Below are 56,261 nucleotides of genomic sequence, written 5' to 3'. Positions count from 1 at the left end.
CCGGCCGGCTTGAGGGAGATGCCGCCCGAGTCGTAGGTGATGCCCTTGCCGATCAGGGCGAGGGTCTTCTCCGCCTTGGGGTGGGTGTAGCCGATGCGCACCAGGCGCGGCGGGTTGACGGAGCCCTGGCCGACGCCCATGATGCCGCCGAAACCGCCCTTGAGCAGCGCCTTCTCGTCCAGCACCTCGACCTTGAGGCCGTGCTCCTTGCCCGCGGCCTGGGCCACGGAGGCGAACGCCTTCGGGGTGAGGTCGTTGGGCGGCAGGTTGACGAGGTCGCGGGCGCGGTTGATCTCCTCGGTCAGCACGGCGGCGCGCTCGGCGGCCGCCTTGTACGCCTTGTCCCGGGGCTTGGCGCCGACCAGCACGACCTCGGCGAGGGGCGCGTTCTTGTCGGCCTTCTCGTTCTTCCTGCTGCCGTCGACGGGGACGAAGGAGTACGCGCCGAGCAGCGCGCCCTCCGCGATCGCCGCGGTGGCCCCGGGGCCGTCCACCGGGAGGGCGAACCCGGCCTTCTTGCTGCCCGCCAGCGCGCGGGCCGCGGAGCCCGCGGCGCGGCGGAGCGCCTCGTGGCCGAAGTCCTCGCCCTTGGCCGGGGCGTCGCCCAGCCCGACCGCCAGCACGACCGGGACCTTCAGCCCGGACGGGGCGGGGAGCTTGGTCGTCTCGCCCTCGCCGCCGGTGGCGCCGAGGGTCTCCAGGACGGCGGCGAGCTTTCCGTCGAACGCTTTGTCCACGGCTTCGGCGCCGGGCGCGACGAGGGGGCCCTTGGGGCCCTTGGCCACGCCGATGACGATGGCGTCCGCGCGGAGCGTCGCCGCACTGGAAGTGCTGAGAGTCAGAGCAGACACGGTGTTGGGGTCCCTACTTCCGTTGAGTTCCTCGGCCGATGGGTGGGCCGGCCGCACCCTCGGCATCGTATGCGCCGGTAACACGATGCCGGGTTCCGGGCCACGGGTCGCCGTACGGCGGGTTGATTTCCGGCTGGCGGGGCGTCCCCCGGACTTCTGGCTGCGGACCGTCTGCCTCCCCCAGCCTTCGGCCGGGGGGACCCCCAGCGGCGGGGGCGGCCTGCGGCCGCGTCCTCAAACGCCGGACGGGCTGGTTTTGCTGGCGTAGTCCGTAGTCTGCGGGCCGCAGGTCAAAGAGCCACGGTCCGCGAAATCCAGCCCGTCCGGCGATTGAGGACACCGCGCGGAGCGCGGTCAGGGGTCTGGGGCGGAGCCCCAGTTTCGGGAAGGGAAAGGCCCGCCGCAGGCGCGTGCCGGCCCGCAGCCGGAGGTCTGTTCGCCGTCCGCCCGGCGCGAGGGCACCTCAGCCCAACGTCAGCGCGACCAGCGCCGTCGTCGCGGAGGTTTCCGCGAGGGCGCCGAAGACGTCACCGGTCACGCCACCGAAGCGGCGCACGCAGTGGCGGAGGAGCAGCTCCGCCGCCAGCAGGGCGAGCAGTACGGCGGCCGCGCCGTGCCAGGACAGCACACCGGCCCCGAGCGCGAGCACCGCGACGGCCACCGCCAGCGCGGAGCGCCCCCGCAGGACGCCCGCCACCGTGGCCCCCAGCCCCTCCGGCCGGGCCGGGGGCACCCCCGCCCGGGAGGCAAGGGTCAGGGAGCAGCGGGCGGCCGCCGCGGCCACCAGGGCCGCCGCCGCGCCGCGCGCCGCGCCCTCGCCGTACAGCGAGGCGAGGGCGGCGACCTGCCCGAGGAGGGCGAGCAGCAGGGTGATGACGCCGAAGGGCCCGATGTCGGACTGCTTCATGATGCGCAGCGCGTCCTCGGCCGGCTTGCCGCTGCCGAGGCCGTCGGCGACGTCCGCGAGGCCGTCCAGGTGGAGGCCGCGGGTGAGGACCGCGGGCACCGCGACGGCGGCCACGGCGGCGAGCGCGGGGCTCGCGCCCAGGAGCAGGAACAGCCAGCCCGCCGCACCCGCGCAGCCGCCCACGGCGAGCCCCGCCAGCGGTGCCGCCAGCATGCCGCCGCGGGCGGCCGCACGGTCCCAGCGGGTGACCCGTACGGGCAGGGCGGTCAGGGTGCCGAAGGCGAAGCGGAGGGCCTCGCCGGGGGTCGCGCGGGCGGAGGTCGTGTCGGTCATCGCGGGCACCCTATCCCGTCGGCCGGCGCAGTAGGTTTGCTGGTGAGAGGCGTTCGGGAGCGGGGTTCCATGGGTCACTGGCTGGCGCGCAACATTGTCGAACCGGGCAAACTGCCGCTGCTGCTCGCGCTGGCCGCCTTTGTGCTGACCTTCCTCGTCACCCGGGTGATCACCCGGCTGATCCGGGCGGGCAGGGGCCCCTTCCGCAACATCAACCCCGGCGGGCTGCATGTGCACCATGTGGTGCCCGGCATCGTGCTGATGGTGATCGGTGGCTTCGGCGCGGTCGCGGAGGGCAGGCACGGCTTCGGGGCGATGGTGTCGGCCGTGCTGTTCGGCACCGGCGCCGGGCTCGTACTGGACGAGTTCGCGCTCGTGCTGCACCTGGACGACGTCTACTGGACGGAGCAGGGCCGCAAGAGCGTCGAGGTCGTGGTGATGACGGCGGCGCTGGTCACGCTGCTGCTCTCCGGCTTCCTGCCGTTCGGTGTCAACGAGCTGACCCCCGACGAACTCCAGAACCGCACCATCGTCATGACCAACTTCCTGGCCAACTTCCTGATCTCGCTGATCGCCCTCGCCAAGGGCAAGCCGCGGATCTTCGTGATCGGCTGTGTGGTGCCGCTGGTGGCGCTGATCGGCGCGGTGCGGCTGGCCCGGCCCGGGTCGCCGTGGGCGCGGCGGTTCTACCGCGCCCGTCCGAAGGCCCGCCGCCGGGCGCGGGTGCGCGCCTACCGGCACGACGCCCGCTGGGCCGCCGTGCGCAACCGCCTTCACGACCTCCTGGCCGGTGCCCCCGACCGCTGACCGCCGCCCTGGTAGGCGTCCCGCCGGGGCTTGCGCCGCCGCCGCGCCTCGTCGGCGACGCAGAGCACGAGCATCGCGAGGACGGCCGCGATGTGCTCCTTGCCCGCCAGGTTCGGCTTGACGGCGGCCTCCACCGCTATGGCCAGCACGACCGTGGCGCAGGTGAACCACGCCCGGTAGCGCCAGGAGATGTACACCGCCAGCCCGACCACCGCCGCCGAGGGCCCGGTGTCGATGACCTTGGCGGCCTCCGGCGGCAGCCCGAACACCGAGCCCGGCCCGATGTGGACGGCCAGCCGCGCGTACATCGTCCCGGCGAGCGTGGCCACGTACGAGATGGCCAGCGTGCGCCACTTGCCCAGGCAGATCTCCGCGATGCCGAAGACCAGCAGCACCTGTGCCAGCGCGCCCCACACCGGCAGGTCCAGCGCGGGGACGAACAGCGAGAGCGGGGTCCGCAGCAGCGCCAGCCACCAGGGCAACTGCGCCTGTACCGAGCCCAGTTTCTGCACCGGCTGGAAGCCCCAGGGCTGGTTCTGGACCAGCTGGAAGACCGAGGTCAGGACCACGGCCGTGAGCGTCATGGGGATCGCGCGGAGCTTTTCGCGCACGAGGGCCCGCCGGACGGTGCCGACGAGCGGGCCCCATTCGGTGCACGCGGCGCGACGCAGCGCCGCGCGGTTCATCGTGGGCTCTCCAGGTGCTTTCGGTTGAGCCACTTGGGCAGGCCGGGGGCTTCCAGGAAGCCTTCGGCGCGGGCGCTCGCGATCCCGATCCTCGGCAGATCGCTGCTCTTCTCGAACAGCATGAAACGAGGTTCCCAGATGGGGCGGTATTTCGCATTTGCTCGGTAGAGCGATTCGATCTGCCACCAGCGGGAGAAGAAGCTCAGCAGCGAGCGCCAGATCCGCAGCACCGGTCCCGCGCCCAGCTTCGAACCCCGCTCGAACACCGACCGGAACATCGCGAAGTTCAGCGAGACCTGGGTGATGCCGAGCGCCTTGGCCTGCTGGAGCAGTTCGATGACCATGAACTCCATCAGGCCGTTCTCGGAGTCCCGGTCACGGCGCATCAGGTCCAGGGACAGGCCCTTGGGGCCCCACGGCACAAAGCTCAGCAGGGCCCGCAGCTCGCCCTTGCCGTCGTGGCACTCCAGCATCACGCAGCGGCCGTCGCCCGGGTCGCCCAGCCGTCCGAGCGCCATCGAGAAGCCGCGCTCGGTCGCCCCGTCGCGCCAGTCGTCCGCGTGCCGCAGCAGTTCGGTCATCTCCGCGTCGGGGATGTCCTCGTGGCGCCGGACGCGCACGGTGTAACCGGCCCGCTTGACCCTGTTGTACGCCTGGCGGACGGTCCGCATCGCGCGGCCGTCCAGGGTGAACTCGGCGGTGTCCACGATGGCTTCGTCGCCGATCTCCAGCGCGTTCAGCCCGTGCCGGGCGTAGATCGTGCCGCCCTCCTCGCTCGCGCCCATCACGGCCGGGCTCCAGCCGTGCTCGCGGGCCTCCGCCAGCCAGGGCTCGATGGCGCCGGGCCATGCCTCGGGGTCGCCGATGGGATCGCCGGAGGCCAGGGAGACCCCGCCGATCACGCGATAGGTGACGGCCGCCTTGCCGCTGGGGGACCAGACGACGCTCTTCTCCCGGCGCAGCGCGAAGTAGCCGAGCGAGTCCCGGTCGCCGTGCCGCTCCAGCAGGACGCGCAGCTTCTCCTCGTCCTCCCCGGTGAGCGGGTCGGTGGCCCGCCGGGCGCGGAACGCCGCGTACACCACGAGCAGCAGCAGGGCCGAGCTCATGACGTTGATGAAGACGGCGACCCAGCCGGGCGGGCTGATCCCGGGGTAGCGCTGCTCGTCCACGGCGATCGAGATCAGCCGCATGAAGCCGTACTGCCAGCGGTCCAGGAACGTCGAACGGTACGCGTCCCCCGCCTCGTTGGTGACCGTGACCAGCAGGCCCGCGATCAGCGAGGTGACCAGCAGGCCGGCCACCGCGACGATCGAGGCGAGCCTGGGGTTGGAGCGGTCGCCCTTGGCGTAGAACTCGCGGCGCCCCACCAGCAGGGCGAGCACGAAGAGCCCGGTCGCCACCAGGGAGAACCAGTTCGGACCGTGCCTGTTGAACTGCCGGTCCGTCATCAGCAGCGCCATGAAGACCAGGAACAGCCCGGACAGCGCCAGGTTGAGGATCCACGAGGCGCGCTTGCGGCGGCGCAGGGTCACCGCCATGACGAGCGACCACAGCGCCGACGCGAAGCCCGCCGTCAGCAGGTAGGGCGTGAAGAACTCGTCGTCGTTGTGCCGGCGGATGTCCGCACCGAACGACACCCACACCGCGCTGAGCAGGTTGATGAACGTGACAACGCGCAGGTACCACACGGCGAAAGCGGCGGCACGCCGGGACCGGGTGGAAACCGGCGCGACTTCATCCGGAGTCAAGCGGACTTCTCCCATGAAAATTGAGCATATGGGGCACTGTCTGCGGTCGAGTTCTCACGCTCGACAAAGGCTGTCAGTCGCGTTCGGGAAGCTCCGCCGCCAAGGCCGCGGCCGCCTGCACCAATGGCAACGCGAGCAACGCCCCTGTCCCTTCCCCCACAGTGACGCCATGATCGAGCAAAGGGTTGAGAGCCATCCGGTCCAGCGCCTTCGCCTGCGCCGGATCGCCGCTCGACTGCCCGGCCAGCCACCAGTCGGGCGCCCGGAACGCGACCCGCTGCGCCACCAGCGCGCACGCCGCCGAGACCACCCCGTCGAGGATGACCGGCATCCGGCGCACCGCGCTCTGCAGCAGGAAGCCCGTGGCCGCGGCGACATCCGCGCCGCCGGTCGCCGCGAGCAGCTGGAGCTGGTCGCCCAGCACCGGGCGGGCCCGGCGCAGCGCGTCCCGGATCGCCGCGCACTTGCGCATCCACGCCAGGTCGTCGATGCCCGCGCCGCCGCGGCCGGTGACCACGGACGCGTCCGTGCCGCACAGGGCGCCGATCAGGGTGCCCGCCGCAGTGGTGCCGCCCACGCTGAGGTCGCCCAGGACCACCAGGTCCGTCCCGGAGTCGGCCTCCTCGTCGGCGATGGCCATGCCCGCGCGGAACGCGGCCTCCGCCTCCTCGAAGGTCAGGGCGTCCTCGACGTCGATCCGGCCGGAGCCCCGGCGCACCCGGTGCCGGGTGACCTCCTCGGGCAGCTCGTCCGGGTCGCAGTCCACGGACATGTCGACGACGCGCAGCCGCGCGCCCGCCCGCCGTGCCAGGATCGCGGCGGTGCTCCGCCCGTCCAGGGTCGCCCGTACGAGTTCCCGCGCGCCGCCCTTGGGACCGGCCGACACGCCCAGCTCCGCCACGCCGTGGTCGCCCGCGAACAGCAGCGCGGTGACCTGCTCGACGGGCTTGACCGGCACGGAGCCCTGCGCCGCGGCGAGCCATTCGGCGAGCTCGTCCAGCCTGCCCAGCGCGCCCGGACGGGGCACCAGGCGCTCTCGCCGCGCTTCGGCGTCCCGGCGCACGGCCGGGTCGGGACGCTCGATCAGGGTGGCGAAGTCATCAAGATTCAGACCGCTCATCCGCGCAACACTACCCGTGCGCGCGGGCCCTATACCCGTTCCGGTTCCGCATCCGCGTGCGCGCTGTCAGCGCAGCGGCAGTGCCTGGCCCGCGACGATCAGCACGACCTGCTCGCACTCGGCGGCGACGGCCGCGTTCAGCCGGCCCAGCGCGTCGCGGAAGCGGCGCCCCGACGCGGTCGCCGGGACCACGCCCGAGCCGACCTCGTTGCTGACGGCCACCACCGTGCGGCTCGTCCCGCGCACGGCCGCCACCAGGGACTCCACCCGCGCGGCGAGCGCGGCGGACCCGCCGCCCGACCACGTCGCGTCGTCCCACGCCCCGACGGAGTCCATCGCGTCCGTCAGCCACAGCGCCAGACAGTCGATCAGCAGGGGCGGGCCGTCCGCGGTCAGCAGCGGCACGAGGTCGCAGGTCTCCAGCGTGCGCCAGGACCCCGGGCGGCGTTCGCGGTGGAGGGCCACCCGGGCCGCCCAGTCGGCGTCCCCCTCGCGTGTGCCGCCGGTGGCGACGTAGACGACGTCGGGGAACGACTCCAGCCGCCGCTCCGCCTCCACCGACTTGCCGGACCGGGCCCCGCCCAGCACCAGCGTCCGGCGGGGCAGGTCCGGCACCGCGTGGTAGTCGCCGACGACCAGGGTCGTGCCGTCCGGCACGGCCCGCGCGCCCGCGGCCGCCAGCTGCCGGTGCAGCTCGCGGCCCGGCGGCACGTCGTGGTCGAGGTGGACGGCGAGCACGTCGGTCGTCGCGGTGACGGCGCCCGCGGCGCGCAGCCGGGCCAGCGCGTCGGGCCTGCCGACGACGTCGAGCAGCACCATGTCGTACGGCCGTGACCCGACGGTCCCGGCCGGGGCGCCGCCCGGCGGCAGGTACAGCAGCCGCTCGCCGTCCGGCGACGTCACCTCGTAGCCGGTGCCCGGCGCGTCCAGGGCCACCGCCAGCACCTTGTGCCCGCTGATCAGCGACAGTTCACGGCCGTCCGGCACCCGGCCCGGCGTGGGCAGCCCCGCCGGGAACTCGACGGCCGGGCCGTCGTGCGGGTGCGAGAGCAGCACCTGCCGGACACCGGCGATCGACCGGCCCGCGCGGGCGGCCGCGAAGGCGGGCCCCGGGGTGAGGTCCAGGAGCAGCACCCCGTCCACGAGGAGCGCGGTCGCGGCCCGCGCGTCGTCGCCGACGGCGGTGGCGCAGGACGCGCAGGGGCAGTCGGGGCGGGGCAGCCCGTCGGGGGCTCCGGTGCCGAGCAGAGTCAGTTCCACGCCCTGATCGTCTCGCGTCCGCCGGGCACGGGCGCGCCGGGCTCACCCTTTCTTGTCGGGCACGGGCCGTTAGGCTGCGCTCCACGGTTCGGCGTATCCAAGTCCCGGGAGGCGGACATGGCGTGGGTGTGGCGGTTCGAGAAGGCCGATGGTACGGAGACCTCGCCCGCGGTGGAGCCGGAGGACTTCACCACGCAGGGCGACGCGGAGTCCTGGATCGGTGAGATCTGGAAGGAACTCCTCGACGGGGGCACGGAACAGGTCACGCTGTTCGAGGACGGCTCGGAGATCTACACGATGAGCCTGCGCGCCGCCGTCGACAGCTGACGGCGTACGGGGCCGCGGGGCCGTCCGGTCCCGTGGCCCTCTCCGGGCGCGGTGGTCACATCTCGCCCAATGTCACCGTCACCGTGTGCTCCGTACCGTCCCGGTCGTACGTCACCTCGGCGCGGTCGCCCGGCTTGAGGGCCGCGAGCGCAACGGTCAGGGACTGCATGGTGGTGACGGGCTCCTTGTTCAGCCGGGTGATGATGTCGCCCGCCTTGATGCCCGCCTTCTCGGCGGCACCGCCCCCCGCCACGGAGACCACCGCGACCCCGGCGGGCGCGAAGTCCTGGCCCACGATCGTGCGCGCGGTGATGCCGAGCGCGGCCCGGCCGGAGTCCGTGACCTTGCCGCTCCTGATGATCTGACCGGCGATGGTGTGCACCGTCGCGGCGGGGATCGCGAAACCGATGCCGGGCGCCGCGCCCTGCCCCAGCTCGGGGTCGGTCGCGGCCAGCGTCGGGATGCCGATGACCTGTCCGGCCAGGTTCACCAGGGCGCCGCCGCTGTTGCCCGGGTTGATGGCCGCGGAGGTCTGCACCATGTTGGTGATGGTCGCGCCGGTGCCTCCGCCGCTGCGGCCCTCGCTGACCGTACGGCCCACGGCGGAGACGATGCCCTGGGTGACGCTGCTGGACAGGCCCAGCGGATTGCCCATGGCCAGCACGATCTGCCCGACCTCCACCTTGGCGGAGTCGCCGAGCGCGGCGGGCTTGATGTTCTTGGGCACGTCGTCCAGCTGGACGACGGCGAGGTCCTGCTCGGGGTAGCTCGACACGAGCCGGGCGCCGACCGCGTCACCGCCCGTGGCCATGGTGACCTTGAACGTCCGGGCGTCGCCGACGACATGCGCGTTGGTGACGATGTGGCCCTTGTCGTCGTAGACGACACCGGAACCGAGCCCCTCGCCGGTGGTGATCTGCACGACGGAGGGCAGCACCTCCTTGACCACCTTCTCGTACGCCGCCTGGAGGTCCCCCGCCGATCCGGCGGGGGCGGCGACCGGCGCCGTCGACGGGGCGGCGGCGCTCTTCGAGGCGGTCGGCGTACGGGCGCCGGAACACCCGGCGAGCAGCACGGCGGCACAGGCCGCCGCGATCAGGGGGAGGGTACGGGCGCGGGAACCATCCATATGTCGGAGTATCACTCCGCGTGGGTGTCCTGTCGCGCGTTGTCCTCGATCGCCCGTCCGGCGACCGAGGACACGGGCGGGTGTCAGCCCCGCACACCGCACAGGTGCAGCAGCGCCGCCACGGCCCGGTACGGGTCCGTCCGCCCGGCGCGGTCCTCCGCGGTCAGCAGGCGGTGCAGCTCCTCGCCGGCCGGCGGCCGCGCGTCGTTCCCGGCCTGGTCGGTGAAGACCCGCACCCCGTACCAGGCGTGCAGCGGTGTGCCGATGCCGGCGAGTGTCGCCGTCAGGGTCTCCAGCCGGTCCGCGCGCACGTCCAGGCCGATGCGGTTGCGGTAGGCGGGGGAGTCGAAGGCCGCGAGCGCGGTGTCCCAGTCCCCGGCCAGCCCCGGCCGCATGGCCAGGGCATCGGCGTTCCGCACGACCAGGGACAGCAGGCCGCCCGGCGCGAGCACCCGGGCCAGCCCGGCGAGCATCGGGTCCGGCTCCGGCACGTACATCAGGACGCCGTGGCAGAGGACGACGTCGAACGCGCCGGGCAGGAAGTGCGCCCCCGTGTCCCGGCCGTCGCCCTCGATGATCCGCATCCGTTCCTGGATGCCCTCGGGCTCGGCGGCCAGGGCCTCGCGGACCGCCGCCACCATCCGGGGGTCGGACTCCAGACCGGTCACCTCGTGACCGGCGCGGGCCAGCCGCAGCGCCTGCGTGCCCTGCCCGAGGCCGACGTCGAGGACGCGCAGCCGGCGGCCGACCGGGAACCGGGCCGCTATCTGTTCGTCGAGCTGGCGCGCCACCAGCTCCTGCCGGACGGTGTTCCTGACCCCCCCGAGCCCCCTGAGCCAGCCTTCGGCGCCACCGCCGAAGCCGCCGGCGAGGGCGGCACCGATCAGGGCTTCTCCCCGCGCTTGACCTGGGGCTTGGGCAGCCGCAGCCGACGGATCTGGAGGGTGCGCATCAGGCCGTAGGCCACGGCACCGCGCCGGTTCTCGTCGGGGAAGCGCTGCTTGAGGGCGCGCTTGAGGGTGATTCCCGTGATCACGGAGTTGATGACGATCAGGGCGATCACGATCATCCAGGCGAGCAGCACATAGACCTGGAAGCTGCCGCGGTTGACCATGCTCATGACGAGGATGATCACGGCGAGGGGGAGGAAGAACTCCGCCACCGAGTACCGCGCGTCCACGAAGTCGCGCGCGAAGCGGCGGATCGGGCCCTTGTCGCGGGCCGGCAGGTAGCGCTCGTCCCCGCTGGCGAGGGCCTCGCGCTGCTTGGCGAGGTCCACGCGCCGGGCCTCGCGCGCACGCTTCGTGGCGTCCTTGCGGTTGGCCGGCGTACTGGCCAGGCTGCGGCGCTGCGAGGCGGCCTCGCTGCGCTTGGGGGTCGGGCGGCCCTTCGGGGCCTGCGGGTCACGGGGCTGCTGGGGCCGGTCCGGGGTCGCCTTGGCGGCCGCGGCCTGCTCATCCTTGGAGGTGGAACGGCTTCGGAACACGAAACCCAAGGGTACGGGGTGCGGGCGGATGGCCCCAGCCGCACGGGGAACGATCCGGCAACGGCGGTGCGTTCACCCCGTGGGAGCCGGGCCGCGGCGGGCCCACCGCTCCCCGGTGTCCGCCCTACTCCTTGCGCCGGAGCCCGGCGACCTTGTGATCGTCCTGGAGGAGGAGCGCATCGATGCCCGAACGGTGCGGTAATGGAAGCGGGCCCCGTACTGTGGGTTCTGCAAGATGTGCTGGAGTTCGTAGTCCGTCAGAAGGGGGCGCCCGAGGCCCATGAGCGGTGTCATGAAGCGTATGGGAATGATTTTCCGCGCGAAGGCCAACAAGGCCCTGGACCGGGCCGAGGATCCGCGCGAGACTCTCGACTACTCGTACCAGAAGCAGCTCGAGCTGCTCCAGAAGGTACGGCGCGGAGTGGCCGACGTCGCCACCTCCCGCAAGCGCCTGGAGCTCCAGCTCAACCAGCTCCAGGGCCAGTCCACCAAGCTGGAGGACCAGGGCCGCAAGGCGCTCGCCCTCGGCCGCGAGGATCTGGCGCGTGAGGCGCTCTCCCGCCGCGCCGCGCTGCAGCAGCAGGTCAGCGACCTGGAGACGCAGCACCAGACCCTGCAGGGCGAGGAGGAGAAGCTGACGCTGGCCGCGCAGCGCCTCCAGGCCAAGGTCGACGCCTTCCGCACCAAGAAGGAGACCCTCAAGGCCACGTACACCGCCGCCCAGGCGCAGACCCGCATCGGCGAGGCCTTCTCCGGCATCTCCGAGGAGATGGGCGACGTCGGCCTGGCCATCCAGCGCGCGGAGGACAAGACCGCGCAGATGCAGGCGCGGGCCGGGGCCATCGACGAGCTGCTCGCCTCGGGCGCGCTCGACGACCCCACCGGCATGGCCAAGGACGACATCACCGCGGAGCTGGAGCGGCTCTCCGGCGGCAACGACGTGGAGCTGGAGCTCCAGCGGATGAAGGCGGAGCTCGCGGGCGGCAGCAGCGCCGGCAAGCAGGCCATCGAGGGCGGAAAGCCCGGCCAGACCGGCACCGCACAGCCCCAGGACACCCCGCGCCTCGACAAGCAGTGAGCTTCGAAAAGCAGTGATCAGGGCAGAGATCAGGGCACAGATCAGGAAGTGAGCCCGCAGGCACCCGAGCGAGGGAGACCGTCATGATCGTGCGGATCATGGGGGAGGGGCAGGTGAAGCTGGCCGACAGCCACTTCACCGAGCTCAACAGGCTGGACGACGAGCTGCTCGACGAGATGGAGAGCGGTGACGAGGAAGGCTTCCGCCGCACCCTCGTCGCGCTCCTCGAATCCGTGCGCCGCCTGGGCACACCCCTGCCCGACGATGCCCTGGAGCCCTCCGAGCTGATCCTGCCCTCGCCCGACGCCTCCCTCGACGAGGTCAGGGAGATGCTGAGCGACGAGGGGCTCATCCCCGGCTGACCCGGCGGATTCCCTGCCGGCCTCCGCGCACTCCAGCACCCGCGGCGCCCCCGACCCCACCGGGGCGGGGGCGCTCCGGTACGCCGGTGCGGCACGGCACGGCGGTGGAGCGCGCCCTTCCCGATGGGACCCGATGCCTCCTCTCGCCGTCACCGGCCTGTGCCGCGCCCGCGGCTGGCTGCGCACCCACCCGCTCGCCGCCGACTCGCTGCTGGCCGCCGCCACCTTCGCCACCGTCCTGATCGGCTCGGTCGTCAACCGCCACAGCGGCACCCTGCCCGCGCCGGGTCTCGGCTTCGTCCTGCTGAGCGCCCTGGCCTGCGCCTGTCTCGTGGCCCGCCGCCGCGCCCCGCGCACGGTGCTCTGCGCGACGTCCGCGCTCACCCTCGTCGAGGTCGTCAGCGGCCGTGACGACCCCCCGCGCACCCAGATCGCGATGGCCGTCGTCGTCGCCCTCTACACCGTCGCCTCCCGCACCGAGCGGCCCGCGACCTGGCGGATCGCCGCCCTCACCGTCGCCCTGCTCGGGGGCATCGTCGTGCTCTCCGGGGTGCCGCCCTGGTATTCGCAGGAGAATCTCGGGCTCCTTGCCTGGACCGGCCTGGCCGCCGCCGCGGGCGACGCCGTCCGCAGCCGCCGGGCCTATATCGCCGCGGTCGAGGAACGGGCCGAACGGGCGGAGCTCACCCGCGAGGAGGAGGCCCGCCGCCGGGTCGCCGAGGAACGGCTGCGGATCGCCCGCGAGCTCCACGACGTCGTCGCCCACCACATCGCGCTCGTCAACGTCCAGGCCGGGGTCGCCTCGCACGTCATGGACAGCCGCCCCGACCAGGCCAAGGAGGCCCTCGCCCACGTCCGGGAGGCCAGCCGCACGGCGCTCGCGGAGCTGAGCGCCACCGTCGGCCTGCTGCGCCAGTACGGCGACCCGGCGGCGCCCACCGAACCGGCGCCCGGCCTCGCCGCCCTCGACCAGCTCGTCGACGGCTTCGCCCGCGCGGGCCTGTGCGTCGGCGTCAGCGCGGTGTCGGACCTCCCGGACGGCCCCGGGACGGGCACCCGCGCGGCGGAGGCCGCCGCCGTCGTCGGGAAGCTGCCCGCCGCCGTCGACCTGGCCGCGTACCGCGTCCTCCAGGAAGCGCTCACCAACGTCCACAAGCACGCGGGCCCCGGCGCGCACGCCGAGGTCACCCTGGAGCGCGGCCCGGACGCCCTCCTCCTCACCGTCCTGGACGACGGCGGCGACCCGCCCCGGGAACCGGACGCGCCCACCGCGCCCGGCCGGATCACCGGCGGCCACGGCCTGGTCGGCATGCGCGAGCGCGCCCACGCCCTCGGCGGCACCTGCGAGGCGGACCCCCGCGCCGGCACCCCCGGCTTCCGGGTCCGGGTGACACTGCCGCTCCCCGCCCGTACGGGCGGCCGGGCGCGCCTAGGCTGAGGCCATGCCTGACGAGCCGCCCACAGAGGGCATACGGGTCCTCCTCGCCGACGACCAGGCGCTGCTGCGCAGCGCGTTCCGGGTGCTGGTGAACTCCGAGCCGGACATGACCGTGGTGGGGGAGGCAGCGGACGGCGCCGAGGCCGTCGAACTCGCCCGCCGCCATGTACCGGACGTCGTCCTGATGGACATCCGGATGCCCGGCACGGACGGCCTCGCCGCGACCCGCGCGATCTGCTCGGACCCCGCGCTCTCGGAGGTGCGGGTGGTGATGCTGACGACCTTCGAGGTCGACGAGTACGTGGTGCAGTCGCTGCGCGCGGGCGCCTCGGGCTTCCTCGGCAAGGGCGCGGAGCCGGAGGAACTGCTGTCCGCGATCCGGATCACCAGGGCGGGGGAGTCGCTGCTGTCACCGGCGGCGACGAAGGGGCTGATCGCGAAGTTCCTCGCCCAGGGCGGGCCGGAGCCGTGGCACGACGGCACGGCTCCGACGGCGGCCCGCCTCGACGCCCTGACCGGGCGGGAACGGGAGGTCCTGGTGCAGGTGGCCGGAGGCCTGTCGAACGACGAGATCGGCGAACGGCTGGCTGTCAGCCCGCTGACGGTGAAGACCCATGTGAACCGCGCGATGGCGAAGCTGGGCGCCCGCGACCGCGCCCAACTGGTCGTCATCGCCTACGAGTCGGGGCTCGTCCGCCCACGGGCGGACTAGTCCCCTGCCCCGCCCCTTCCCGGCTGTGCCGATACCCCCAAAGCGGCTGCGCCGCTTGTCCTCGATCGCCGGACGGGCTGGATGTGCGGACCGCGGCTCTTCGGCCTGCGGCCCGCAGGCTGCGGACTACGCCCGCACAATTCAGCCCGTCCGGCGTTTGAGGACGCGGCCGCAGGCCGCCCCCGCCGCTGGGGGTCCCCCCGGACGGAGTCTGGGGGAGGCAACGGACCCGCACCCATGCTTACGGCAACGCCAGCATCCGCTCCAGCGCCAGCCTGGAGAAGGCGGCCACCTCCGGGTCGACCTCGATGCGGTTGACGACCTTGCCGTCCGCCAAGGACTCCAGCGCCCACACCAGGTGCGGCAGGTCGATCCGGTTCATCGTGGAGCAGAAGCACACCGTCTTGTCGAGGAAGACGATCTCCTTGCCCTCATCGGCGAAACGGTTCGCCAGCCGCCGTACGAGGTTGAGCTCCGTTCCGATGGCCCACTTGGAGCCGGCCGGGGCGGCCTCCAGGGCCTTGATGATGTACTCCGTGGAGCCGACGTAGTCCGCCGCCGCCACGACCTCGTGCCTGCACTCGGGGTGCACCAGCACATTGACGCCGGGGATGCGCTCGCGCACGTCGCGCACGGAGTCCAGGGAGAAGCGGCCGTGCACCGAGCAGTGCCCGCGCCACAGGATCATCTTCGCGGCCCGCAGCTCCTCGGCGGTCAGCCCGCCGCCCGGCTTGTGCGGGTTGTAGACGACGCAGTCGTCCAGGGACATGCCCAGGTCACGGACGGCCGTGTTGCGGCCGAGGTGCTGGTCGGGGAGGAAGAGCACCTTCTCGCCCTGCTCGAACGCCCAGGTCAGCGCGCGCTCGGCGTTGGAGGAGGTGCAGATCGTGCCGCCGTGCTTGCCGGTGAAGGCCTTGATGTCGGCGGAGGAGTTCATGTACGAGACGGGGACGGTCGCCTCGGCGACGCCCGCCTCGGTCAGCACGTCCCAGCACTCGGCGACCTGCTCGGCGGTGGCCATGTCGGCCATCGAGCAGCCCGCGGCCAGGTCGGGCAGCACGACCTGCTGGGCGTCGGTGGTCAGGATGTCCGCCGACTCGGCCATGAAGTGCACGCCGCAGAACACGATGTACTCGGCGTCGGGCCGGGCGGCCGCGTCCCGCGCGAGCTTGAACGAGTCCCCGGTGACGTCCGCGAACTCGATGACCTCGTCGCGCTGGTAGTGGTGCCCCAGCACGAAGACCTTGTCGCCGAGCCTGGCCTTGGCCGCGCGGGCGCGTTCGACCAGGTCGGGGTCGGACGGCGCCGGCAGGTCGCCCGGGCACTCCACGCCCCGCTCGCTCTTCGGGTCGGCCTCGCGGCCGAGCAGCAGGAGCGCGAGGGGGGTGGGCTCGACATCCAAGGGTTGGGCGGTGGTCACGACACGCACCCTTTCTGTTCTGCGGACGGCCGCTACGGGCCTTGTCGTCAATTTGACGCTATCTATCATAACTGCTTCATGTCACTTTGACGATGGCCATCGCGTCGATGTGACGCATTCCCGATCGGGCGGGTGGTGTGCGAGCATGAAAGACGAGAAGTGACGTGGCGGACCCGGAATGAATCCGGGAGGCCGGCGGTTGCAGCCGAGGGCAAGCAGTCCGCACGAAACCCCGGGAGTGAAGCAGATGTCCGTTCAGGACGAGAAGACCACTGTGAGCGACGGCATCCTCCTGTCCGACGCCGCGGCCGCCAAGGTCAAGAGCCTGCTGGAGCAGGAGGGCCGTGAGGACCTCGCCCTGCGTGTGGCCGTCCAGCCCGGTGGCTGCTCCGGTCTGCGCTACCAGCTCTTCTTCGACGAGCGCTCGCTCGACGGCGACGTCGTCAAGGACTTCGACGGCGTCAAGGTCGTCACCGACCGCATGAGCGCCCCCTACCTGGGCGGCGCCTCCATCGACTTCGTCGACACCATCGAGAAGCAGGGCTTCACCATCGACAACCCGAACGCCACGGGTTCCTGCGCCTGCGGTGACTCCTTCAGCTAAGCCGTCCGGCGATGCCCTGATACGCGCATGAGGCGGCGCCCCCGCGAAGGGGCGCCGCCTTCGGCGTTCCTCCCGCCGCTCACTTCCCCTGGGCCGCCGCCGGCACGGGCTCGCCCGTGACCGCGTCCACGACCTTCCGGTCGTCCAGCGGCTTCTCCAGCGTCACCGTCCGGTCCATGCGCTCCGCCATCATCACGCACATCCGGCCCGGCTGCTTCTCCGTGCCGACGACCTTCACCGTCACCGCCTCCGAGGACTGCTCGGCCGACGCCGCGTAGTCGTTGCACACCCCGCCCCAGAAGTGCAGGACGAGCGTCCTGCCGTCCTGGCTGTACGAATCGACGCGCATCGGCGACGACTTGGGGCCGTCCGACGGCGCCGAACCGGCCGGTGCGGAGGCCGGACCGGAAGGCTCCGACGGTGCCTTGAGGAACTTCGGATCCACCGCGGTCTGCACGACCGGCACCGTGGCCTCCTTGTCGGTCGACCCGGGCATCCACACCTGGAAGACCCACGACGGCACCAGCGCCTCCCGCCCCCGTACATACTGCTGCGCGAGCGCGAACGACGCCCCGCGCACCACCGCCGGGTCCCCGCCCGCCGTACCGTTCCCCGGGCAGGGCGCCGACAGGCCCCCCGCGTCCGGCACCGCCGTCGCACAGCCGCCGACGGCCACCGGCCGTCCCGGCCCGCTGTGCGCGTTCAGCTCCTTCAGCGCCTCGTCCGCACCGACCAGCGGATACTCGGCACCCTTCACCGGGGCCTGCAACTGCCCGGCGCCCTTGACCAGTTGCGCGTCCGAACCGACCTCCAGGGTGGTCTGCCTGCCGTACGTCGGCATGCCGTCCACCACCGGGTCCGCGCGGACGGCCCGCACCGCCCCGAAGGTCTGGTGCGCGTCGAGCTTCGCGCCGTCCTGGCCGAGGACCTTCAGCACGGGAGCGGCCGCGTTCCTCGCCTTCTCCTGCGTCACCGCCCGCGCGTCACCCGGCGCGATGCCCCGGTACTGCGGGCAGCCGCCGGACGGCAGCTCCGCGACCAGGCTCTGATCCGTGCCCTTCCGCGGCCCCGGCCCCGGATGCACACAGCCCCCGCCCGGCGAGCCGTACCGCGAGAACGACCAGTCGCCCGGCCCCTGTTGCTTCACCTGCAGCACCGGCTCGTCCGAGCCCGGCGCGCCCCCCACCCGCCAGACGCCCTGCTCCAGCCGGGGCGCGCCCGGCACCGACAGCGCCTTGGCCAGCGAGGCCACCTCGTCCTTGCCCACCTCGCCCTCGGACAGGTAGACCGGCGCCTTCCGCGGCCCGTCCGGAAGCTGCCCCTCCGCGCGGTAGCGCACCCCGCGGGGGTCCGGCTCGCCCACCGCGATGCCGTGGGAGGAACCGCCGCCCGACCGATAGCCGTCCAGCACCAGCGGCGGGGGAGAGCCGTCGGCCCCCGCTCCGCCGGAAGTCCCGGAGTCCGTACCGTCCGCCGCGGTGGAGGCCCAGTACGCGCCCCCGCCACCGGCCAGCAGCACCGCCGCCGCCACCGAGGCGACCGCCAGCCGCGGGTGCCTCCGCCGCCCCTTGGGGTCAGGGGTGCGATCGGGGTTGCTCTCCGGTGTCCCGCCCTCGGTGCTCACCACATCGCTCCTTCGCTCCGCTCAATGTCCGTACCGCCCCGTCCCCCGAGAAGGGGACGGCGCTTGGACGGAGCGGAGGAGCGAGCGGTTCCACCAGTCCTCAGTCGCCGTACTCCGACATCGCGTCGAGCAGCCGCGCCGACCTCACGGGTACCGACACCCCGTGGATGCGCGACGGCGGCACCGGCGCCGCCACGGACGCCGCCATGGGCGCGCGGGACCAGTGCGGAGCCATCCGGGCGCCCAGGCCCCGCAGTTCCTCCAGCGTCTCGGGGTCGCGCTCGGGCTCGCCTCCGGGGAGGGTGACGTGCTTCACAGGGTTCGGCATATGGGCACCGTACGCACCACGCGGCACGTCGAGAAAGAGCTACTATTAGGTAATTTTGTCCGTTCGGTGGCTGGATCCTTACCCCGGGGCCGGGCCCGGGACCCGGTAGCGTGGTGTGGCTTTTCCCGTTCTCGTTCCGCCAGCCTTGCCGCCATGTTCACCTCGCCCCGCAGGAGCAGACCCGCCGTGCGTATCGCTGTCACCGGCTCCATCGCCACCGACCACCTGATGACCTTCCCCGGCCGATTCGCCGATCAGCTCGTGGCGGACCAGCTGCACACCGTCTCGCTCTCCTTCCTCGTGGACGAACTCGACGTGCGCCGCGGCGGCGTCGGCCCCAACATCTGCTTCGGCATGGGCGTCCTCGGGCTGCGCCCCGTCCTCGTCGGCGCCGCCGGCCAGGACTTCGCCGAGTACCGCGCCTGGCTCGACCGGCACGGCGTCGACACCGCCTCCGTCCGGATCTCCGAGGTGCTGCACACCGCGCGCTTCGTCTGCACGACGGACACCGACCACAACCAGATCGCGTCCTTCTACACCGGCGCGATGAGCGAGGCCCGCCAGATCGAGCTCCAGCCGGTGGCCGACCGCGTCGGCGGCCTCGACCTCGTGCTCATCGGCGCCGACGACCCCGAGGCGATGCTCCGCCACACGGAGGAGTGCCGCACCCGCGGCATCGCCTTCGCCGCCGACCCCTCCCAGCAGCTCGCCCGCCTCGACGGCGACGACATCCGCCAGCTGGTCGAGGGCGCCGCCTACCTCTTCACCAACGAGTACGAGAAGGCCCTCATCGAGTCCAAGACCGGCTGGTCGCAGGACGAGATCCTGGCCAAGGTCGGCACCCGCGTCACCACGCTCGGCGCGCGCGGCGTGCGCATCGAGCGCGCCGGCGAGCCGACGATCGAGGTCGGCTGCGCCCAGGAAGAGGCGAAGGTCGACCCGACCGGCGTCGGCGACGCGTTCCGCGCGGGCTTCCTCGCGGGCATCACCTGGGAGCTCTCCCTGGAGCGCGCCGCCCAGCTCGGCTGCATGCTCGCCACCCTCGTCATCGAGACGCTGGGCACCCAGGAGTACGAGCTCCGCCGCGGCCACTTCATGGAGCGCTTCACCAAGGCGTACGGCCAGGACGCCGCCGCCGAGGTGCAGACCCGCCTGGGCTAGCCCAGGCCCCGTAAGGGACGCGGGGAAGCGTCGATTTGCGGCTCCGCCGCGTGGGCGCGACCAGCCACGCACAACCCGCGGACGCGAACAGGGCCCAGGTCCCACCCCGGTGGGCGCGGCCAAGAGATCAGGTGCGGCGTCGCACATCAGGTGCGGCGCCGCACCGTATAGGCCGTGCCCCCGGGCACGGGCCGTTCGCCCACGTACTCCTGCCCCCGCATGTCGCACCACGCCGGTACGTCGAGCCGCGCCGCCTCGTCGTCCGACAGCACCGTGACGAGCCCGCCCACCGGCACGCCGGGGAAGGCCTTGGCCAGCTCGATCACCGGGATCGGACACCGCTTGCCGAGGGCGTCGACGACCAGCTCCGTCGCCTTCCCGGCCGGAGCGGCCGTTTCCGTGGGCGCGCCCAGTTGGTCCCGTACCGACGCCACCACCCCCGGCAGCACCTCCAGGAAGCGGTCGACGTCCGCCTCCGCCGTGCCCACCGGCAGCGACACCCGGACGTTGCCCTCCGACAGCACCCCCATCGCCCGCAGCACATGGCTCGGCGTCAGCGTGCTGGACGTGCACGAGGAACCGGACGAGACGGAGAACCCGGCCCGGTCCAGCGCGTGCAACAGGCTCTCCCCGTCGACGTACAGACACGAGAACGTGACCAGGTGCGGCAGCCGTCGCTCCGGATCGCCGACGACCTCCACATCCGGTACGAGCTCCGGCACCCGGGCCCGGATCCGGTCCACCAGCGCCCGCAGCCGGGCCCCTTCGGCCGCCGCCTCCGCCCGCACGGCCCGGAGCGAGGCGGCCGCCGCCACGATCGCGGGCAGGTCCGGGAAGCCGGGCGCGCGCCCCGACTCCCGTTCGTCCGCCGGTCCTTGGGGCGCGAACCGCACCCCCTTGCGCACGGCCAGCAGCCCCACCCCCGCCGGACCGCCCCACTTGTGCGCACTGCCCGTCAGCAGCGACCAGCCGTCCCCGACGCGCTCCCAGCCCAGCGACTGCGCCGCGTCGACCAGCAGCGGCACGCCCGCCGCCCGGCACGCCTCCGCCACCTCCGCCACCGGCTGCTCCGTGCCCACCTCGTGGTTGGCGGACTGGAGCGCGGCGAGCGCCGTGCCGGGGCGCAGGGCCGCCGCGAACGCGTCCGCGGCCACCCGGCCCGTACGGTCCACCGGGACCTCGGTGACGCTGCCGCCCGCCGCCTCCAGCGCCGCGGCCGACTGCAGCACGGCGGAGTGCTCGACGGCGGACACCACCAGATGGCGGCCGACACGGCGGCGCCCGGCGAGGGCGCCGGCGATGCCGTCGTGCAGCGCCCGGGTACCCGAAGGGGTGAACACCAGCTCGTCCGGGCGGCAGCCGATCGCCTCGGCGGCGGCCTCCCGCGCGGCGTCCAGCAGCAGCCGGGCGCGCCGCCCCTCGCGGTAGAGCCGGGCGGGGTCCGCCCACCCCTCGTCGAGCGAGGCGAGGAGCGCTTGGCGCGCGACGGGGTGCAGTGGTGCCGCGGAGGCGGCGTCGAAGTAGGCCACGGCAGAACGCTAACGCGTGGGTCCGCCGCCGGGCCCCGGGTCACCGTAGGGGCTGGATTTTGCACGGCCCACCGCGCGTCGGCCGCGTTCGCTGACGGTCCTCCAGATAGCCTCCGGACGCCGAGATTCCATCCCTTCGGGGAGTGACCCGGCGCGTTGGGCACCCTCCCCGCGCGACCCCAAATAGCGTCCAGTAGGGTTTGGTCCGCATAAACATCCAAACCCCTGCCCGCAGCGGGCCGGCGACCGACCAGCGAGACGGCCGCAGCCGGCCGCACGGGCGAGACTCTCGGGAAGGCGCTACGTGAGTCCCAACGGCTCCGACCGCTCGTCGCGGCGCCCGGTGCGGCGGAAGCTGCTGCAGGCGCTGGCCGCGGGCGCTGTCCTTGTGACCGCTTCCGGTTGCACATACAAGGACTTCCCCCGCCTCGGAATGCCCACTCCTGTCACGGAAGAGGCCCCGAGGATCCTCTCCCTGTGGCAGGGCTCGTGGGCCGCCGCCCTTGTGGTCGGCGTCCTTGTGTGGGGCCTGATCCTGTGGAGCGTCATCTTCCACCGGCGCAGCCGGACGAAGGTGCAGATCCCCACGCAGACCCGGTACAACATGCCCATCGAGGCGCTGTACACCGCGGTTCCGATCATCATCGTGTCGGTGTTCTTCTACTTCACCGCGCGTGACGAGAACAAGCTGATCACCAACCCTGAGAAGCCGCAGCACGTCATCAACGTGGTCGGCTTCCAGTGGAGCTGGGCGTTCAACTACATGGAGAACGTCCCGGGCCAGCCGGCGGGTCAGCCGCTGCGCCAGGTCAAGGAGCTCGACGCGGTCCCGGACCGGTTCCTGGAGAAGGCCCCGGCGAACGCCGGCGGCGTCTATGAGGTCGGCACGCCCGGCGAGCGGAACCCGCAGAACGGCCACCCGGGTCCGACCCTGTGGCTGCCCAAGGGCGAGACCGTGGAGTTCGTCCTGACCTCTCGGGACGTCAATCACTCCTTCTGGGTGGTGCCGTTCCTGATGAAGCAGGACGTCATCCCGGGGCACACCAACAGCTTCACGGTGACCCCGAACAAGGAGGGCACCTTCATGGGCAAGTGTGCCGAGCTCTGCGGTCAGGACCACTCCCGCATGCTCTTCAATGTCAAGGTCGTCTCTCCTGAGCGCTACCAGCAGCATCTGAAGGATCTGGCCAAGAAGGGCCAGACCGGCTACCAGCCGGCGGGCATCGCGCTGACGGATCACGCGAAGAACGCGGAGACGAAGACCAAGTGAGCATCCTCAACGAACCCCAGGGTGCCGCCGCGACAGTCACGGCAGCACCACCCGTACGCCAGAAGCAACCCGGTAATCAGGTGATCAAGTGGCTCACCACCACTGACCACAAGACCATCGGCACGATGTATCTGGTCACGTCGTTCGCGTTCTTCTGCATCGGCGGCCTGATGGCGCTCCTCATGCGCGCCGAGCTCGCCCGTCCCGGCACGCAGATCATGTCGAACGAGCAGTTCAACCAGGCGTTCACGATGCACGGCACGATCATGCTGCTGATGTTCGCGACGCCGCTGTTCGCCGGTTTCGCCAACTGGATCATGCCGCTGCAGATCGGCGCGCCCGACGTGGCGTTCCCGCGGCTGAACATGTTCGCCTACTGGCTGTACCTCTTCGGCTCGCTGATCGCGGTGGCCGGCTTCCTCACCCCGCAGGGTGCGGCCGACTTCGGCTGGTTCGCCTACTCCCCGCTGACGGACGCGGTGCACTCGCCGGGTGTCGGCGCCGACATGTGGATCATGGGTCTGGCCTTCTCCGGCTTCGGCACGATCCTCGGCTCGGTCAACTTCATCACCACGATCATCTGCATGCGCGCGCCCGGCATGACGATGTTCCGCATGCCGATCTTCACCTGGAACGTCCTGCTGACCGGTGTCCTGGTCCTGCTGGCCTTCCCGGTGCTCGCCGCCGCGCTGTTCGCCCTGGAGGCGGACCGCAAGTTCGGTGCGCAGATCTTCAACCCGGCCAACGGCGGCCCGCTGCTGTGGCAGCACCTCTTCTGGTTCTTCGGCCACCCCGAGGTGTACATCATTGCGCTGCCGTTCTTCGGCATCGTCTCCGAGATCATCCCGGTCTTCAGCCGGAAGCCGATGTTCGGTTACGGCGGTCTCATCGCCGCCACGATCGCCATCGCCGGTCTCTCGGTGACGGTGTGGGCGCACCACATGTATGTGACGGGCGGCGTGCTCCTGCCGTTCTTCTCGTTCATGACCTTCCTGATCGCGGTCCCGACCGGTGTGAAGTTCTTCAACTGGATCGGCACCATGTGGAAGGGCTCGCTCTCCTTCGAGACGCCCATGCTGTGGACCATCGGCTTCCTGATCACCTTCACCTTCGGTGGTCTGACCGGTGTCATCCTGGCCTCGCCGCCGCTGGACTTCCACGTCTCCGACTCGTACTTCGTGGTGGCCCACTTCCACTACGTGATCTTCGGTACGGTCGTCTTCGCGATGTTCGCCGGCTTCCACTTCTGGTGGCCGAAGTTCACCGGAAAGATGCTGGACGAGCGCCTGGGCAAGATCACCTTCTGGACGCTGTTCGTGGGCTTCCACGGCACGTTCCTGGTGCAGCACTGGCTGGGTGTCGAGGGCATGCCCCGCCGTTACGCGGACTACCTGGCCGCCGACGGCTTCACCACGCTGAACACCATCTCGACCATCAGCTCCTTCCTGCTGGGCCTGTCGATCCTGCCGTTCATGTACAACGTCTGGAAGACCGCCAAGTACGGCAAGAAGGTCGAGGTCGACGACCCGTGGGGCTACGGCCGCTCGCTGGAGTGGGCGACCTCCTGCCCGCCGCCGCGGCACAACTTCCTCACCCTGCCGCGGATCCGCTCGGAATCCCCCGCCTTCGACCTCCACCACCCGGAGATCGCGGCGCTGGAGCTCGAGGAGAACCTCGCGCACGACAAGGCCCTCGCGGGTGGCAAGGAGGCGGGCAAGTGAAGGTCCAAGGCCGGTTGTTCCTCTGGCTCTCCGTCTTCATCCTCGCCATGGCGGTCGTCTACGGCGTGTGGGCGAAGGAGCCGGCCGGTGCGACCGCACTGTTCCTGTCCTTCGGCCTGTGCGTCATGGTCGGCTACTACCTGGCGTTCACCGCACGCCGGGTGGACGTCGGCGCGCAGGACAACACGGAGGCCGACGTCGCGGACGACGCCGGCGAGCTGGGCTTCTTCGCCCCGCACAGCTGGCAGCCGCTGTCCCTGGCCCTCGGTGGCGCGCTCGCCTTCATGGGCGTCGTCTTCGGCTGGTGGCTGATGTTCTTCTCCGCCCCGATGATCCTGGTCGGCCTCTTCGGCTGGGTGTTCGAGTTCTACCGCGGCGAGAACGCGAACCAGTAGGTTCCACGGACCGCACGGGCCGGGCCCCGCACACCACACGGTGTGCGGGGCCCGGCCCTTTTCCCCCTGTCCGGTGACCCGTTCGGAGCAGTCGCGGGCGGCTCTCTCAAGAGCACCCGTTCGCAGCCATCCCGGGAGCCGCCCCCACCGTTCCTTCCTACGGTGTGACCATGAGTCACTCACCTCGATGCCGCACGGTGCTCGCGGGCGCCCTGCTGCTGATCCCCCTGGCGATGGGGGGCACCGCGTGCGGGGGCTCTTCCAACCCGCTGGCCGACAAGCCCTACGACGCCACCGAGCAGGTCGTGCTCAGCAGCTCCGACGAGGGGCAGAAGGCCGATCCCAGCAAGCCCCTGGAGGTGCGGGCCAGCGGCGAGGACCGGATCACCGACGTCACCGCGACGGACGCGGCCGGGCGCTACGTGGCGGGCGAACTCGCCCCCGACGGCAGCAGCTGGCACAGCACCGGGGCGCTGGCCGCGGGCGCGCACTACACGGTGCGGGTGAGCACCGAGGACGGGGACGGCGCCCAGGGGCGCCGGACGATCGGTTTCGACACCAGCGCGGCCGACCGGCTGCTGAGGGTCAATTTCGGCCCGCAGAGCGGCACCTACGGCGTGGGACAGCCCATCACCGCCGAACTCAGCGCCCCCGTCCAGGACCCCGCCGCCCGTACGACCATCGAACGGGCCCTCAGGATCGACTCGCAGCCCGCCGTCGAGGGCGCCTGGCACTGGGTGGACAACCGCACCCTGCACTACCGGCCCAAGGACTACTGGCCCGCCCACGCCACCGTCGACGTGCGCTCCGGCCTGGACGGCATCAAGGTCGCCGGCGGGCTCTACGGCGGATCCTCCAAGCCCGTACGGCTCACCATCGGCGAGCGGATCGAGGCCATCACCGACGCCGCCGCCCACAGCATGACCGTGCTCCGCAACGGCCAGGAGATCCGGTCCATCCCGGTGACCACCGGAAAGCCCGGCTACGCCACCCGCAACGGGGTCAAGGTGGTCCTCGGCAGGGAATCCTTCGTACGCATGCGCGGCACCAGCATCGGTATCGCCGAGGGCAGCGACGACTCCTACGACCTGCCCGTCTACTGGGCCACCCGGGTCACCTGGAGCGGCGAGTACGTGCACGCCGCCCCCTGGTCCGAGGGCTCGCAGGGCGCCGAGAACGTCAGCCACGGCTGCACCGGCATGAGCACCGACAACGCCAAGTGGTTCTTCGACACCGTCCACCTGGGAGATGTCGTCAAGGTCGTCGGCAGCGCCGGAACCACCATGACGCCCTTCGACAACGGCTTCGGCGACTGGAACATGTCGTGGCAGCAGTGGCGCGAGGGCAGCGCCCTGAACGCCGGGAAGCGCGACGGCAGCGGCCCCGCCGACGCGGCCCGGCTCCGTCCCGAGCTGTAGCCGTACGGGCCGGGACGGGCCGTCAGGCGCCCACCACGTGCTTGCCCGGCTCCTCCTGCGGCCGCCCGGCGCCGCGCAGCAGCCCGGCCAGGGCCCCGGCGAACACCGCCGGGTCCAGCGGGTGCGTCACCGCCGCGTCGGCCCGGCTCCAGGTGGCCAGCCAGGCGTCCTGCGGGCGGCCCATGAGCAGCAGCACCGGCGGGCAGCGGAACACCTCGTCCTTGAGCTGCCGGCAGACCCCCATGCCGCCCGCGGGCGCCGTCTCGCCGTCCAGCACGCACACGTCGATCCGGCGCTCCTCCAGGGCCTTGAGCACCGCGGGCAGCGTCGCGCACTCCAGATAGCGCACCGGGGGCACATCGGGCGCGGGGCGTTGCCCGGCGGCCAGCCGCACCTGCTCGCGGGTGCCCGCGTCGTCGCTGTAGACCAGCACCGTGGCGGTCGGCTGCATCGTTCCTCCAGTGTCCGGTGACAGGGGGCACGGCTGTGACTCGGGATGGCTCGGGGTGCTGAACGCACCGATGGCGGATGCTACTCCGCGCGGCCGCGCCGGAGGAGGGGCCGACCGCACCCGGATGGGCCGGACGGCCGCCCCGACGGCCCGTCACCAGCACTGCGGCCAGCGCCGCGCGGCCTCGCGGAGGCTCCGCTTCCCCCCTTCGGGGGACCGCCGCCACGGTCCGCGGATTGGGCCGTACGAGCAGGGCACACGGTCTTGACACACCGAACGGCACCCCCCGGAGTGAGCGCGAGATAAGCGACCGACATAATGTCGGTCGTGGCGACAGCAACAGCAGTAGATACCGGGCACGCGCACCCGTCGGTCAACCGGCCGAACCTCACCAGCGTCGGAACCATCATCTGGCTGAGTTCCGAGCTGATGTTCTTCGCGGCCCTCTTCGCGATGTACTTCACCCTCCGATCGGTGACCGGAGCCGACCACTGGAAGGAGATGGCGTCGTCCCTGAACGTCCCGTTCTCGGCGACGAACACCACCATCCTGGTGCTCTCCTCCCTCACGTGTCAGCTCGGCGTCTTCGCTGCGGAGCGCGGCGACGTGAAGAAGCTGCGCACCTGGTTCACGATCACCTTCGTGATGGGTGCCATCTTCATCGGCGGTCAGATCTTCGAGTACACGGACCTGGTCAAGAAGGACGGGCTCTCCCTGTCCTCCGACCCGTACGGCTCGGCGTTCTATCTGACGACCGGCTTCCACGGCCTGCACGTGACGGGCGGCCTCATCGCCTTCCTGCTGGTCCTGGGCAGGACGTACGCGGCCAAGAGGTTCACTCACCACCAGGCGACGGCGGCCATTGTCGTGTCCTACTACTGGCACTTCGTCGACGTGGTCTGGATCGGCCTCTTCGCCACGATCTACTTGATCAAGTAATCGAAGAATTCGGTTTCGGTCCCGCAACGGACCAATCAGTCCAGCATCGACGCAGAAGATCCTGACACCGGGGTAATCCGTGAAAAAGCTCTCCGCACGACGACGCCATCCGCTGGCGGCGGTCGTCGTCCTACTCTTCGCGCTGGCGGTAACTGGGGGGCTGTACGCCGCGTTCGCGCCGGCGGACACGGCCAAGGCCGATGACACCGCCGCCCAGTCCCTCGCCATCGAGGAGGGCAAGAAGCTCTATTCCGTGGGCTGCGCAAGCTGCCACGGCACCGGCGGTCAGGGCACCACCGACGGCCCGAGCCTCGTCGGCGTGGGCGCCGCGGCCGTCGACTTCCAGGTCGCCACCGGCCGTATGCCGCTGCAGCAGCAGGGCGCGCAGGCGCCCAGGAAGAAGGCGATCTACACCCAGGCCGAGATCGACCAGCTCTCCGCCTACATCGCCTCGCTCGGCGCCGGCCCGGCCGTCCCGACCAAGGACCAGTACAGCCCCGACGGAGCGGACATCGCCAAGGGCGGGGAGCTCTTCCGGACGAACTGCGCCCAGTGCCACAACTTCACCGGCAAGGGCGGCGCCCTCTCGAACGGCAAGTACGCTCCGTCGCTCGAGGACGTCAACCCCAAGCACATCTACGAGGCCATGCAGACCGGCCCGCAGAACATGCCTTCCTTCCCCGACACCACGATGTCGGAGAAGAACAAGAAGGACGTCATCGCGTACCTCGACACGGTCAACAGCAGCAAGTCGCAGAGCCCCGGCGGCCTCGAACTGGGTGGACTCGGTCCCGTCAGTGAGGGTCTGTTCGCTTGGGTCTTCGGACTGGGCGCGATGATCGCACTCGCCATCTGGGTCGCCGCCCGGACCGCAAAGGCCAAGAAGTCATGAGTAGCCAAGACATTCCAGAAGAGAACCTGCCGCACGCGCAGGGCGACACGCACACCAGTGCTCTGACCAAGCCGGCCGGTGACCCGTTCGCCGACCCGGGGATGCCGCCGCACGAGCATCGCGCCCAGGACATCGACGAGCGGGCCGCGAAGCGCTCCGAGCGCGCGGTGGCCTTCCTGTTCCTGCTGTCCATGGTGGCCACGGTCGGCTTCATCGCCTCCTACGTGTCCATCCCGGTCGACAAGAGCGTCTACGTCTTCCCGATCGGCCACGTCAGCGGGCTGAACTTCGCGCTGGGCCTCACCCTCGGCGTGGCGCTGTTCTGCATCGGCGCGGGCGCGGTCCACTGGGCCCGCACCCTGATGTCCGACGTGGAGGTCGCCGACGAGCGGCACGCCATCGCGGCCGAGCCCGAGGTCAAGGCCAAGGTTCTGGCCGACTTCAAGCAGGGCGCGGAGGAGTCGGCCTTCGGCCGCCGCAAGCTGATCCGCAACACCATGTTCGGCGCGCTGGCCCTGGTGCCGCTCTCCGGCGTGGTGCTGCTCCGCGACCTCGGTCCGCTGCCGGGCACCAAGCTCCGCAAGACCGCCTGGTCCGAGGGCAAGATGCTGATCAACCAGAACACGCTGCAGCCGCTGCGCCCCGAGGACATCCAGGTCGGGTCCCTCACCTTCGCCATGCCCGAGGGCATGAAGGAGGAGGACCACGACTTCCAGAAGGAGATCGCCAAGGCGGCCCTGATGATCGTCCGGCTCCGTCCGGAGAACATCAAGGACAAGCAGGAACTCGACTGGTCGGCGGACGGCATCGTCGCCTTCTCCAAGATCTGCACGCACGTGGGCTGCCCGATCAGCCTCTACGAGCAGCAGACGCACCACGTGCTCTGCCCGTGCCACCAGTCCACGTTCGACCTGTCGGACGGCGGACGAGTGATCTTCGGTCCGGCCGGACACGCGCTGCCGCAGCTGCGGATCAAGGTCAATGACAAGGGCTACCTCGAGGCCATGGGCGACTTCGCCGAGCCCGTCGGTCCTGCCTTCTGGGAGCGCGGATGAGTACTACAACCGACAACAGGCGCAAGGCGCCCGCCGGTGAGCGGGTGGCCGACTGGGCCGACGGCCGGCTGGGGATCTACTCCCTCGCCAAGGCCAACATGCGCAAGATCTTCCCGGACCACTGGTCCTTCATGCTGGGCGAGGTCTGCCTCTACAGCTTCCTGATCATCATCCTCACGGGTGTGTATCTGACGCTGTTCTTCCACCCGAGCATGGAGGAGACCGTCTACCACGGTCCCTACGTGCCGATGCAGGGCATGCGGATGTCGGAGGCCTTCGCCTCCACGCTGAACATCAGCTTCGACGTCCGTGGCGGTCTGCTGGTCCGGCAGATCCACCACTGGGCCGCGCTGATCTTCCTCGCGGGCATGTTCGTCCACATGATGCGCGTCTTCTTCACGGGCGCGTTCCGCAAGCCGCGTGAGATCAACTGGCTGTTCGGCTTCCTGCTGTTCGTCCTGGGCATGTTCACCGGCTTCACCGGTTACTCCCTGCCGGACGACCTGCTGTCCGGCACCGGTGTGCGGTTCATGGAGGGTGCGATCCTCTCCATCCCGATCATCGGTACGTACATCTCGATGTTCCTCTTCGGTGGCGAGTTCCCGGGCTCGGACTTCGTGCCGCGCTTCTTCTCGATCCACGTCCTGCTGCTGCCGGGCATCATGCTCGGCCTGGTCGTGGCCCACATGATCCTCGTCGTGTACCACAAGCACACGCAGTTCCCCGGCCCCGGCCGGACGAACAAGAACGTCGTCGGCATGCCGCTGATGCCGGTCTACATGGCCAAGGCCGGAGGCTTCTTCTTCCTGGTCTTCGGTGCGATCGCGGCCATCTCCGCGCTCGCCACGATCAACCCGATCTGGGCCATCGGCCCGTACCGGCCGGACCAGGTGTCCACCGGCGCCCAGCCCGACTGGTACATGGGCTTCTCCGAGGGCCTGATCCGTGTCATGCCGGGCTGGGAGATCAACCTCTGGGGTCACACGCTCGTCCTGGGCGTGCTCATCCCGCTGATCATCTTCCCGACGGTGCTGGCCGCCATCGCGGTCTACCCGTTCATCGAGTCCTGGGTGACCGGCGACAAGCGGGAGCACCACCTGCTGGACCGCCCGCGCAACGCCCCGACGCGCACCGCGTTCGGCGCTGCGTGGATCAGCTGGTACTTCGTGCTGCTGGTCGGTGGTGGAAACGACCTGTGGGCCACCCACTTCCACCTCTCGATCAACGCCATCACCTGGTTCGTCCGCATCGGCTTCTTCGTCGTCCCGGTCCTGGTCTTCGTGGCCACCCGCCGGATCTGCATGGGCCTCCAGCGGCGCGACAGGGACAAGGTGCTGCACGGCCGCGAGTCGGGCATCATCAAGCGCCTGCCGCACGGTGAGTTCGTCGAGGTCCACGAGCCGCTCTCGCAGGAGCAGCTGCACACCCTCACGTCGCACGAGCAGCCCAAGCCGCTCGAGCTGGTCCCCGAGGTCGACGAGAACGGTGTCGAGCGCAAGGCCGGCGCCGGCCAGCGGCTCCGGGTGAAGCTCTCCAAGGGCTTCTACGGCGAGGGGACGCAGATCCCCAAGGCCACCGCGGAGGAGTTCCAGGAGATCACCAGCGGCCACGGCCACCACTGATCCCGGTCCGGCCGGCCCCGTCCGGTCAGTGATCGCTGATCGCCACAGCAAGAGCCCCGTCCAGCGCGTGGACGGGGCTCTTCGCCGTCTCCTGGGCCTGGATAGGCTGGACCCGCGAGCCCCGGACGGCCGCGGCTCTCCGACCGACCACCAGGAGCGTGGACCATGAACGTTGTGACCCCGGCAGGCGGCGACAGCGCGGTGGCCCCTTCCTGGCCGGGCCTGCTGAACACCCTGCTGAACGGAGTGGACCTCGGCTCGGACGACACCGCCTGGGCCATGGACCGCATCATGCGCGGCGAGGCCACCGACGCGCAGATCGCCGGGTTCGCGGTCGCGCTGCGCGCCAAGGGCGAGACGGTCGCCGAGATCTCCGGCCTCGTCCGGGCCATGTACCGGCACGCCAACCTCATCGAGGTGCCCGGCCCGAGCGTGGACATCGTGGGCACCGGCGGCGACGGCGCCAAGACCGTCAACATCTCCACGATGGCGTCCATCGTCGTCGCGGGCACCGGCGTCAGGGTCGTCAAGCACGGCAACCGCGCCGCCTCGTCCGCCAGCGGCGCCTCGGACGTCCTGGAGAAGCTGGGCGTCAACCTGGACCTCGCCCCGCGCCGGGTCGTGGAGGTCGCCGAGGAGGCGGGCATCACCTTCTGCTTCGCCGTGAAGTTCCACCCGTCCCTGCGCTACGTCGCGGCCGCGCGGCGCGAGCTGGGCATCCGTACGACCTTCAACGTGCTCGGGCCGCTGACCAACCCCGCGCGGGTGCGGGCCCAGGCGACCGGTGTCGCCGACGCCCGGATGGCCCCGATCCTCGCCGGGGTGCTCGCCGAACGGGGCTCCTCGGCCCTGGTGTTCCGCGGCGACGACGGGCTGGACGAGCTCACCACCACCGCGACCTCGCGGGTGTGGATGGTCCGGGACGGACAGGTCACGGAGCAGCCCTTCGACCCGCGGGACGTGGGCATCCCGCTGGTCCCGGTGGACGCCCTGCAGGGCGCCGACGCCTCGTACAACGCCGATGTCGCCCGCCGCCTGCTGGCCGGCGAGACCGGGCCCGTACGGGACGCGGTGCTGCTGAACGCGGCCGCGGCGCTCGTCGCGCTGGAGCCGACCGACGCACCGCTGACCGAGCAGATCGCGGCCGGCATCGCGAAGGCGGCCGAGTCCGTCGACTCCGGTGCGGCGAAGCTGGCCCTGGACCGCTGGGTGACGGCCAGCAACAAGTAGGCACCCGGGCGGGAAAGAGCGAAGGGCGTCCGTGATGCGGACGCCCTTTTCGCCCGGCGATCAGTTGTGTCATACTCCCTGCCAGGTCACGAGTGACAGCGACACGGCCCCGGCCCGCTGTCCGGCAACCCTCCTTCCGTGGCGGGGTGCCCCGGGTGATGACCGGGTCGCAGACAACAAGGTCTGCGGCAAGCGCGGATCCCTCGCCAGGGATCCTGGTCGTCGAGGGAGATCCTCCATGATTCAGCGAATGCGATAGGGCCGAAGGCCCGTTTCCCCCGCGCTCCGCACGGCACGACCGTGCGCCGAGCCGTCCTTTCCGCACCCCCGCGGAGCTCTCTCTCGCGGGTGCGTGCGCACAGACTTTCCGCCTGTACCCGGGAGAATTCGCCATGTCCGCATGCCCTGTTGCCGTCGAGCCCACCACCGACCGCACCCCGCTGCCCGTCCTCGGGAACGACGTCCGCGTCCCGCTGGTCACCGGGGGAGAGGTGACCTACGCGGCGCTCGACTACGCGGCCAGCGCCCCCGCGCTCCAGCGGGTGTGGGACGACGTCGCGGCGTACGCCCCGTACTACGGCAGCGTGCACCGCGGCGCCGGATACCTCTCCCAGCTGTCGACCGACCTCTTCGAGAACAGCCGGGCGGAGATCGCCGGGTTCCTCGGCTGCCGGCCGGGCGACCAGGTCGTCTTCACCCGCTCGACCACCGACTCGCTCAACCTCCTCGCGGCCGTACTCCCGCCGGACACACGGGTGTTCGTCTTCGAATCCGAGCACCACGCCGCGCTGCTGCCGTGGGAGCGGCGCGCGGACGTCACGGTCACCTACCTCGACGCGCCCCGGTCGCCCGGCCAGGCCGTGGAGATCCTGGAGCGCGCCCTCACGGACCGCGAGCCCTACGGGCCGGCCCTGGTGTGTGTGACCGGGGCGTCCAACGTGACCGGAGAGCTGTGGCCCGTACGGGAGTTGACGGCCGCCGCGCACGCGCACGGTGCCCGCGTCGTGGTCGACGCGGCACAGCTCGTGCCGCACCACCCGGTGGACGTCGCGGAGTCGGACGTCGACTGGATCGCCTTCTCCGGGCACAAGCTGTACGCGCCGTTCGGCGCCGGCGTCCTGGCCGGGCGGGCGGACTGGCTGCGGGGCGCGGAGCCGTACCTCGCGGGCGGCGGCGCCAGCCGTACGGTGGCCCGGGGCGCCGACGGCGGGGTGGCCGTCGAGTGGCACGACGGCGCCGCCCGGCACGAGGCGGGCTCGCCCAACGTCATCGGCGCCTACGCCATCGCGTCGGCCTGCAGGGCGCTCCGCGAGGCGGGGCTGGACCGGCTTGTCGCGCGCGAACGGGAGTTGATCGCGACGGTCCGCGAGGGTCTCGCCGGGGTGCCGGGGGTCCGGGTGCTCTCGCTCTTCGGCGACGACGCCCCGCGCGTCGGTGTGCTGTCGTTCGTCGTGGACGGCTGGAACAGCTCGCACTTCGCGGCGGCGCTGTCCGCGGAGTACGGCATCGGGGTGCGGGACGGGCTGTTCTGCGCACATCCCTTGGTACGGACCCTGCTGGGCGGCGGCCAGGACGCCTCGGGCGAGTGCGGGGCCCCTGACGGGGGGTCGCTCAACGCGGTGCGGGTCAGTTTCGGGGCGGGGACGCCGGACGAACACGTGGCCCGCTTCGTACGGGCGGTCGGTGAGCTCGTGGCGCACGGTGCGCGGTGGTCCTATCGGACGGAGAGCGGGCGGTGTGTGCCTGCGTGACGCTCTGGCTGCGGGCCGGTTGCCGCCTGCGGCGGGGGCGGCCTGCGGCCGCGTCCTCAAACGCCGGACGGGCTGATTTTGCGGGCGTTGTCCGCAGCCTGCGGGCCGCAGGCCGAAGAGCCACGGTCCGCACAATCCAGCCCGTCCGGCGTTTGAGGCCGCGCCCGGAGGGCGCTCCCGCCGCTGGGGGTCCCCCCGGCCGAAGGCTGGGGGAGGCAACGGACCCGCAGTCGGAAACGGAACCCGCCGTAGGCGCTACGCGTCCAGGCCGATCGCGAACGCGGCTTCCAAGTCGTGCTGGGAATAGGTGCGGAACGCGATATGGGTCTCCGTCGACACCACGCCCGGCACCTTGCTGATGCGGCCCGGAATGACGTCGGCCAGGTCGTCGTGGCGAGCGACCCGCACCATCGCGATCAGGTCCTGCGCCCCGGTGACCGAGTAGACCTCGCTGACCCCCTCCAGCGCTGCGATCCGCTCCGCGATCTCGGGGATCCGGTCGGTGTCGGTCTTGATGAGCACGATGGAAGTGATCACGGCGGGGGCTCCTATCGGGGAGGTCGCGGCCCGTCGCCGGACGCGGCCGTGCCTTTCACTCTAGCCGCACACCTGTACCGGGCCCACGCGTACAGGAAGCCGACGGCGAAGCCCAGCACATGGGCGAGGTAGGCGACTCCGGGCCGGTCGCCCGCGGTGCGGGCGGCCAGCCACTGGAGGACGAACCAGAAGAGCAGCACGGCCCAGGCGGGGAAGCGCAGCGGCAGGAAGAAGAGGAACGGGAAGAGACTGGTGACCCGGGCTCTGGGGAAGAGACAGAGGAAGGCCCCGAGCACCCCGGAGATCGCCCCGGACGCCCCGACCAGAGTCCGGCCGGAGTCGGCGTGCACGGCCGCGTAGCCGAGCAGGGCCAGCACCCCGGCGGCGAGGTAGAAGAGGGCGAAGGAGGCCCGGCCCATCCGCTCCTCGGCCATCGCGCCGAAGACGTAGAGGAAGAGCATGTTCCCCAGCAGATGCAGCCAGTTGCCGTGCACGAAGAGCGCGGTGAGCGGGGTGACCAGCCGGTCCGGCGAGCCGCGCCACAGCTCCTCGGGCACCACGCCCCAGCGTGCGAAGTAGGCGGTCTGTTCGGCCAGCAGGTCGCCGCCGGTGCCGTGGGAGGCGGCCAGGCCCGACGCGGGACCGGCGAGGAAGACGACGCAGCAGACGCCGATGAGGGCGTAGGTGACCAGGGGCACGGTCCGGCGGGCGGGCTGTGGGCTCCGGCGAGCCGCCGTTACGGGCATGGCCAGATCATGGCGTACCGGCAGCAAAGGGCACAGAGTGCCTCGCCGGGCCGTTCCTCCCGTGACGTGTGCGCGGCTGTGCTCCGCGCCGCGCGACCATCAGGCCGTAGGGTTACGGGAAGCGTCCCCGCGGCCCGACAGCGTTCCTGGCGGCTGCCGGTGGGCGGGCCGCGAGGACCTCGACGAGGACGGACGACGACACGATGGGCGTTCCCCAGCCGACAGCCGGGACCCGCTGGCGCTGCACGCTGTGCGGCAACCTCACCCGGTTCGACGTCACGCGCACGACCAAGGCTGTGGAATATGTGCACCTCGACCTGGCCGGAGAGCCTCGGGTGGAGGAGCGGGACGTGGTCAGTGAGACGATCGAGTCCGTACGTTGCCGGTGGTGCAACGCGGTCGACCAGATCGAGCTGGTGGACAGGCCGGGCGCGAGCGCCTGAAGAACGGGAGCGGTGAGCGGTGGTTGAGCACACAGGCGGCGTGGACGCGGCCGGTGAACCGGATGACACCGGTGGGGCCGATGGCGTCGCCGAGGTGCTCGACCGACCCCTGCCCGAGGGCGTCAGGCGGCGGGTCATCGGCCTGGTCGCGGAGGCGTTCGGGGGCCTGACGGTCACCGAACTGCCGCCCGCGCTACGGCAGTACGCCCGGTTCACGCCGAGCCGCCGGGCCAAGTTCGCGGGCAACGCCATGGCCGCCGCCGTGGAGAACGACCCCGCCTTCCGGCAGCGGATCTCCGCGCGGCTGCGCGAGTCGGGGTCCGAACTCGCCGAGGCGCTCGACTCCGGCGCCCCGCCCGCGGCCGCGGACCCCGAGGACGTGGCGGCCATGGCCTTCGTGCTGCGGCCCGCCGGGTGGGTCAAGCTGGTCACCGCGGCCGGCGAGGAGGCGCAGCGGGCCAGCGCCGAGCGGGCCGGCGAGGAGGCCCAGCGCGAACTGCGGCGGCTGCGCGAGGAACTGGCGGAGGCCCGCGCCGAAGGGCGGACGGAGACCGACCGGTTCCGCGCCGAGCTGGACGCGGTCCGCAAGGAGAACGACGCGCTGCAGCGCAAGCTGCGCAGCGCGCTGAGCGATGTGCGGCGCGGCGAGGCCGCGCTGCGCAAGGGGGAGGCGGAGCTGGAGGCCGTCCGGGCCGCCGCCGCCGCGGAGAAGGCCGCCGCCCTCGGCGAGGCGCGCCGGCTCAAGGCCCGGCTGGCGGAGGCCGAGTCGGGCCTCGAGGCAAGCCGCCGGGCGGTGCGCGAGGGACGCAGCGTGGAGGACATGCGGCTGCGGCTGCTGCTGGACACGGTGCTGGACGCGGCGCAGGGCCTGCGCCGCGAGCTGGCGCTGCCGCCCGCTTCCGTGCGCCCCGCGGACACCGTGGACGCCGTGGAGCCGGGGCGGATGACACCCAAGGACATCGCCACCCGCGCGCTCTCGGAGACCGATCCCGCGCTCCTGGACCAGCTGTTGGCGCTGCCCCAGGCGCATCTGGTGGTCGACGGCTACAACGTCACCAAGACCGGCTATCCGACGATGCCGCTGGACAAGCAGCGGCTGCGGCTGCTGGGCGGGCTCGCGATGCTGGCCGCGCAGACGGGCGCGGAGATGACCTGTGTCTTCGACGGCGCGGAGCTGGCCGCCCCGGTGCTGCTGGCGCCGCCGCGCGGGGTGCGGGTGCTGTTCAGCAAGCCCGGGGTGACCGCGGACGAGCTGATCCGGCAGCTGGTCCGGGCGGAGCCGCCGGGCCGGCCGGTGGTCGTGGTCTCCACGGACCGCGAGGTCGCGGACGGCGTGGCGAAGGCCGGTGCGCGGCCGGTGGCCTCGGCGCTGCTCCTGAAGCGGCTCGCGCGTACGTGACCGTCGCGCGGTGACGCGCTCCCCGGGCCTCGCCCTGTGCCTGAGTGTTCATCAGGGGTGACCCACTGTGTCGCGCGGGTAAAACTTGCGCCCGTGGGGCGAGATTTTGCGTATGAGGATTTGAACCGATCATGTGGAGGTCACTAAGGTCGGGCCTCGAACCTTCGCGCGGTGATCATCCATTCGGGGTGACGGTGAAGGTCCCGCCGGAGCCGCGGACTTCGCGCGGCCGGCGGCTGAGGAAGAAGGAGCTCGTCTCCGTGGCGTCCCACCGTCGACCCAAGCAGCCGGGCCGCGCCCGGGTGACCGTGCTGACCGCGACCGCCGCTGCGGCCGTGGCCCTCTCCGCGCAAGGCGCGCACGCCGACTCGCCGTCCAAGTCGGATGCCAAGGCCAAGGTCGACAAGCTCTACGAAGAGGCGGAGCAGGCCACCGAGAAGTACAACGGGGCCAAGGAGAAGCAGGACAAGCTCGAGAAGCAGGTCGGCGACCTCCAGGACAAGGTCGCCCGCGGCCAGGAGGAGCTCAACAAGCTCCGCGACAGCCTCGGTTCTGTGGCCACCGCGCAGTACCGCAGCGGCGCCATCGACCCGTCCCTGCAGCTGCTCCTCTCCTCCGACCCGGACTCCTTCCTGGAGAAGGCGTCCACCCTCGACCAGCTGAGCGCCAAGCAGGCCGACACCCTCAAGCAGATCTCCGAGAAGCAGCGCACGCTCAAGCAGCAGCGCCTGGAGGCCACCGGCAAGCTCAAGGACCTCGCCGACACCCGCAAGGCCCTGGGGGACAAGAAGGAGGAGGTCCAGAGCAAGCTCGCCGACGCCAAGGAGGTCCTCAACTCCCTCAGCGCCAAGGAGCGCGCCGAGGTCCTCGGCGACAAGGACGGTGGCAAGGACGGCGGCAAGGGCGGCGCCGGTGGCGGTGACCGCGCCAGCCGCGGTGAGGACCGTCCGAACATCAACATCCCCGCCGGCTCGGGCCGCGGCGCCGCCGCGCTCGCCGCCGCGCAGTCCGTCATCGGCTCCCCGTACGTGTGGGGTGCGACCGGCCCCGACTCCTTCGACTGCTCGGGCCTGACCTCCTGGGCGTACGCGCAGGCGGGCGTCACCCTGTCCCGCGTCTCGCAAGACCAGGCCAACGACGGCACCCGCATCTACGACCAGAGCCAGCTCAAGCCCGGCGACCTGGTGCTCTTCTACGGCGACCTGCACCACATCGGCCTCTACGCGGGCAACGGCATGACCCTGCACGCCCCCAAGCCGGGCGCCAACGTGCGCTACGAGTCCATGGGCAACATGCCCTTCCAGTTCGGCGTGCGCATAGGCTGACGCGCTTGGGCCGAATGGCTGACCTGCCCCTCGTTCGGGCGAATCGCGGCAGCCCCCGCTGACTCCACGCCCCGCCGGTGACCTGCGTCTCCGGCGGGGCGTCAGTATTCCCGCACCGCGAGGTCTTTGAACCAGGGGTGACCGCGCCGCTACTGTCTGGCGCGCGGCTCCACGACGCACCGCCCGCCCGAATTCCCGGGCGGCGGGCGGGGACCGCGCACCCGAGTGGAGAACGGAAGGAGTGCGGCAGCCCGTGGCGTCACACCGTCGTCCCGCGCAGCCCGGTCTCGCACAGAGCGTCCGGGCCACCGTCCTGTCCGCCGCCGTCGCCGCCTCGGCGGCCGGCCTCGCGACACCCGCCGGCGCCGCGCCCGGCGACCGTTCGGGCGCGGCCGAGCCGACAGGGACGGTGCGGGCACAGGTCGACACGCTCTACGAGCAGGCGGAGCGGGCGACCGAGAAGTACAACGCGGCCGGCGAGCGCACCGACACCCTGCGGCGGAAGGTGGCCCAGACCACCGACCGCGTCGTCCGCGGCCAGGAGCACGTCAACCGGATGCGCCGGTCCCTCGGCATGATCGCCACCGCGCAGTACCGCAACGGTGCCGTCGACCCGGCGATCCAGCTGCTCCTCTCCTCGGACCCCGACGCCTATCTGGAGCGGGCCGCCACCCTCGACCGGGTCACCGGCCGCCAGGCGGAGCAGCTGAAGGCCCTGCTGGAGGCGCAGCGCACCCTGCGCCAGGAGCGTGCCGAGGCGACCCGGGCCCTGGCACAGCTGGAGGACAGCAGGCAGGCCGTCGAGCAGCACAAGCGGGAGGTCGAGGGCAAGCTCGCCACGGCCCGCAGGCTGCTCAACTCGATGCCGCGGGAGGACCGGGAGGCGTACGCGCGGGCCTCGCGTTCCGGCGGCGGGGGCCGTTCGCCGGTCTCCCTCGCCGGGCTGACGGGCTTCTCCGCGGCCTCCGGGCGGGGCGCCGCCGCCGCGATGGCCGCACGGTCGGCCGTCGGCACCCCGTACGCCTGGGGCGCGACCGGGCCGGGCGCCTTCGACTGCTCCGGCCTGATGCAGTGGGCGTACGGCCGGGCCGGGGTGGGACTGCCGCGCACCTCGCAGGCGCAGCGCAACGCGGGCCGCCACGTCTCCCTCTCCGAGGCGCAGCCCGGGGACCTGGTGATCTACCGGAACGACGCCAGCCATGTGGGCATGTACGTCGGCAACGGCCAGGTCGTGCACGCCCCCTACCCCGGCGCCCGGGTCCGCTACGACCCGGCCAACATGATGCCGATTTCGTCCATCACCCGGCCATGAACGCCTCCTGAGCGCACGCCGTGGGGCGCGCGGCTCGTACGATGCGGTGGGTGACGGGCCGGTGGTGGTGGAGCGGACGCGGTGGCGTCGCCCGGGAGGAGCCGGGCGGACGCCCTCCTCGGCGACGGCCGGTGGCCCGCGCCGCGGTGGCGGGCCTGCTGGCCTTCCTGGCCCTGTGCGGCTGCGGTCCCGTGGACCTCGCCGGGGGCTCCGACGGTGAGCACAAGTCCGTGACCGCCCTGCTCGACCGGTGGGCCAAGGCGCTCCGGGACCGCGACGAACGCGCCTTCCTGGCCGTGGTGGACCCCGACGCCGAGGGCTTCCGCACCGAGCAGCGCGCCCGGTTCGGCAACCTCGCGGCCGTGCCCCTGGCGTCCTGGGACTACCGGCTCGTGCGCACGGGGGGCTTCGTTCCCTCCGGCGGCGACGGGCACCGGGTCGCCGTCGAGGCCGAACTGCGCTACCGGCTGGACGGCTACGACACGGTCCCGGTCACCACCACCGAGCGGCTGACGGTCGTGCGGAAGGACGACCAGTGGTACGTGACCGCCGAGGACACCCGGCACGGGCCCGCGCAGCTCTGGCAGCAGGGCCCGGTCACGGTCGTACGGGGCGCGCACAGCCTGGTCCTCGGGGCCGGCCAGGACCGGGCCCGGCTCAAGGCACTCGCGGACCTCGCCGACCGCGCGGTCCCCGCGGTGAGCGCCGCCTGGCAGGACGGGCGGAAGCCCGCGCCCGGCAAGGCGGCCCGGGGCGGGGGCGGCTGGCCCGGCCGGGTCGTCGTCGAGATGCCCGCCTCGGTCGAGCGGATGGCGGACCTCCTGAACTCGCCCGCCGCCAGCTACCGCGGCATCGCCGCCGTCACCACGGGCGAGATCGGCGGCTCCGGCAACGCCCCGGCCGACCGGATCATCGTCAACCCCGAGGCGTACGGGACGCTGGGCGACTTCGGCCGCCAGATCGTCCTCACCCACGAGACCGCCCATGTCGCCACCCGCGCCCAGACCTCGGCGGCGACCCCGCTGTGGCTCTCCGAGGGCTTCGCGGACTGGGCCGCCTACCGCGGCACCGGCCGTAGCGCCCGGCAGGCCGCCCCCGAACTCGCCCGCGCCGTCGCCACGGGCAACCCGCCCGAGAAACTGCCCGAGGACGCCGACTTCGGCTTCGCCGGCGAGCAGGGGCGGCTGGCGCGGGCCTACGAGGAGGGCTGGCTGGCCTGCCGCATGATCGCCGAGCGCTGGGGCGACGGCGAACTCGTCGCGTTCTACCGCGCGGTGGGCCGCCATCAGCGGCGGCCGGGCGCGGTGGCGGACGCGCTGCGCGAGGTGCTGGGCGTATCGCAGGCCGAGTTCGGCCGGCGGTGGCGCGCCTACGTGCGGAGCACGCTCGGCTGAGGGGGCGGCGGCGGGTCAGCCGGCGGACAGCGCCGGTTCCTTCTCCGCGGGCGGATCGGCCGCACCGGCCGGGGCCGCCTCGGTCACCGTCTCCCGCCACAGCCGGGCACAGGCGATGACCGTCGCCACCACCAGCAGACCGTTGCGCAGGGTCAGCGTCGCGACGCCCAGTCTGTCGCTGGCCACCACGTGCGAGAACCAGATGGGGAACTCCAGCTGGGTGAGCGGCGCCGCCAGCAGCACCAGCGCGATGGGCAGGCCCTGACGTGTGCCGCGCACCGTCATGCAGACCGCCGCGAGGCCGATCAGCCAGACCACGTACTGCGGGCTGATCACCCGGCTCGTCGTGGTGAACAGCAGCACCGCCGCGAACGCCGCGTCCGACGGGGTGTGCGCGGTGAACCTCCGCGCGCGCAGCCGCCACACCAGCAGCCAGCCGAAGGCCAGCACGGTCAGGGCCAGCGCGAGCCTGCTCACCGTGTGGACGTACCGGCCGAGGAACTCCACCGAGCCGTAGTGCAGCCGGGCGTGGCCGTGCCAGCCGAGATGCCGCCCCAGGTGGAAGACCAGCGACCCCAGCGACTCCACCTCCGTGCCCCGGGCCCGCTGGAACGTCAGGAACGCCAGCGCCCCCGGCATCGTCACCGCGAACAGCAGCCCCACGAGCACCGCGCCCGCCAGCGCGGCACCCCAGGCCGCCCGGGTGCGGCGACCGCGCGGCGTCCCGACCAGCAGCAGCACGGGCCAGACCTTCAGCAGCGCGCCGAACCCCATCAGCACCCCCGCGAGCCGGGTCCGCCGCCCCGCCAGCAGCAGCGCCGCGACCGCGACGGCCGTCACCATCACGTCATAGCGGGCATAGACGATCGGGCCCAGCAGCGGCACCCCCACCACCCACACCCACACCCCCTTCGCGCTGTGTCTGCCGCCCCGCACCGCGTACAGCAGCAGCCCGAACACCACCGCGTCCGCGAGGAAGCACACCAGGAAGAACGCCGGGGCGTAGTCGAGGAACGGCAGCAGCCCCGGGGCGAGCACGGCGAGCGCGGCGGCCGGTGGGTACTGCCAGGTCACGTCGTCGTACGGGAAGGTGCCCGTGCGCAGCACCCCGTACCAGCCCTGGTAGATCACCTCGATGTCGACGGAGACGTCCGAACCCGGCATCACCCACACCCGGAACACGTACAACAGCAGCACGGCCCGGGTGACGGCCCACACCACGATCGAGAGCCGCAAACCAGCGCCCGCCATCATTCACCTCGTTCCAGCACGGTCCCTACACGCAGTGAGCGCATCGCTACTGGAAGGCATGATGCCCGCCCGGACCGTCCGCGCGCGATGACGTGGCGGTACACCCGCGCCGTTGCCGCCCGATCGCCGCCCCCGGCCACCCGGTACTGTCGGGCCCGATGGACAAGACCCTCATCGTCACCAATGACTTCCCGCCCCGCCCCGGCGGCATCCAGGCGTTCCTGCACAACATGGCACTGCGCCTGGACCCGGCGGACATCGTCGTCTACGCCTCCACCTGGAAGCGCGGCCGGGAAGGCGCGGAGGCCACCGCCGCCTTCGACGCCCAACAGCCCTTCCAGGTCGTGCGCGACAGCACGACCATGCTGCTGCCCACCCCCCGGGTGACCCGGCGCGCCGTCGGGCTGCTGCGCGAACACGGCTGCTCCTCCGTGTGGTTCGGGGCCGCCGCGCCGCTCGGCCTGATGGCGCCCGCGCTGCGCCGGGCCGGTGCGCGGCGGCTGGTCGGCACCACCCACGGCCACGAGTCGGGCTGGGCCCAGCTGCCCGCCTCCCGGCAACTGCTGCGGCGGATCGGCGAGGGCACGGACACGCTCACCTATCTGGGGGAGTACACGCGGTCGCGGATCGCGGGCGCGCTGACCGGCGAGGCGGCCGCGCGGATGGTCCAACTGCCGCCCGGCGTCGACGAGAAGACGTTCCACCCGGGCTCCGGCGGCGAGCGGGTGCGGGCCCGCCTCGGGCTCAGCGACCGCCCGGTCGTCGTCTGCGTCTCCCGGCTCGTGCCCCGCAAGGGCCAGGACACGCTGATCCAGGCCATGCCGAGAATCCTCGCGGCCGTGCCGGACGTGGTGCTGCTGATCGTCGGCGGCGGCCCGTACGAGAACGACCTGCGGAAGCTGGCCGACGCGACGGGCGTCGCCCACGCCGTCCGCTTCACCGGCGCCGTCCCCTGGGAGGAACTGCCCGCGCACTACGGCGCGGGAGACGTCTTCGCGATGCCGTGCCGTACGCGGCGGGGCGGGCTGGACGTCGAGGGGCTCGGCATCGTCTACCTGGAGGCGTCCGCGACCGGGCTCCCCGTGGTCGCGGGCGACTCCGGCGGGGCGCCGGATGCCGTCCTGGACGGCGAGACCGGCTATGTCGTGGCGGGTGGCTCACCGGCCCAGTCGGCCGACCGCGTTGTGGAACTGCTGCGGGATCCGGCGTTGCGGGCCCGTATGGGCGCGCGGGGTCGTGAATGGGTCGAGGAGCGCTGGCGCTGGGATCTCCTGGCGGAGCGCTTGCGGGAGCTTCTGTAGGTTCCCCGGGTGCGGTCGGGTTGTTTGTTCCCCAGCCCCGCCCCTTCCCGAACCGGGAGAGACCCCCGGGCCCCCGAAGCGGCTGCGCCGCTTGTCCTCAAACGCCGGACGGGCTGAATTGTGCGGACCGTGGCTCTTTGACCTACGGCCCGCAGGCTTGCGGACTACGTCGGCAAAATCAGCCCGTCCGGCGTTTGAGGACGCGGCCGCAGGCCGCCCCCGCCGCAGGCGGCAGACGGCCCGCAGGCAGGCCCCGCACCGCTACCCGCGGTAAATGGCCTCGATCTCGTCCGCGAAGTCCTTCGCCACAACGTTCCGCTTGAGCTTGAGGGACGGGGTCACATGACCCGAGGCCTCCGTGAACTGGGCGGGGAGGATGCGGAACTTCCGTACCGACTCCGCCTTGGACACGGCGGCGTTGCCGTCGTCGACGGCCTTCTGCACGGCGGCCAGCAGATCGGGGTCGTCCGCCAGCTCCGCCGGGGTCGTACCCGCCGGCTTGCCGTGGTCGGCGAGCCAGCGCGGCAGGAAGTCCTCGTCGAGGGTGATGAGCGCGCCGACGAAGGGGCGGGCGTCACCGACGACCATGCACTCGGCGATCAGTGCGTGCGCGCGGATGCGGTCCTCGATCACGGCCGGGGCGACGTTCTTGCCGCCCGCGGTGACGATGATCTCCTTCTTCCGGCCGGTGATCGTGAGGTAGCCGTCCTCGTCGAGCGTGCCCAGGTCACCGGTGTGGAACCAGCCGTCGGAGAGCGCCTCCTCCGTGGCGGTCTCGTTGTTCCAGTAGCCCTGGAACAGGTGCTCGCCGTGCAGCAGCACCTCGCCGTCGTCGGCGATCCGGACGACCGAACCGGGCAGCGGCTGCCCGACCGTGCCGATCTTCTGCCGGTCCCACGGGTTGAAGGCGGTCGCCGCGCAGGACTCGGTGAGCCCGTAGCCCTCCAGGACGGTGAAGCCGATGCCGCGGTAGAAGTGGCCGAGGCGCTCGCCCAGCGGGGCGCCGCCGGAGATCGCGTGCGTCGCCCGGCCGCCGAGCACGGCGCGCAGCTTGCCGTAGACCAGCCGGTCGAAGACCGCGTGCTTGAGGCGCAGCCCGAACGACGGGCCGCCGGGGGTGTCCTTCGCCCGGCTGTACGCGATGGCGGTGTCCGCGGCCCGGTCGAAGATCTTGCCCTTGCCGTCGGCCTGCGCCTTGGCGCGCGCCGAGTTGTAGACCTTCTCGAAGACGCGCGGCACGCCGAGGATCAGCGTCGGCCGGAACGAGGCCAGGTCGTCGGTGAGGTTCCGGATGTCGGGGACGCAGCCCAGCCGGATCGGCGCGAGCATCGCCGAGATCTCCACGAGCCGGCCGAAGACATGGGCCGTGGGCAGGAAGAGCAGGACGGAGGAGTGGCCGGTGTCGAACAGCGGCTTGAGCCGTTCCACCGCGTTGCCGCACTCCGCGAAGAAGCTGCGGTGGCTCAGCACGCAGCCCTTGGGGCGCCCGGTGGTGCCCGAGGTGTAGACGATGGTCGCGGGCGAGTCGGCGTTGGCGAGCGCGCTGCGCTCGTCCACCTCCTCGTCGGTCAGCCCGCCCCCGGCGGCGGCCAGCTTGCCGACGGCGTCGTCCTCGATCCGCCAGACGTTCCGCAGCTCGGGCAGCCGGTCCCGGACGGACGCGACGGCGCTCTCGTGCGCCTCGGTCTCCACGACGCAGGCGACGGCGCCGGAGTCGCCGAGGATCCACTGGATCTGCTCCGGCGAGCTCGTCTCGTACACCGGCACGGTCACCGCGCCCGCGCTCCAGATGGCGAAGTCCAGCAGTGTCCACTCGTAGCGCGTGCGGGACATCAGCCCGACCCGGTCGCCCGGTCGCACGCCGGAGGCCATCAGACCCTTGGCGGCGGTCCGGACCTCGGCGAGGAAGGCGGCGGCGGTGACGTCCTCCCAGCGGTCGTCGACCTTCCGCCCTATGACGGCGACATCGGGACGCTGCGCGGCGTTGCGGCGGATCAGGTCCGTCAGGTTTCCGTCCGCAGGGACCTCATAGAGGGCCGGAAGGCTGAACTCGCGCAAGACTGCTGCTCCTCGTCGGGCGCCGGCGCCGCCGCGTCATCGAGGGGCGCTGCGTCGGCTGCGGTCCATGATCAGGCGGGGGGTATTGGACTGCCCGGACGTTACCCACCAGTATGGCTTTCGAATAGGGGGTGGCGCCCAGATGTTCGCTGCGTCACACGCCACCGGACCGCCTTCCGCACCCTAGCTCGTCGGCTTGGTGACCGGGAAGTAACCGCAGGTCGGATACCTTCCTCCGGCCCACCCGCAGACCCTAGGGTGATCGGTATGCGAGGTGGCTTCAGAGTTCACGTGGTCAGCGATGTGCACGGCAACAGCGAGGATCTCGCCAGTGCGGGAGCCGGTGCCGACGCCCTGGTCTGCCTGGGCGACCTGGTCCTCTTCCTCGACTACCGCGATCACTCGCGCGGCATCTTCCCCGACCTGTTCGGGGTGGAGAACGCCGACCGGATCGTGGAACTGCGCACCGCCCGCCGCTTCGACGAGGCCCGTGAGCTGGGGCGGAGCCTCTGGGCGGGCATCGACCGCGAGTCCGCCATCGAGTCCGCCGTCCGCAAGCAGTACGCCGAGCTCTTCGCCGCCTTCCCGACCCCCACCTACGCCACCTACGGCAATGTCGACATCCCCCGCCTGTGGCCGGAATACGCCGCCCCCGGCACCACCGTCCTCGACGGCGAGCGCGTGGAGATCGGCGGCCGCGTCTTCGGCTTCGTCGGCGGCGGCCTGCCCTCGCCCATGCGCACGCCCTACGAGATCGGCCCCGAGGAGTACGCCGCCAAGATCGAGGCGCTGGGCGAGGTCGACGTCCTCTGCTCCCATATCCCGCCCGACGTGCCCGAACTCTGCTACGACACCGTCGCCCGCCGCTTCGAGACCGGGAGCCGCGCCCTGCTGGAGGCCATCCGCAGGACGCGCCCCCGGTACGCCCTCTTCGGCCACGTCCACCAGCCCCTCGCGCGCCGGATGCGCATCGGCGCGACCGAGTGCGTCAACGTCGGCCACTTCGCCTCCAGCGGTACACCCTGGGTGCTGGAGTGGTGACGCGCGCCGCGTTGTAGCCTTCAGCGGCAGGCATACCAGGCGGAGCGGGACCGGTACGGAGGAGCCACGGAGATGGCGGAACACACCAGCTCGAGCATCACGATCGAGGCGACCCCCGCCGACGTCATGGCGGTGATCGCCGACTTCGACCGCTACGCGGAGTGGACCGGCGAGGTCAAGCAGGCGGAGGTGCTCGCCAAGGACGAGCAGGGCCGCGCCTCCCAGGTGCGCCTCGTCCTCGACGCGGGCGCGATCAAGGACGACCACACGCTCGCCTACAAGTGGCCCGCGGAGAACGTCGTCAGCTGGTCCCTCGTCAAGTCCCAGATGCTGCGGCAGCTCGACGGCTCGTACAGCCTGGAGCCGGAGGCCGGGGGCGCACACACCAAGGTGACGTACCAGCTCACCGTCGACGTCAAGATCCCCATGCTCGGCATGATCAAGCGCAAGGCGGAGAAGGTCATCATCGACCGCGCCCTGGACGGCCTGAAGCAGCGCGTGGAAAGCGGCGCGGCGAAGTCCTGACCTTTCCCGTGCCCGGGGGCCACGGCCCCCGGGCACGCAGTCCAGTCCGTCCTGGGGGCACCTCCCAGCGTTAGCCGGGGGAGTTCGAGGACGCGGCCGCAGGCGGCGACGGCGCCGCACCAACAGGAGGCACCCCCTTGCGTACGGTCCTCGTCACCGGCACCGGCGGCGCGGGCCGCACCACCGCCGCGGCGGCCACCGCACTCGCCGCGGCCCGGCGCGGCAAGCGCACGCTGCTGCTCACCACCGACCGCGGCCCCGCCCCCGACGCGGTGCTCGGCACGGCCCTGCCGCTGCCCCCGCCGGACGGCACGGCCCGGTCCCCCTGGGCGGAGCCCGTCGAGGCGGCCCCCGGCCTGTGGGCCGCCCGCATCGCCACCGGCGAGCACTTCCAGGACCGCGCCCGCGACCTCCAGGAGCGCGGCGCCTCCCTCTTCGACCTCCTCGGCGCCACCCCCCTCGACCCCGAGGAACTCACCGAACTCCCCGGCGCCGAGCCCCTCGCCGTCCTCGCCGCCCTGCGCGCCGCGCACACCGCCGCCGCATGGGACCTGCTCGTCGTCGACATGCCGCCCGCGCACGAGACCGTGCGCCTGCTGGCCCTGCCCGAGCAACTGCGCCGCTATCTGCGCCGGCTGCTGCCCGCCGAACGGCAGGCGGCCCGCGCCCTGCGCCCGATGCTCGCCCAGCTCGCCGGGGTGCCCATGCCCGCGCAGCGGCTGTACGAGACCGCGGAGCGCTGGGAGGCCGAACTCGCCGCCGTGCAGGACATCATCGAGGCGAACGGCACCACCGTGCGCCTCGTCGCCGAACCCGGGCCGCTCACCGTCCCGGCGGTGCGCCTCGCCCGCGCCGGACTCGCCCTCCAGGGCTGCCGCCTCGACACCCTCGTCGCCAACCGGATACTCCCCACCGGCACCGGCAACGACCTCTGGCTGGCCGGGCTCGTCGCCGAGCAGCAGACCGCGCTCAAGGCGCTGTACGAGGAGTTCCTCATCGACGGCGTCACCCTCTGCGAGCTGCCCCACCTCGGCCGCGGGCCGGGCGGCCACGGGGACCTCGCGGCACTCGTCGAGCGCGCCGCGTCGACGACCATCGGCGGCGGGGGCGGCACGGTCGGGATCGTCGAGGGCGAGGGCCTGTCCGACGAGCTCGACGGCTGGCCCGCCCGCCCCGACGGCGAGACGCCCGACACCTGGACCGTCGAGGACAGACTGGCCGCCGACGGGGTCCTCGTCTGGCGGCTGCCGCTGCCCGGCGCCGACCGCGACGCCCTCGACCTCATACGCAGGGGCGACGAACTCATCGTCGGCGTCGGCCCGTTCCGCCGCGTGCTGCCCCTGCCGTCGGCGCTGCGCCGCTGCACCGTCTCCGGGGCGGGCCTGCGCGACGGGGCGCTGTGCGTGCGCTTCACCCCCGACCCCGCCCTCTGGCCGCGCACTCCCTGAACGCCACTCCACCGTTCGGGTAACGTCGAAGGAAAATCCAGCCGCAGGAGTCCGCCATGAGCGATGCCACCGAGCGCCCCGCACCCGACGCGGCGGCCGATCCCGATGCCTGGGGGCAGGCGTGCGCCGAGGACCTCGCCGCGGAGCGGGCCCGCCGCCGGGCCGCGTACGGGCAGCAGCCCGGCAGCGCCGCCGAGGAGCTGCGCAAGCTCCTCGACGCCGTGACCGAGAAGGTCTCCGCGCTCCAACTGCCGCTCGCGGGCCTGGCCGCGCAGGACGTCGTCCAGCAGGTCGTCGACCGGGCGAAGGCCGCCGTCGAGCCGGTCGTCGAGCGCAACCCCGAGGTCTTCGACCACCTCGCCTCCGCCGGTTCGGAGCTCCTCGCCGCCTACCGCGCCGCCCTCCAGGGCCAGGAGAGCCGCTGGACCCGCGGCGACGCCGAGAAGCCCGCGGACGGCCCCGGAGCACCCGGCCGGGGCGACGCGGGAACGGGCGGCACGGAGCGCATCGACCTCGACTGACCTGCCGTCCGCGCACCCCCGCAGCCTTGACGGCAAGGGGGTACTCCCGTCTCCGGTACGGTGGGTCGCGGCGGGGTTCGAGCGAATAACTGAGGGACACATGGGACTCACCATCGGCGTCGACATCGGCGGCACGAAGATCGCGGCCGGCGTGGTCGACGAGGAGGGCAACATCCTCGCGACGTGCAAGGTACCGACCCCTCCGACCCCCGAGGGCGTCATCGACGCCATCGCGGACGCGGTACGCACGGTCAGCGCCGACCACGAGGTCGAGGCGGTCGGCATCGGCGCCGCGGGCTACGTGGACGACAAGCGGGCCACGGTCCTCTTCGCCCCGAACATCAACTGGCGCCACGAGGCCCTGAAGGACAAGGTCGAGCAGCGCGTCGGCCTGCCCGTCGTCGTCGAGAACGACGCCAACGCCGCCGCCTGGGGCGAGTACCGCTTCGGCGCGGGCCAGGGCCACGACGACGTCATCTGCATCACGCTGGGCACCGGCCTCGGCGGCGGCATCATCATCGGCAACAAGCTGCGCCGCGGACGCTTCGGCGTGGCCGCCGAGTTCGGCCACATCCGGGTCGTGCCGGACGGCCTGCTGTGCGGCTGCGGCAGCCAGGGCTGCTGGGAGCAGTACGCCTCCGGCCGCGCCCTCGTCCGCTACGCCCGGCAGCGCGCCCAGGCCACCCCCGAGAACGCCGAGATCCTCCTCGGCCTCGGCGACGGCACCCCCGAGGGCATCCAGGGCAAGCACATCAGCGACGCGGCCCGGCAGGGCGACCCGGTCGCCATCGACTCGTTCCGCGAGCTGGCCCGCTGGGCCGGCGCGGGCCTCGCCGACCTCGCCTCGCTCTTCGACCCCTCGGCGTTCATCGTCGGCGGCGGCGTCTCCGACGAGGGCGACCTCGTCCTCGACCCGATCCGCAAGTCCTTCCGCCGCTGGCTGGTCGGCGGCCAGTGGCGCCCGCACGCCCAGGTGCTCGCCGCCCAGCTCGGCGGCAAGGCCGGGCTGGTCGGCGCGGCCGACCTCGCACGTCAGGGATAACACCAGGGACCCGGGGACAGCGTCGGGGACAACCGCGACACCGGGGGCGCCCGCCGTTCGGAGCGCCCCCGTTCCGGGGTAGGGGAGCACCATGAGTGCGACTGTTCTCCCGGACCTCCCTGACCTCCCGGATCTCCCGGCCTCCCGCACCGAGCCGGACGGCTCCGCCGTCATCAGGGTGCTGAGCTACAACATCCGTTCCATGCGGGACGACACCGACGCGCTGGCCCGGGTCATCCGGGCCTGCGCCCCCGACGTCGTCTGCGTCCAGGAGGCGCCCCGCTTCTTCCGGTGGCGCAAGGCCGCCGCGCGCCTGGCCCGCACCTCCGAGCTCGTGTACGTCACCGGCGGGGCCACCGCCTCCGGGCCGATGATCCTGTCCTCGCTGCGGGCCCACGTGGAGCACACGGACGATGTGCTGCTGCCCCGTACCCCCGGACTCCACCAGCGCGGCTTCGCCACCGCCGTGCTCCGCTTCGGCCGCGCCCGGCTCGGCGTCCTCAGCTGCCACCTGAGCATCAAGGAGGCGGAGCGGTACGGCCAGGGGCGGCTGCTCCTCGACAAGCTGGCCGCCCTGGACGCCCCGTACGCCATCGCCGCGGGGGACCTCAACGACCGGCCCGACGGCCGTACCTTCGGGCTCCTCGCGGACGCGCTCCAGGACGGATGGGCCACCAAGCCGTGGGGCCGCGAGCACACCACCCGACTGGGTGATCCATTGCAGCGGATCGACGCGATTTTCGCGACCGAGGGCGTCGAGGTGCTCGGCTGCGGCGTCCCCATGGGGCTCCCGGGTCTCCGGGAGCGCGACCTGCGGGCCGCCACGGACCACCTGCCCGTGCTGGCGGCGGTGCGGGTACCGGCCTCATAGCGGTCTCATAGGGGGCCGGGCCCAGGTCACACGACCGCGCCGCTCCCCGGATCCTCGTCGTCCTCGTCGCTGTCCTTCATGCGGAGCACCAGCGTGGCGAAGCCGCCGAGGAAGCCGCCGACCCCGAGCGTGGTGATCCACCAGGTCAGCTCCTGCCGCAGCAGGACCATGACGAGCAGCAGCAGCGGCCCGCCCAGCACCGCTATCCACGCGAAGCGGGCCGTGACGTCGCCGGTCGGCAGCGGCGGCGGCTCCGGCGGCACGAAGTGCCCCTCGTCCGCCTCGTCGAGGTCGTCGTCACCGGTGGAGCCGGACGCGCCCCAGTCCCGGGGGCCCACCCCCGGCGCGTAGACGATGAAGCTGCCCGCGGGCCGGTCCGGGCTCTCCGGCGCACCCGTGGGCGCCTTGGCGGCACTCTCCGGGGCCTCCGGCACGTCCTTGCCGTCGGCGGGGCCGGACGGGGGGTCCGGCACATCGCCCGAAGCCGGCCAGCGGCCCGCCGCGGGGTCGGGCTGCTCGCCGTACGCGGCGACGAGCTCCGCCCAGGCGGCCTCCTCGTCCAGCGGATCGCGGCTCTCGTCGCGATCGCGGTCCGCGTCGTGCTCAGCCACGGGAGGCCGCCCCGACCTCGCCGGCGCCCGCCCGGAGCCGGCTGATGAACGCGTACGTCTCCTCGAAGATCAGCTCGGCGTCGTGGTCCAGCGTCGCCACGTGGTAGCTGCGCTCCAGCAGCCGCTCGGTGACGTCCCGCGACGAGACCCGGGCCAGGATGCGCGCCGAGTCGACGGGCGGCACCACATGGTCCTCGGGGCTGTGCAGCAGCAGCAAGGGCTGCGTCACCTGCGGCAGTTCGGCGTCCAGCCGCTGGAGGCCCCGGCGGAAGGAGTGCGCCGCGTGCAGCGGCACCCGGTCGTAGCCGAGCTCCGCGCCGCCGGGCCTGGCGATGTCGCTCGCGATGCCCTTGCTCGACGGGATCAGATGCCGCACCACCGGCAGCGCCTTCGCGGCCAGACCGTGCACCTTGTTCGCCGGGTTGACCAGGACGAGCCCGGAGACCCCGGCACCGTGCCGGGCGGCCAGCCGCAGGGACAGCGCCCCGCCCATCGACAGCCCGCAGACGAAGACCTGCGAGCAGCGCTCCCGCAGCTCCCGCAGCGCGCGGTCGACCTCCGCGTACCAGTCCTGCCAGCCGGTGAGCTGCATGTCCTGCCAGCGGGTGCCATGGCCGGGCAGCAGCGGCAGCGAGACGGTCAGACCGCGCTCCGCGAGATACTCGGCCCAGGGCCGAACGGACTGCGGGGAACCGGTGAAGCCGTGACACACGAGGACGCCGACCTCTCCGCCGTCGTGGCGGAACGGCTCGGCGCCGGGGAGGAGCGGCACCGGAATCTCCGATCGGTGGAACGGGAAAAGGGGTCTGGCCCTCAGCGTACGCGGAGCGCCGCACGGCGGGTAGGCAGGTTAAGGTCTCCTCGTCACTACAGGAGGTTCTCGGTTGTTCTACGGCGCTATGAAGCTGTCCATCGGCGGGTCGCTGAAGCTTGCCTTCCGGCCGTGGGTGGAGGGCTTGGAGAACATCCCGGCCGAGGGGCCCGCGATCCTCGCGAGCAACCACCTGTCGTTCTCGGACTCCTTCTTCCTCCCCGCGATCCTGGACCGCAAGGTCACCTTCATCGCGAAGCAGGAATACTTCACCTCCCCGGGAGTCAAGGGAAAGCTGACGGCGGCCTTCTTCAAGGGCGTCGGCCAGCTGCCCGTCGACCGTTCGGGCGCCCGCGGGGCCGGTGAGGCGGCGATCAAGAGCGGCCTGGAGGTACTGGCGCGCGGCGAGCTGTTCGGCATCTACCCCGAGGGCACCCGCTCCCCGGACGGCCGCCTCTACCGCGGCAAGCCCGGCGGGCTCGCCCGGGTGGCGCTGCTGTCCGGCGCGCCCGTCATCCCCGTCGCCATGATCGACACGGAGAAGGTGCAGCCCCCGGGCAAGGTCCTGCCGAAGATGATCCGTCCGGGCATCCGCATCGGCGAGCCGCTGGACTTCAGCCGCTACCACGGCATGGACGGCGACCGCTTCATCCTCCGCTCGGTCACCGACGAGGTCATGTACAAGATCATGGAGCTGTCCGGCCAGGAGTACGTCGACATCTACGCCACCGCCGCCAAGCGGCAGATCGCCGACGAGGCGAAGCGCAAGGCGGAGGAGGAGAAGGCGGCGAAGGCCGCCGGTCTCGACACGGCGGACAGCAAGGCGGACACCGGGGCGGAGCAGGAGAAGCGGCCCGAGGCATAGCCGCCCGGGGCCGGGGGGTCGGTTCGATGGCATCGCGCAGCAGGAAGCCGCGCGTCGTACGGATGTCGGTGGAGCTGCCGCTGTGGCGCGCGCTGACCGGCTACCGCATCCTGACGCTCGGGTACGCCCTCGCGCTGTTCCTCCTGAACTACCGCGAGTACGCCCATCCGCTCGGCGGGGCGCTCTACATGGGCGCACTGACGCTCTGGATGGCGCTGACCTGGAACCGGGTCACCTCGCCCGAGCGCTGCACCAAGCGCTTCCTGGTCGCCGACCTCACCATCGCGCTGTCCGGCATCCTCGTCACCGCCGCCGTCGACTCCGCCGAGCGCATCGACGGCGGCGCGGCCACCCTCCCGTCCATCTGGGCGGGCGGGGCCGTACTGGGCTGTGCCATCAAGGGCGGCTGGCGCTGGGCGGTCGTCGGCTCCACCCTGGTGGCCGCCGCCAACCTCGCCGAGCGTGGCGGCCCGGCCCGCGACACCGTCCACAACGTACTGCTGGTGTGGGTCTCCAGCGTCGCCATCGGCTACATCGTGGAGGTCGCGCGGGCCAGTGAGCGCACGCTCGCCCGCGCCCTGCAGATCGAGGCGGCCACCCGCGAGCGCGAACGGCTCGCCCGCGACATCCACGACGGCGTCCTCCAGGTGCTCGCCATGGTGCAGCGCCGGGGCGCCGCGCTGGGCGGCGAGGCCGCCGAACTCGGCCGGATGGCGGGCGAGCAGGAGATCGCCCTGCGCACCCTGGTCGCCGGCGGACTGCTGTCGCAGGGCACCCCGCGGCAGCGGGCCGAGGACGCGGAGCTCGTCCGCTCCGTGGTGCCCGCGCCCCGGCCCCCGGAGGGCCCCTGCGACGTGGGGGCGCTGCTCGCCCCGCACGCGGGAGCCGCCGTCTCCTTCGCCGGGCCCGGCTCGCCCGTCCTCCTGGAGGCGGCCGCTGCGGCGGAACTGGCGGCCGCCGTCGGTGCCGCACTGGACAATGTCCGCCAGCACGCCGGGGACGGCGCGCGGGCCTGGATCCTGCTGGAGGACGAGCCGGACGAGGTGATCGTCACCGTGCGGGACGACGGTCCGGGCATCGCCGAGGGCAGGCTGGCGGCGGCGGAGCGGGAGGGGCGCATGGGCGTCGCCCTGTCGATCCGCGGCCGGCTGCGGGACCTGGGCGGCAGCGCCGAGCTGCTGTCCGTGCCCGGCCAGGGCACGGAAGTCGAACTGAGAGTCCCACGGGGGAGCACGAAGACATGAGTCACGAAGGCACGAGTGACGAGCGGACCGTGCGGGTCATGGTGGTCGACGACCACCCCATGTGGCGCGACGCAGTCGCCCGCGACCTGGAGGCCGCCGGTTTCGACGTGGTCGCGACGGCGGGCGACGGCCCCCAGGCGGTGCGCCGCGCACGGGCCGCCGCGCCCGACGTCCTGGTCCTGGACCTCAACCTGCCCGGCCTGCCCGGCGTCGCCGTCTGCAAGGAACTCGTCGGCGAGAACCCCGCCCTGCGCGTCCTGGTGCTCTCCGCGAGCGGCGAGCACGCCGACGTCCTGGAGGCCGTGAAGTCCGGTGCCACCGGCTACCTCATGAAGTCGGCCAGCACCGAGGAGCTGACCGACGCCGTCCACCGCACGGCCGCGGGCGACCCCGTCTTCACCCCCGGCCTGGCCGGCCTGGTCCTCGGGGAGTACCGCAGACTGGCCGCCGACCCGGCCCCGGCCGCCCCCGACGAGCCCAAGGTGCCCCGGCTGACCGACCGCGAGACCGAGGTGCTGCGGCTCGTCGCCAAGGGACTCTCCTACAAGCAAATCGCCGAACGCCTGGTTATTTCCCACCGGACGGTGCAGAACCATGTTCAGAACACCTTGGGCAAGCTCCAGTTGCACAACCGCGTGGAGCTCGTGCGCTACGCGATAGAGCGAGGTCTCGACGGCGCCTGACCCTTCCCCGGCCGGGCGTCCCGGCTGAAGGGAGATCGTCATGCGGGTCGGAGTGCTCACCGGCGGCGGTGACTGCCCGGGGCTCAACGCGGTCATCCGCGCCGCCGTCCGCAAGGGCGTACAGGACTACGGCTACGACTTCATCGGTTACCGCGACGGCTGGCGCGGGCTCGTCCAGGGCACCACCGTGCCCCTCGGCATCCCGGCCGTCCGCGGCATCCTGCCCCGGGGCGGCACCATCCTGGGCTCGTCGCGCACCAACCCCTTCAAGACGGACGACGGCATCCGGCGGATCCAGGAGAACCTGGCCGCGGACGAGGTCGACGCCCTGATCGCGATCGGCGGCGAGGACACCCTCGGCGTCGCCGCCCGGCTGCACGGGGAGCACGGCGTACGGTGCGTCGGCGTCCCCAAGACCATCGACAACGACCTCTCCGCCACGGACTACACCTTCGGCTTCGACACCGCCGTCAACATCGCCACCGAGGCCATCGACCGGCTGCACACCACCGCCGAGTCCCATATGCGGGTCCTCGTCGTCGAGGTCATGGGCCGCCACGCGGGCTGGATCGCCCTGCACTCCGGCCTCGCCGGCGGCGCCAACGTCATCCTCGTCCCCGAGCAGCGCTTCGACCTCGACGAGGTCTGCGGCTGGGTCGTCTCCCGCTTCCGCGCCAGCTACGCGCCGATCGTCGTCGTCGCCGAGGGCGCCATGCCGAAGGACGGCGACGTCGTCCTCAAGGGCGCCGCCGCGCACGACTCCTTCGGCCACGTCCGGCTGTCCGGCGTGGGGGAGTGGCTGGCCAAGGAGATCGAACGGCGCACGGGCAAGGAGGCCCGCACCATCGTGCTCGGGCATGTGCAGCGCGGGGGTACGCCCAGCGCGTTCGACCGGTGGCTGGCCACGCGGTTCGGGTTGCACGCGATCGCCGCGGTGCGGGACGGCGACTTCGGACGGATGGTCGCCCTGCGGGGGACGGACATCGTCCGGGTGCCGCTCGCCGACGCGACCGCCTGTCTGAAGACGGTCCCGGCGACGCTCTACGAGGAGGCCCGCACCTTCTTCGGCTGACGCCGGTTTTGTTCCCCAGCCCCGCCCCTTCCCGAAACCGGGGGAGACCCCCGGACCCCCAGCGCCCTGCGGGCGCGTCCTCAAACGCCGGACGGGCTGAAATCAGC

General features: G+C 72.3%; 54 protein-coding genes and 1 riboswitch (1 of these 55 running past the window's edge). Of the genes, 34 read left to right on the top strand and 20 right to left on the bottom strand.

Features of this window, described 5'->3' with window-relative positions; genetic code table 11:
- Both ACWD4A_RS21435 and ACWD4A_RS21430 read right to left on the bottom strand, forming a co-directional pair.
- Window positions 1-851, bottom strand: the 5' portion of a protein-coding gene (locus ACWD4A_RS21435) for a leucyl aminopeptidase (RefSeq protein ID WP_451196083.1). It extends 673 nt beyond the left edge of the window; only the first 851 of its 1,524 coding nucleotides appear in the window; it begins with the start codon at window positions 849-851; its stop codon lies off the left edge, out of view.
- 463 nt (window positions 852-1,314) lie between these two features.
- Window positions 1,315-2,091, bottom strand: coding sequence for an adenosylcobinamide-GDP ribazoletransferase (locus ACWD4A_RS21430; protein ID WP_451196080.1), 777 nt, complete (start codon window positions 2,089-2,091; stop codon window positions 1,315-1,317).
- A 69-nt stretch (window positions 2,092-2,160) separates the two neighbouring features.
- On the opposite strand from ACWD4A_RS21430, the gene ACWD4A_RS21425 reads away from it, so the two are divergent.
- Window positions 2,161-2,898 carry a hypothetical protein gene (locus tag ACWD4A_RS21425; protein ID WP_451196078.1) on the top strand — a complete coding sequence of 246 codons (738 nt, stop codon included), beginning with the start codon at window positions 2,161-2,163 and terminating at the stop codon, window positions 2,896-2,898.
- Here the strand turns inward: ACWD4A_RS21425 and ACWD4A_RS21420 are convergent.
- The 4 genes from ACWD4A_RS21420 to ACWD4A_RS21405 form a co-directional block, all read right to left on the bottom strand.
- Complete coding sequence (locus ACWD4A_RS21420) at window positions 2,865-3,584, bottom strand: hypothetical protein (RefSeq protein WP_451196075.1); 720 nt, start codon at window positions 3,582-3,584, stop codon at window positions 2,865-2,867. The two genes, ACWD4A_RS21425 and ACWD4A_RS21420, sit on opposite strands and share 34 nt — an antisense overlap.
- Window positions 3,581-5,347, bottom strand: a complete 1,767-nt coding sequence (locus ACWD4A_RS21415) for a phosphatidylglycerol lysyltransferase domain-containing protein (protein ID WP_451196073.1) — start codon at window positions 5,345-5,347, stop codon at window positions 3,581-3,583. The genes ACWD4A_RS21420 and ACWD4A_RS21415 overlap by 4 nt, the downstream gene beginning before the upstream one ends.
- Before the next feature lie 58 nt (window positions 5,348-5,405).
- On the bottom strand, window positions 5,406-6,452 hold the full coding sequence (gene cobT, locus ACWD4A_RS21410; protein WP_451196070.1) for a nicotinate-nucleotide--dimethylbenzimidazole phosphoribosyltransferase: 1,047 nt from the start codon (window positions 6,450-6,452) through the stop codon (window positions 5,406-5,408).
- A 66-nt stretch (window positions 6,453-6,518) separates the two neighbouring features.
- Window positions 6,519-7,712, bottom strand: coding sequence for a bifunctional adenosylcobinamide kinase/adenosylcobinamide-phosphate guanylyltransferase (locus ACWD4A_RS21405; protein WP_451196068.1), 1,194 nt, complete (start codon window positions 7,710-7,712; stop codon window positions 6,519-6,521).
- Between the two features lie 117 nt (window positions 7,713-7,829).
- Between ACWD4A_RS21405 and ACWD4A_RS21400 the strand changes: the two genes are divergently transcribed.
- Entirely contained in the window at window positions 7,830-8,039 is a 210-nt protein-coding gene (locus ACWD4A_RS21400; RefSeq protein ID WP_451196066.1) for a hypothetical protein, read from the top strand.
- 55 nt (window positions 8,040-8,094) lie between these two features.
- On the opposite strand, the gene ACWD4A_RS21395 is transcribed toward ACWD4A_RS21400, so the two are convergent.
- From ACWD4A_RS21395 to ACWD4A_RS21385, 3 genes are all read right to left on the bottom strand, one after another.
- Window positions 8,095-9,168 carry a S1C family serine protease gene (locus ACWD4A_RS21395; RefSeq protein ID WP_451196064.1) on the bottom strand — a complete coding sequence of 358 codons (1,074 nt, stop codon included), beginning with the start codon at window positions 9,166-9,168 and terminating at the stop codon, window positions 8,095-8,097.
- An 83-nt stretch (window positions 9,169-9,251) separates the two neighbouring features.
- Entirely contained in the window at window positions 9,252-9,959 is a 708-nt protein-coding gene (locus ACWD4A_RS21390) for a methyltransferase domain-containing protein (RefSeq protein WP_451196061.1), read from the bottom strand.
- Window positions 9,960-10,051: 92 nt separating this feature from the next.
- Window positions 10,052-10,654, bottom strand: coding sequence for a DUF3043 domain-containing protein (locus ACWD4A_RS21385; protein WP_451196059.1), 603 nt, complete (start codon window positions 10,652-10,654; stop codon window positions 10,052-10,054).
- A 280-nt stretch (window positions 10,655-10,934) separates the two neighbouring features.
- On the opposite strand from ACWD4A_RS21385, the gene ACWD4A_RS21380 reads away from it, so the two are divergent.
- From ACWD4A_RS21380 to ACWD4A_RS21365, 4 genes are all read left to right on the top strand, one after another.
- The gene (locus tag ACWD4A_RS21380) at window positions 10,935-11,732 is read left to right on the top strand and encodes a PspA/IM30 family protein (RefSeq protein WP_451196058.1); all 798 of its coding nucleotides are present in this window, start codon (window positions 10,935-10,937) and stop codon (window positions 11,730-11,732) included.
- Window positions 11,733-11,815: 83 nt separating this feature from the next.
- Entirely contained in the window at window positions 11,816-12,094 is a 279-nt protein-coding gene (gene pspAA, locus ACWD4A_RS21375; RefSeq protein ID WP_451196056.1) for a PspA-associated protein PspAA, read from the top strand.
- 133 nt (window positions 12,095-12,227) lie between these two features.
- A complete protein-coding gene (locus ACWD4A_RS21370) occupies window positions 12,228-13,532 on the top strand; it encodes a sensor histidine kinase (RefSeq protein WP_451196054.1) in 1,305 nt (434 codons plus the stop codon).
- Window positions 13,533-13,536: 4 nt separating this feature from the next.
- Window positions 13,537-14,244: a response regulator gene (locus tag ACWD4A_RS21365; protein ID WP_451196051.1), complete on the top strand. Its 708-nt coding sequence runs from the start codon at window positions 13,537-13,539 to the stop codon at window positions 14,242-14,244.
- Between the two features lie 241 nt (window positions 14,245-14,485).
- Here ACWD4A_RS21365 and nadA read toward each other — a convergent pair whose 3' ends face one another.
- Window positions 14,486-15,664, bottom strand: a complete 1,179-nt coding sequence (gene nadA, locus ACWD4A_RS21360; protein WP_451196049.1) for a quinolinate synthase NadA — start codon at window positions 15,662-15,664, stop codon at window positions 14,486-14,488.
- A gap of 247 nt (window positions 15,665-15,911) precedes the next feature.
- Here nadA and erpA point away from each other — a divergent pair, with 247 nt between their 5' ends.
- The gene (gene erpA, locus ACWD4A_RS21355; RefSeq protein WP_071963520.1) at window positions 15,912-16,268 is read left to right on the top strand and encodes an iron-sulfur cluster insertion protein ErpA; all 357 of its coding nucleotides are present in this window, start codon (window positions 15,912-15,914) and stop codon (window positions 16,266-16,268) included.
- 79 nt (window positions 16,269-16,347) lie between these two features.
- On the opposite strand, the gene ACWD4A_RS21350 is transcribed toward erpA, so the two are convergent.
- Together ACWD4A_RS21350 and ACWD4A_RS21345 are read right to left on the bottom strand one after the other, a co-directional pair.
- Entirely contained in the window at window positions 16,348-17,892 is a 1,545-nt protein-coding gene (locus tag ACWD4A_RS21350; RefSeq protein ID WP_451196046.1) for a hypothetical protein, read from the bottom strand.
- Window positions 17,893-17,992: 100 nt separating this feature from the next.
- On the bottom strand, window positions 17,993-18,220 hold the full coding sequence (locus tag ACWD4A_RS21345) for a hypothetical protein (protein WP_451196045.1): 228 nt from the start codon (window positions 18,218-18,220) through the stop codon (window positions 17,993-17,995).
- Between the two features lie 186 nt (window positions 18,221-18,406).
- On the opposite strand from ACWD4A_RS21345, the gene ACWD4A_RS21340 reads away from it, so the two are divergent.
- Complete coding sequence (locus ACWD4A_RS21340) at window positions 18,407-19,381, top strand: carbohydrate kinase family protein (protein ID WP_451196043.1); 975 nt, start codon at window positions 18,407-18,409, stop codon at window positions 19,379-19,381.
- A gap of 146 nt (window positions 19,382-19,527) precedes the next feature.
- Here ACWD4A_RS21340 and ACWD4A_RS21335 read toward each other — a convergent pair whose 3' ends face one another.
- A complete protein-coding gene (locus ACWD4A_RS21335) occupies window positions 19,528-20,910 on the bottom strand; it encodes an aminotransferase class V-fold PLP-dependent enzyme (protein WP_451196042.1) in 1,383 nt (460 codons plus the stop codon).
- A gap of 304 nt (window positions 20,911-21,214) precedes the next feature.
- Between ACWD4A_RS21335 and ctaC the strand changes: the two genes are divergently transcribed.
- From ctaC to ACWD4A_RS21315, 4 genes are all read left to right on the top strand, one after another.
- The gene (gene ctaC / locus ACWD4A_RS21330) at window positions 21,215-22,180 is read left to right on the top strand and encodes an aa3-type cytochrome oxidase subunit II (protein WP_451196040.1); all 966 of its coding nucleotides are present in this window, start codon (window positions 21,215-21,217) and stop codon (window positions 22,178-22,180) included.
- Window positions 22,177-23,901 (top strand): aa3-type cytochrome oxidase subunit I, encoded by a 1,725-nt coding sequence (ctaD, locus tag ACWD4A_RS21325; RefSeq protein ID WP_451196037.1) that lies wholly within the window; start codon window positions 22,177-22,179, stop codon window positions 23,899-23,901. The genes ctaC and ctaD overlap by 4 nt, the downstream gene beginning before the upstream one ends.
- Window positions 23,898-24,296: a cytochrome c oxidase subunit 4 gene (locus ACWD4A_RS21320; protein WP_451196035.1), complete on the top strand. Its 399-nt coding sequence runs from the start codon at window positions 23,898-23,900 to the stop codon at window positions 24,294-24,296. The genes ctaD and ACWD4A_RS21320 overlap by 4 nt, the downstream gene beginning before the upstream one ends.
- Before the next feature lie 170 nt (window positions 24,297-24,466).
- Window positions 24,467-25,714 carry an Ig-like domain-containing protein gene (locus ACWD4A_RS21315; RefSeq protein ID WP_451196034.1) on the top strand — a complete coding sequence of 416 codons (1,248 nt, stop codon included), beginning with the start codon at window positions 24,467-24,469 and terminating at the stop codon, window positions 25,712-25,714.
- A 22-nt stretch (window positions 25,715-25,736) separates the two neighbouring features.
- On the opposite strand, the gene ACWD4A_RS21310 is transcribed toward ACWD4A_RS21315, so the two are convergent.
- On the bottom strand, window positions 25,737-26,165 hold the full coding sequence (locus ACWD4A_RS21310; protein ID WP_451196032.1) for a hypothetical protein: 429 nt from the start codon (window positions 26,163-26,165) through the stop codon (window positions 25,737-25,739).
- Window positions 26,166-26,483: 318 nt separating this feature from the next.
- On the opposite strand from ACWD4A_RS21310, the gene ctaE reads away from it, so the two are divergent.
- From ctaE to ACWD4A_RS21280, 6 genes are all read left to right on the top strand, one after another.
- A complete protein-coding gene (ctaE, locus tag ACWD4A_RS21305; RefSeq protein WP_451196031.1) occupies window positions 26,484-27,104 on the top strand; it encodes an aa3-type cytochrome oxidase subunit III in 621 nt (206 codons plus the stop codon).
- Window positions 27,105-27,183: 79 nt separating this feature from the next.
- Complete coding sequence (gene qcrC / locus ACWD4A_RS21300; RefSeq protein ID WP_451196029.1) at window positions 27,184-27,996, top strand: cytochrome bc1 complex diheme cytochrome c subunit; 813 nt, start codon at window positions 27,184-27,186, stop codon at window positions 27,994-27,996.
- Window positions 27,993-29,051 carry a cytochrome bc1 complex Rieske iron-sulfur subunit gene (gene qcrA, locus ACWD4A_RS21295; RefSeq protein WP_451196028.1) on the top strand — a complete coding sequence of 353 codons (1,059 nt, stop codon included), beginning with the start codon at window positions 27,993-27,995 and terminating at the stop codon, window positions 29,049-29,051. The genes qcrC and qcrA overlap by 4 nt, the downstream gene beginning before the upstream one ends.
- Window positions 29,048-30,673, top strand: a complete 1,626-nt coding sequence (qcrB, locus tag ACWD4A_RS21290; protein ID WP_451196026.1) for a cytochrome bc1 complex cytochrome b subunit — start codon at window positions 29,048-29,050, stop codon at window positions 30,671-30,673. The genes qcrA and qcrB overlap by 4 nt, the downstream gene beginning before the upstream one ends.
- A gap of 165 nt (window positions 30,674-30,838) precedes the next feature.
- Complete coding sequence (gene trpD, locus ACWD4A_RS21285) at window positions 30,839-31,903, top strand: anthranilate phosphoribosyltransferase (RefSeq protein ID WP_451196024.1); 1,065 nt, start codon at window positions 30,839-30,841, stop codon at window positions 31,901-31,903.
- Between the two features lie 84 nt (window positions 31,904-31,987).
- A riboswitch (SAM riboswitch) is annotated at window positions 31,988-32,104 on the top strand.
- 191 nt (window positions 32,105-32,295) lie between these two features.
- Window positions 32,296-33,654, top strand: coding sequence for an aminotransferase class V-fold PLP-dependent enzyme (locus ACWD4A_RS21280; RefSeq protein WP_451196022.1), 1,359 nt, complete (start codon window positions 32,296-32,298; stop codon window positions 33,652-33,654).
- A 255-nt stretch (window positions 33,655-33,909) separates the two neighbouring features.
- Here the strand turns inward: ACWD4A_RS21280 and ACWD4A_RS21275 are convergent, their stop codons facing one another.
- Complete coding sequence (locus tag ACWD4A_RS21275; RefSeq protein WP_451196020.1) at window positions 33,910-34,191, bottom strand: Lrp/AsnC family transcriptional regulator; 282 nt, start codon at window positions 34,189-34,191, stop codon at window positions 33,910-33,912.
- A gap of 11 nt (window positions 34,192-34,202) precedes the next feature.
- Window positions 34,203-34,937 (bottom strand): rhomboid family intramembrane serine protease, encoded by a 735-nt coding sequence (locus ACWD4A_RS21270; protein ID WP_451196018.1) that lies wholly within the window; start codon window positions 34,935-34,937, stop codon window positions 34,203-34,205.
- 203 nt (window positions 34,938-35,140) lie between these two features.
- Between ACWD4A_RS21270 and ACWD4A_RS21265 the strand changes: the two genes are divergently transcribed.
- From ACWD4A_RS21265 to ACWD4A_RS21245, 5 genes are all read left to right on the top strand, one after another.
- On the top strand, window positions 35,141-35,380 hold the full coding sequence (locus tag ACWD4A_RS21265) for a hypothetical protein (protein ID WP_451196016.1): 240 nt from the start codon (window positions 35,141-35,143) through the stop codon (window positions 35,378-35,380).
- Between the two features lie 19 nt (window positions 35,381-35,399).
- Window positions 35,400-36,779, top strand: a complete 1,380-nt coding sequence (locus tag ACWD4A_RS21260) for an NYN domain-containing protein (protein WP_451196014.1) — start codon at window positions 35,400-35,402, stop codon at window positions 36,777-36,779.
- A 260-nt stretch (window positions 36,780-37,039) separates the two neighbouring features.
- Window positions 37,040-38,104: an NlpC/P60 family protein gene (locus ACWD4A_RS21255; RefSeq protein ID WP_451196012.1), complete on the top strand. Its 1,065-nt coding sequence runs from the start codon at window positions 37,040-37,042 to the stop codon at window positions 38,102-38,104.
- Between the two features lie 253 nt (window positions 38,105-38,357).
- Window positions 38,358-39,416, top strand: coding sequence for an NlpC/P60 family protein (locus ACWD4A_RS21250; RefSeq protein ID WP_451196010.1), 1,059 nt, complete (start codon window positions 38,358-38,360; stop codon window positions 39,414-39,416).
- Window positions 39,417-39,547: 131 nt separating this feature from the next.
- Window positions 39,548-40,810: a hypothetical protein gene (locus ACWD4A_RS21245; protein ID WP_451196091.1), complete on the top strand. Its 1,263-nt coding sequence runs from the start codon at window positions 39,548-39,550 to the stop codon at window positions 40,808-40,810.
- Between the two features lie 15 nt (window positions 40,811-40,825).
- Here the strand turns inward: ACWD4A_RS21245 and ACWD4A_RS21240 are convergent, their stop codons facing one another.
- On the bottom strand, window positions 40,826-42,061 hold the full coding sequence (locus tag ACWD4A_RS21240; RefSeq protein ID WP_451196008.1) for a glycosyltransferase 87 family protein: 1,236 nt from the start codon (window positions 42,059-42,061) through the stop codon (window positions 40,826-40,828).
- 158 nt (window positions 42,062-42,219) lie between these two features.
- Here ACWD4A_RS21240 and ACWD4A_RS21235 point away from each other — a divergent pair, with 158 nt between their 5' ends.
- Window positions 42,220-43,362, top strand: coding sequence for a glycosyltransferase family 4 protein (locus ACWD4A_RS21235; protein ID WP_451196006.1), 1,143 nt, complete (start codon window positions 42,220-42,222; stop codon window positions 43,360-43,362).
- Window positions 43,363-43,623: 261 nt separating this feature from the next.
- Here the strand turns inward: ACWD4A_RS21235 and ACWD4A_RS21230 are convergent, their stop codons facing one another.
- Entirely contained in the window at window positions 43,624-45,420 is a 1,797-nt protein-coding gene (locus ACWD4A_RS21230) for an AMP-dependent synthetase/ligase (RefSeq protein ID WP_451196004.1), read from the bottom strand.
- A gap of 267 nt (window positions 45,421-45,687) precedes the next feature.
- Between ACWD4A_RS21230 and ACWD4A_RS21225 the strand changes: the two genes are divergently transcribed.
- The 6 genes from ACWD4A_RS21225 to ACWD4A_RS21200 all read left to right on the top strand — a co-directional run bounded on the left by ACWD4A_RS21225 (window position 45,688) and on the right by ACWD4A_RS21200 (window position 50,868).
- The gene (locus ACWD4A_RS21225; RefSeq protein WP_451196002.1) at window positions 45,688-46,461 is read left to right on the top strand and encodes a metallophosphoesterase family protein; all 774 of its coding nucleotides are present in this window, start codon (window positions 45,688-45,690) and stop codon (window positions 46,459-46,461) included.
- A gap of 72 nt (window positions 46,462-46,533) precedes the next feature.
- Window positions 46,534-46,986, top strand: a complete 453-nt coding sequence (locus tag ACWD4A_RS21220) for an SRPBCC family protein (RefSeq protein WP_451196001.1) — start codon at window positions 46,534-46,536, stop codon at window positions 46,984-46,986.
- Between the two features lie 137 nt (window positions 46,987-47,123).
- Entirely contained in the window at window positions 47,124-48,434 is a 1,311-nt protein-coding gene (locus ACWD4A_RS21215; RefSeq protein WP_451195999.1) for an ArsA family ATPase, read from the top strand.
- Between the two features lie 56 nt (window positions 48,435-48,490).
- Entirely contained in the window at window positions 48,491-48,955 is a 465-nt protein-coding gene (locus tag ACWD4A_RS21210; RefSeq protein ID WP_451195998.1) for a DUF5304 domain-containing protein, read from the top strand.
- A gap of 100 nt (window positions 48,956-49,055) precedes the next feature.
- On the top strand, window positions 49,056-49,997 hold the full coding sequence (locus tag ACWD4A_RS21205) for an ROK family glucokinase (protein ID WP_451195996.1): 942 nt from the start codon (window positions 49,056-49,058) through the stop codon (window positions 49,995-49,997).
- A 91-nt stretch (window positions 49,998-50,088) separates the two neighbouring features.
- On the top strand, window positions 50,089-50,868 hold the full coding sequence (locus ACWD4A_RS21200) for an endonuclease/exonuclease/phosphatase family protein (protein WP_451195995.1): 780 nt from the start codon (window positions 50,089-50,091) through the stop codon (window positions 50,866-50,868).
- A 26-nt stretch (window positions 50,869-50,894) separates the two neighbouring features.
- On the opposite strand, the gene ACWD4A_RS21195 is transcribed toward ACWD4A_RS21200, so the two are convergent.
- Entirely contained in the window at window positions 50,895-51,479 is a 585-nt protein-coding gene (locus tag ACWD4A_RS21195; RefSeq protein ID WP_451195993.1) for a hypothetical protein, read from the bottom strand.
- A complete protein-coding gene (locus tag ACWD4A_RS21190; protein WP_451195991.1) occupies window positions 51,472-52,251 on the bottom strand; it encodes an alpha/beta hydrolase in 780 nt (259 codons plus the stop codon). The genes ACWD4A_RS21195 and ACWD4A_RS21190 overlap by 8 nt, the downstream gene beginning before the upstream one ends.
- 112 nt (window positions 52,252-52,363) lie before the next feature.
- On the opposite strand from ACWD4A_RS21190, the gene ACWD4A_RS21185 reads away from it, so the two are divergent.
- Genes ACWD4A_RS21185 through ACWD4A_RS21170 form a run of 4 tightly spaced genes read left to right on the top strand, consistent with a single transcriptional unit; the run spans window position 52,364 to window position 56,154 of the window.
- The gene (locus tag ACWD4A_RS21185; protein WP_451195990.1) at window positions 52,364-53,155 is read left to right on the top strand and encodes a lysophospholipid acyltransferase family protein; all 792 of its coding nucleotides are present in this window, start codon (window positions 52,364-52,366) and stop codon (window positions 53,153-53,155) included.
- Window positions 53,156-53,181: 26 nt separating this feature from the next.
- The gene (macS, locus tag ACWD4A_RS21180; RefSeq protein ID WP_451195988.1) at window positions 53,182-54,399 is read left to right on the top strand and encodes a MacS family sensor histidine kinase; all 1,218 of its coding nucleotides are present in this window, start codon (window positions 53,182-53,184) and stop codon (window positions 54,397-54,399) included.
- Entirely contained in the window at window positions 54,396-55,082 is a 687-nt protein-coding gene (locus ACWD4A_RS21175; RefSeq protein ID WP_451195986.1) for a response regulator, read from the top strand. Before macS ends, ACWD4A_RS21175 begins: the two co-directional genes overlap by 4 nt.
- Before the next feature lie 40 nt (window positions 55,083-55,122).
- Window positions 55,123-56,154, top strand: a complete 1,032-nt coding sequence (locus ACWD4A_RS21170) for a 6-phosphofructokinase (protein WP_451195984.1) — start codon at window positions 55,123-55,125, stop codon at window positions 56,152-56,154.
- Window positions 56,155-56,261: the final 107 nt, after the last annotated feature.

This window comes from Streptomyces sp. NPDC002537, assembly GCF_053594975.1.
Note: the sequence above shows the minus strand (reverse complement) of the source record. Positions and strands in the feature narration are given on the sequence as shown.

Bases quoted from the DNA above. Each gene is read 5' to 3' on its own strand.
- ACWD4A_RS21430 (WP_451196080.1), bottom strand. From the start codon at position 2,091: ATGACCGACACGACCTCCGCCCGCGCGACCCCCGGCGAGGCCCTCCGC.
- ACWD4A_RS21425 (WP_451196078.1), top strand. From the start codon at position 2,161: ATGGGTCACTGGCTGGCGCGCAACATTGTCGAACCGGGCAAACTGCCG.
- ACWD4A_RS21420 (WP_451196075.1), bottom strand. From the start codon at position 3,584: ATGAACCGCGCGGCGCTGCGTCGCGCCGCGTGCACCGAATGGGGCCCG.
- ACWD4A_RS21415 (WP_451196073.1), bottom strand. From the start codon at position 5,347: ATGGGAGAAGTCCGCTTGACTCCGGATGAAGTCGCGCCGGTTTCCACC.
- cobT (WP_451196070.1), bottom strand. From the start codon at position 6,452: ATGAGCGGTCTGAATCTTGATGACTTCGCCACCCTGATCGAGCGTCCC.
- ACWD4A_RS21400 (WP_451196066.1), top strand. From the start codon at position 7,830: ATGGCGTGGGTGTGGCGGTTCGAGAAGGCCGATGGTACGGAGACCTCG.
- ACWD4A_RS21395 (WP_451196064.1), bottom strand. From the start codon at position 9,168: ATGGATGGTTCCCGCGCCCGTACCCTCCCCCTGATCGCGGCGGCCTGT.
- ACWD4A_RS21380 (WP_451196058.1), top strand. From the start codon at position 10,935: ATGAGCGGTGTCATGAAGCGTATGGGAATGATTTTCCGCGCGAAGGCC.
- pspAA (WP_451196056.1), top strand. From the start codon at position 11,816: ATGATCGTGCGGATCATGGGGGAGGGGCAGGTGAAGCTGGCCGACAGC.
- ACWD4A_RS21370 (WP_451196054.1), top strand. From the start codon at position 12,228: ATGCCTCCTCTCGCCGTCACCGGCCTGTGCCGCGCCCGCGGCTGGCTG.
- ACWD4A_RS21365 (WP_451196051.1), top strand. From the start codon at position 13,537: ATGCCTGACGAGCCGCCCACAGAGGGCATACGGGTCCTCCTCGCCGAC.
- erpA (WP_071963520.1), top strand. From the start codon at position 15,912: ATGTCCGTTCAGGACGAGAAGACCACTGTGAGCGACGGCATCCTCCTG.
- ACWD4A_RS21345 (WP_451196045.1), bottom strand. From the start codon at position 18,220: ATGCCGAACCCTGTGAAGCACGTCACCCTCCCCGGAGGCGAGCCCGAG.
- ACWD4A_RS21315 (WP_451196034.1), top strand. From the start codon at position 24,467: ATGAGTCACTCACCTCGATGCCGCACGGTGCTCGCGGGCGCCCTGCTG.
- ACWD4A_RS21310 (WP_451196032.1), bottom strand. From the start codon at position 26,165: ATGCAGCCGACCGCCACGGTGCTGGTCTACAGCGACGACGCGGGCACC.
- ctaE (WP_451196031.1), top strand. From the start codon at position 26,484: ATGTCGGTCGTGGCGACAGCAACAGCAGTAGATACCGGGCACGCGCAC.
- qcrA (WP_451196028.1), top strand. From the start codon at position 27,993: ATGAGTAGCCAAGACATTCCAGAAGAGAACCTGCCGCACGCGCAGGGC.
- qcrB (WP_451196026.1), top strand. From the start codon at position 29,048: ATGAGTACTACAACCGACAACAGGCGCAAGGCGCCCGCCGGTGAGCGG.
- trpD (WP_451196024.1), top strand. From the start codon at position 30,839: ATGAACGTTGTGACCCCGGCAGGCGGCGACAGCGCGGTGGCCCCTTCC.
- ACWD4A_RS21280 (WP_451196022.1), top strand. From the start codon at position 32,296: ATGTCCGCATGCCCTGTTGCCGTCGAGCCCACCACCGACCGCACCCCG.
- ACWD4A_RS21270 (WP_451196018.1), bottom strand. From the start codon at position 34,937: ATGCCCGTAACGGCGGCTCGCCGGAGCCCACAGCCCGCCCGCCGGACC.
- ACWD4A_RS21265 (WP_451196016.1), top strand. From the start codon at position 35,141: ATGGGCGTTCCCCAGCCGACAGCCGGGACCCGCTGGCGCTGCACGCTG.
- ACWD4A_RS21240 (WP_451196008.1), bottom strand. From the start codon at position 42,061: ATGGCGGGCGCTGGTTTGCGGCTCTCGATCGTGGTGTGGGCCGTCACC.
- ACWD4A_RS21235 (WP_451196006.1), top strand. From the start codon at position 42,220: ATGGACAAGACCCTCATCGTCACCAATGACTTCCCGCCCCGCCCCGGC.
- ACWD4A_RS21225 (WP_451196002.1), top strand. From the start codon at position 45,688: ATGCGAGGTGGCTTCAGAGTTCACGTGGTCAGCGATGTGCACGGCAAC.
- ACWD4A_RS21220 (WP_451196001.1), top strand. From the start codon at position 46,534: ATGGCGGAACACACCAGCTCGAGCATCACGATCGAGGCGACCCCCGCC.
- ACWD4A_RS21210 (WP_451195998.1), top strand. From the start codon at position 48,491: ATGAGCGATGCCACCGAGCGCCCCGCACCCGACGCGGCGGCCGATCCC.
- ACWD4A_RS21205 (WP_451195996.1), top strand. From the start codon at position 49,056: ATGGGACTCACCATCGGCGTCGACATCGGCGGCACGAAGATCGCGGCC.
- ACWD4A_RS21200 (WP_451195995.1), top strand. From the start codon at position 50,089: ATGAGTGCGACTGTTCTCCCGGACCTCCCTGACCTCCCGGATCTCCCG.
- macS (WP_451195988.1), top strand. From the start codon at position 53,182: ATGGCATCGCGCAGCAGGAAGCCGCGCGTCGTACGGATGTCGGTGGAG.
- ACWD4A_RS21175 (WP_451195986.1), top strand. From the start codon at position 54,396: ATGAGTCACGAAGGCACGAGTGACGAGCGGACCGTGCGGGTCATGGTG.
- ACWD4A_RS21170 (WP_451195984.1), top strand. From the start codon at position 55,123: ATGCGGGTCGGAGTGCTCACCGGCGGCGGTGACTGCCCGGGGCTCAAC.